The following is a 40455-nucleotide window of genomic DNA, read 5'->3' as shown; positions in this document are numbered from 1 at the left end:
GCTCGGTCAAATAAGAGAAACCGCTGCAAGTAAAGAAATACACTTGCAAGTACGCTCTATTCCCAAGAAGCTCCCACTTCAAGCGTGAAGAACCGCAAGGTTTAGCTAAGTGGCGAGTAGTTCACAATGATTCATCATATTGTGCCAACATCGATTGATTTATTCAAAGATGCCATCGATTATTTCTATGAACGATTCGATCTCATCAATGTTCAAAAATACACATATGTACTCGGTGAAGTATTTATGGAACGAGAGCAATTTTATGAAGCAGCGCTTTGCTACAGACATGCCAACGAAATTATGATCCAAATTCAAAATCGATCGAGTTGGCAAGATTTATAATAAGAAAAAAAGAAACCGCGACTGATCGCGGTTTCTTTTTTTGCTTTTTTCTAACCCAAAGTGGAAAGAAATAAAGTATGAATTATTTTAACTTCTTTGGTGTTGTGGAGATGAGCTAGGGTAACGTGGGCTCGATATTTGAGTGAAAGGTTTTTTTCTCGGGATTAGCATTGTCTCAAGTTTTGAATGAAAGGCTTTCTTCTCGGGTTTTGGTGTCTAGTTACAAACGCTATATACTTTATAAATGTCAATACAAATATGTACATTTCCGCTTGTATAAAGATGTACAGATTTACTCACTTTCTTTATCTAAATAATCTTTTATTCGGTAAGAGTCTCCAACAATCGGAACTACTGTTGCGTGATGTAAAATACGATCCAATATCGCATTAGCTAGTTTGGGTTCTTGAAAGACTTCGTCCCAGGCTTTAAAGTTTATATTTGTAGTAAAAATGGTACTTTTCTTTTCATATCTCATATCAATTAGTTGGAAAAATAGCTTCGCATCTTCTGTATCTATAGGTAAATAACCTATTTCATCAATTATTAAAAGTTTGTACTTCGAATAATGCTTTAATCTACTTTCTAATCGATTTTCTAGGAGTGCCTTTTTCAAATTTTGGATTAATTCATGACATTTAATAAAATACGTACTAGTCCTTTTTTTCGCTGCGGCAATCCCAATCGAAGTAGCTAGGTGTGTTTTTCCTACACCACTTGGTCCTAAGAAAACTATATTTTCTTTTTGTTCTATAAATCGAAGCGTTAAAAAATCTAGAATTTGTTCTTGATTGATCGAAGGCTGAAAAGTAAAATCAAAGTCTTTCAACTCCTTTCGGTGTGGAAACGCTCCAACTTTCACCATTGCCTGTGTCATATTTTGCTCGCGTACATCTATTTCATAATTCGTTAATTTGATTAGTGTATCGATAAATGATACTTGGTTATTCACACTGAAGTCTAAGACTTCATTTAAATGTAACGTCATTTGCTTCAAATTTAAATATTCTAAGTTCTGAAGTAGTTGTTGAAAATTTGTAGAAATCGTATTCATTATTTATACACTTCTCCGATCGCATTTAAATTTCGTTTTGCTAAAGTATCAATATCAGGGTAATCAGGTAATGAAATACCTAACGCTTCTTGATAATGTGTTTCTTGATAATTTAATTTTTGTTTACTTATAGAATGTTGTGCGATAAGCTTCATGTTATAATAAATCCATAATTGATTATCATATACTTGTAATCCAACTTTTTTCCCTTGGTATTCTGAGGGTACAGAGTACTGATTTGATTTATAAGAAATCATGTTGGATGCATTTACTTTCACAAGTGTATGTTTAATGCGATAAGAATCTCTTATTTTTTCAGTTGGTAGCTGTTGTAAGAGGTTCTTTTCTTTTTTGAATTCAAAAACTGGTATTTTCCCAGTCCCCTGATGTATTTCATGATTTACACGATTACATAAGTCTTGCACAAATTGCTGTAACTCCTCTAAGGTCAACTGACCTTGATAAGCATGAATTTCATCAATTAATTTCATCGTTGTTTCCACTTTTCCTTTTGTTCTGGGTCTTCCTGCCACACAAGGACGTACTTTAAATCCAAAGTCCTGAGCGAATTGTTCGAACTTGGTATTTATTTTCCCCTGAGTATACTCGGTCCTTGCCTCATCCATTACTGTTTTCATATTATCTGTAATAATTTCAGATGGAACGCCCCCAAGCGCTTCAAATGTCTCTGTCAAAAATGAAAATAAAACATTTTGTGTTTTTGAAATTGTTAAAAGAAATGTGCGCAGTCGTGAATAAGAAAGGACAAGCACTGCTACATTTACCTCTACTTGTTCGCCTTCTTTTGTTTCAAATAAAATACTTTCTTTCCAATCTAATTGAGCTTGTTTGCCTGGTGGTGTTTCAAAACGTGCAACTCCATTAAGAGAAGTAATGCGTTTATCTTCTTCAAAATAAGATTTGAATTCAGGGATTTTGGAAATATAGGCACGAAAATTTGACGAAGAACAGTCCAATCCATGATTATCTTTTAAATACTGCCATAATACACGACGATAATAAAATTTCTGTTTGGAATCCTCTGATAAAAGAGCTGCTATAATCGGATAAAATTTATCAATTTTAGATGGTTTGTCTCGCTTATGCTTCGGCACAAATCCGTTCAAATACTTTTCAATTGTTCTACGATCTACACCTAATTCTCTAGCTAATTGACTTTTATTAATTTTCATTTTTAAATGCTCCATAAGTTGTTTGAATTTTGGTAAGTCTGAAAGACTGTTTATTTTGAAATCCGTTTGTACATTTAACGATATATACATACTAATCACCTCAACATTAGTATGTAAATGAACGTCGATTTTGTACATAGTTATTCAAGCATTTTTGTACATTTTTAAATTATCATTTATATACTTTGGGATACTTCAGGTTTTCGGACGAAAGTGATGGAGCGTTTACTTTCGTTTCAAACCTTGCAGTACCCTCGTATATGAACGAGCGTTTTTCACTTTTCGTTTTTACTTTTCCTTCGAATTTTCCAGATCTTCCGCATATGAACGAGCGTGATTTGCTTTTCTTTCTCTGTCTAGCTCCAAACGCTATATGCTATGGGATACTTCAGGTTTTCGGGAGAAAGTGGTGGAGCTTTTACTTTCTCTTCAAACCTTGCAGTACCCTCGCATATGGGCGAGCGTTTTGCGCTTTTCTCTCTCTGTCTAGCTTCGGTGGCTTATCTCTTTGAGTCACTTCAAAAACTCGGACGAAAGTGGTGGAGCGCTTACTTTCGTTTCGTTTTCTGCAGTGCTCTCGAGATAAACGAGCCACCTGCGCTTTTCGTTTTAATTCTTTGGTTGTGTCACCGTTACTTTGAATAGGTCTCCGTCAATCTCGATTCGCATGTAGCCTCCGTGTAATTCCACGATCGATTGTGCAATGGCCAGCCCTAATCCTGAACCTTCTGTATGACGGGATGAATCGGCACGTTTGAATCGTTCGTACAACTCATCCACATCTTCGCTAATTTCATATTTTGAAATATTTTTTACAACTAATTCTGTACTGACTGGTGTTTCTTCAAGTGTAATAAATACGCGCGTACCTTCCATTGCGTATTTAATCGCATTGCCGACTAAATTGTCGATTACTCGCCAATATCTTTGACCATCGATTAATACAGTAACAGGTGTTTCTGGTACTTTTACATTGAATCGTAAATTTGATTTTTCAATATCGCCTTCATGTTCACCAACAGCTTGTTGTACGAGTTGGCCTAAATCTACATCTTGTCGATGCAAATCAATATTCCCTGTACTCATTTTAGATACTTCGAATAAATCATCAATTAATGTTTTCAGTCTTTGTGATTTCTTATCTAAAACATCCACATATTGAAGTTTTTCTTCATCTGAAATGCCTTCTTTTTTCAATAATTCAGTGTACGTAATAATCGAAGTTAATGGCGTACGTAGGTCGTGACTTACGTTCGTAATTAATTCTGTTTTTAAACGTTCACTCTTATTTTGTTCAAATTGAGATGTTACAACACCCGATTGCATTTGGTTGACGTCATCCGCATGTTGTTTGAAACTAGATCGTTTCGAAACTGTGATCTCAGTCTTTTTCTTATTTTTCACGAAGTTTTCTGAACTTCTCATAATGGCACTTAAATCAGCAACATTTTTAAAGAAATACCATGATGTTGGAACCACAAATAGTATGAATAAAATGAGATAGATGATCACTATTATGCCTTCAAACGCATTTAAAAGCATCACACAGAAACCAAATCCTGCTAGGAAAACTACGACTAAGTATGCCATGATTTTTAAAACAAGCGGCGTTACTTTCATCAAGCTTTCTGCGACAGCTTTCATTTTTTTCAATAATGAGTGTTCCCAAGCGTCTTGTAAATCCTGTGCTGTCAAAATAATCGACATGACGAAACTAATAAACCATGCACATACAACCCATAAAACGATTGGTAAAAGTAAAAATGCATATGAATAATAGATGAATTCCATAATATCAGCGTAATCTCTGAAGTTGCGGATTCCATTGATGATTTCAACCGAAGCACCAAGGCCTACTATTCCTAGAATCACGACGAAAAATAATTGGAACTCAATCGCAATATTAATTTTTTTATAAATTTTACGCTTACTCCAAATTAAAATAAGTGAGATGAATAAACAAATGATGGATACAATCCATATGATCAATAAAACATTATGAATAATGTCATATTTCATGACCATTTTTTCGATTTCTGATCCGGCTGCTGCTTCATCGCTAATCGAAATTGTCCCGGTATACTCATCTTTCGTAAGCGGAATTTCAATATTTTCAAATGCAGTTTGATCCCCATCAGAATTTGGAATTGCATACGTTAATTCCGTTAAAGGACGCGTATCTTTGAAAGCACTATTGCCTTTCGAAGTGTAATCTACTCGGAAATAATTCGCATTCTCCAAGTCCCCGCCTTTGAATTCCTTGCCCGTCTTCACATTTTTCAACTCATATGAGAAATACGGGTACTCGCTTTTCATAGTAGCGATATGGCTTTCAAGCTCTTTATAATATTTATTTAATTCCTTCTTCTTATCTTTTAAAATTTTCTCTTTTACATAATCATTATCTTCAAAGTTCTTCGTAATATCTTTTACTTTCGTATCACGTTCTTTTTTCAGACGTTTATATAATTCTACTGCCTTCATTTCCTTGGCATCTTGTAAGTCTGTTTCATATTGCATATGAATATTCGAAACTTGTTCACTTAATGAACCGTAACTATAACGATATGAGTGAATTTCTTCATCTGTCACATCCAACTGCTTCAATGCTTCCTCTTTATTTAAACGATTCAATTCAAAATGACTTAATTTCGATTTAAACTCGATCAACTTTTCATTGAAAGATGTAGAATCTAAATAGTTTGCTGAATATTTATTTCCGAATGATGAAAATGTAAATAATGAAATTAATACAAGCATCAAACTAAAGGAAATAAATATTTTATAAAATTTATCCATTCATATTTGCTCCTAACATTTTCAGTTTCGCGAGTATTGTTGTTGTGTCCAAAGCTGGGCTGCCAAATAGTGTTTGGGTACAATACGTGAGACTGAGAACTGCAATAATTAATGCGATGATCGACCAAATAGTCGATTTATAACTTGTCGATTTTGTAGCCAACTCCCCATACCACCTTCACATACTTAGGGTTTTTAGGGTTCACTTCGATTTTTTCACGTATTTTACGAATATGCACTGCTACAATATTATCCGCATTATACGCTGGTTCTTTCCATACTCGTTCATAAATCGCATCGATTGAAAAAACACGCCCTGCATTCTCCATTAAGAGTTGCGTAATTTTAAATTCAATCGGCGTTAAATTCACTTCTTCATCCTCTACAAAAAGCTGCTTTGTGTCTGGATTTAAAGTTAGTCCATCTACTACGATTTCATTGGAAGCTTTCTGTTCATACGTTCCAAATGTCATAAATCGACGCAATTGTGATTTAACGCGTGCTAGTAATTCTAACGGGTGGAAAGGTTTGCCGATATAATCGTCCGCTCCCATTGAAAGCCCTAATATTTTGTCTGTTTCTTCAACTTTGGCACTTAACATGATGATGGGAATATTCATTTCTTCACGGATTTTATAAGTAGCTGCAATGCCATCCAAATTAGGCATCATAACATCCATAATGACAAGATGTACATCTTCATTCGATAGTACATCCAATGCTTCTTGACCATCTGCTGCTTTCACAACGCGGTAGCCTTCATTTTTTAAATAAATTTCGATGCCATCACGAATCGCTTGATCATCATCCGCTACTAAAATTGTATATTCCATACAAAACCCTCCTGTTAATTACCTTACATTTACTATACCGACTAAAAATGAAGAGCGACTAAGTATAAAAATGAAGATTTTCTTAAGAAATCATATTTATTTGCTTATTTCTTTTAAATGTTACGACTAATATTCCACCAAGTAGTAGCGCTACACCACACCAAGCGACTACACTCAGATGTTCTCCTATTAAGAGTACACCTAATAAAGCTGCAGTTAAAGGCTCACCTAAAGAAAGCGTCACTGCTGCAGAAGAAGCAATTTTCTTTAAGCCTGTTAAGAATAATAAATAAGCGATACTCGTACCGAAAACGCCCATTACTAATAATGGTAACCAATTGGCTGGCATCGTAATCCATGACACACCTAAAAATAGTGAGATTGGCAATAGAATTAATCCACAAATTGTAAATGTCATCGCCACCGCGGGAAGAGCCGCTTCTTTTTCTAATAAAAACTTACTCACATGTGTATAAGTTGCGAAGGCAATCCCCGCAAGTAATGCACAAGCAATCCCGGCTGGAACAATGACCGTTTCACCGCTACTCATAAATAACATAATGCAGCCGACGATTGATAATACCGTCGCAATTGCCCAAGTCCTGCCTGGTTGTCTTTTTAAATACATCCATTCAATTATACCCGCAAAAATCGGTGAACTACCAATTGTTACGACTGTACCGACTGCCACCCCTGTTAAATTAACCGACATGAAAAATAATGGTTGGAATAATGCCATCGCTAAAGCTGCAAAGAAGGTTTGTTTCCACGACCAATTTTTAAATGAAATAGACTTCATGACGATCGCAATAATTAGTAGCACCCCTCCGCCAATTAATGAACGCATCATCGCAATCGTGATTGGTTGGATGCCATCACTTAAGTATGTTTGCGTCGTGCCAACAGTTCCCCATAGGACGGCCGCAATTAAAACGAATATGTATGGTAATGATTTTGACAAGAAAATTACCCCCTTTGTAATTAATCTTAAATATACCAATTTTTGATTTATTGAGGCAAGGTGAATATTGGATTATAATGAGGGAAAAGGAGGAATCCGTTATGTATAAATCTGTAGCTGAAACTGCACTAGATATTAATATGCCCGAAGCTCAAGTAATGCGCTATGTTTTAGAAGGACGAATCCACTCCGTTCATGATGGAGAACAGTTTTTAATTAATACACAGCAGTTCGACCGTTATTTTGAAGAGCTTGAACAAATAAAGCATGAGATCGATATTTGGAAGAACACGCCGATTCCTGAAGACATCGATATTAAAGACGAAGACTAATGTTATAAACATGGTATACTAGACGAATTGAGACATTTTACGGAGGTATTTATATGAATTTCACTACTATTGAGCGTTGTAATAAAACAACGGACGATTTAATCGCAAAAGAAGAAACAACTTTTTTACAACAACCGATTGAATTTTTAAAAGCGAATCAAGAACACTATATTTATTTAGAATCTGCAGATCTTGAAGCACATAAGATGGATGCAGTCGTAATTGAATTTGACGAGATGTTCGAGGTGTACACTGCACTTTTCGGATTACGTATTCAAAAGAAACACGGCCCTGCTATGAAGGATTACTTTAAAGAGCATATTACGTCAATGCTAGGTTCATCATCAGCTAGTTTCTCAGGTGATGAAGGTATTTGGGAAATTAACATCGCTTTCGATGCACTTGAAGGTTTTACTGGTAAGGAAACAATTGAAGAAGCTACAGCTATTTTAGTATCATTCATCGATACGATGTTAGCTGAAATTATGTAATTAGACTAAAAGCGTTAGAGAAGGAAAATTCTCTGACGCTTTTTATTTTCAAAAAAAAGGTGAATGCAATTGCACTCACCCTGACCTTTACTTCCGTACTTCTATTAAACTGTTACGAGTGCAGGCTTTTTTACGATCATATCTGCATAATCTTCAATCATCACTGAAGCAGTTGGATACATACCTGCTCCAGGGCCTACTAAAGTGATTTTTCCAATATAGTCTGTTTCTAAAGCTACGGCATTGTCTACGCCATCAATTGAATACAGTGGATGATCTGCATCGACTAATTCAGGACCGATTTTAGCGACAACCTTACCTGCTGCATCTAAGCCTACTTCGGCAATATGACGGTAGCGTTGGCCATTTTCGGCAGCTTGTTGAACTTGTGCTAAAGTAATTTCTGAAATCCCTACGACTTTAACATCTTCCCACTTCGGTTGTTCACCGAATGCTAAACTACTTAAAATCATTAATTTTTTGAAAGCATCTTGTCCAGATACATCATTGTATGGATCTGCTTCTGCGTAGCCTAGTTGCTGTGCAGTTTTTAATGCTTCTTCAAAAGTGACACCTTCAAGACGCATTTTCGATAAAATATAATTCGAAGTACCATTCAAAATCCCTTGAATATGCTTCGCGCTATTCACACGTAAAATATTTTCGATTGTCTTAATTACCGGCACACCACCAGCAGTAGTCGCTTCAAAACCAACTTGCACACCTAATTTTGCTGCCTTCTCTTGTAATGCATCGCCAAATTTTGCAAACATCACTTTATTTGCAGTGACGATATTCACACGATTTTCTAAAGCTTGATTTACGTAGCTATATGCAGGTTCTTCGCCTACAATTGCTTCAAAAACTACATCTAGATTTGGCACAGCTAACACATCTTCCATTTTGTCTGTGAATAGTGCTGCGTCAATCCCCTCACGCTTTTTTGAAACATCTCTTACTAGAATTTTAGCTACTTCTAAATCAGCGCCTAGCTTTTCTTTGAACTGCTCGCGCTTCTCTTGAAAAATATTATAAATACCTTCTCCTACAGTACCAAAACCGAGGATTGCTACCTTCACTGATGTCATAATACTCGCCTCCACACTTTAAAATCATGTCATTTATGCATAACGTCCATTAAACAACTTAATGCAAATTGTATCTTATCAGCATACATATTTCAAGAAAAATCTTTCCTATATGGACAATTGTTTTTCTCAAAAGGTCACTGATTAGTCAAATCAATGAAAAAAACGGTGTTTCTTCTATTATAAATGTCGTTGAAATAAAAAAAGCACCCCACCCTTTTAGAAAGTTTGGAGTGACTTTAAAAACTACCGAATTATTTTGCTACGACTGCGATTTTTGCAAATGTATTTTCTAACGCTTCAATAAGATCATTCGCATTTTCTAAACCGATTGAAAGTCGGACTAATTCTTCTGGTACGCCCGATTGAATTAATTCTTCTGCACTTAATTGTTGGTGAGTTGTTGAAGCAGGGTGAATGACCAATGAGCGGGCATCCCCCACATTTGCTACGTGAGAGAATAACTCAAGATTGTCGATGAAATCACTGCCTGCAGAACGTCCGCCCTTAATGCCAAATGTAAGCACTGAACCGAAACCATTTTGTAAATATTTTTTCGCTAATGGTGCGAATTCGCTACCTACAAATCCATTGTAATGAACCCATTCTACTTGATTATGATCTTTTAAGAAATTCGCTACTTTTTCAGCATTTTGATTATGACGAGGTACACGCAAATGAAGCGTTTCTAAACCTTGAATTAAATTGAATGCTGCATCGGCACTTAATGTTGGGCCGAAATCACGTAATAATTGTACGCGTAAACGAGTCGCAAATGCTGCACCAGCCGCATCAATACCATAGCGAATACCGTGATATGAAGCATCTGGTTCTGTGTAGTCTGGGAATTTCCCTTGTGTCCAATCGAATTTACCCGCATCTACAACTACGCCACCGATTGTCGTACCATGACCACCAATCCATTTCGTAGCTGAATGAATCACGATATCTGCTCCAAATTCAATTGGGTTACAGCCGATTGGTGATGGGAATGTATTATCAATAATTAATGGAATTTGATGTTTATGTGCAATTTCAGCTAATGCTTCAAGATCAACAATTGATAAACTTGGATTGCCAATTGTTTCTGCGTAAATGGCCTTCGTATTTTCTTGAATTGCTTCTTCAAATTTTTCTGGATCACGTTCATCTACAAACGATGCAGTAATACCGTAGCGAGGAAGTGTGTTCGCAAACAGATTGTAAGTACCGCCGTATAAACTTGATGCCGCTACAATATGATCTCCAGCACGCGCAATATTTAAAATAGAGAACGAGATCGCTGCCATTCCTGAAGATAATGCAACTGCTGCTGCTCCACCTTCTAAAAGTGCGACACGTTTTTCAAATACATCAACTGTTGGATTCATAATACGCGAATAAATATTACCTGGTTCTTCAAGTGCAAATAATTTTCTCGCATGTTCTGAATCATTAAATTGATAAGCTGTCGTGCGGTAAACTGGTACTGCAATTGCTCCTGTTGTTGGATCTGGTGTTTGACCACCATGTACGGCTAAAGTTTCTTTTCTGAATGTTGTCATTGTAAATTCCTCCTAAGTGTTTGTAGATGATGGATTTGAATAATAGGAGAAGGATTCTATAAAAAGAAAAACCCTTCTTCTTAGTAAGAAGAGGGTTAATATGTATAGTCCTCCCCTTATCTATCAGATTCGAAAATCTGTAGGAATTAGCACCTTAGTTTAATAAATAAACTGGTTGCCGGGCATCGCAGGGCCTATCCCTCCGCCACTCTTGATAAAGGTAAATCGTTATGAAGTTGGATGTTTTGTTCCATCAATTGTTCCTAGTATAAGCCTAGATTTTTGGAACGTCAACCATTTTCTGAAAATTTTAATAAAACACTTAAATTAGATCGTAAAAAACAGGCGCGAAATGAATGCAGTTTCAACCATTTTCGGCTATAGTAAAAGAGAAAAATATACGTCTGAGGAGTTGGATTAATTTGAATCAAGTGAAAGATTTATTACGTAGTCATACATCCGTTCGAAAATATACAGGTGAGGAAATTCCAAAAGAGGTTGTTTATGATTTAGTCCAAACAGCGCAAATGGCCGCTACCTCTCATTTTGTTCAAGCTTACAGTGTTATTTACGTAACAGACGAAGAGAAAAAAGCAAAACTTGGCGAATTGACGAAGAACGATTTCCAATTCAAAACAGCTGGCGCTTCATTCCTATTCTGTGTCGACTTCAAAAGATTGCAATTAGCAGCTCAAAAACACGACATCGATATCGTGGCAGACTCTGCTGAAAATCTTCTTGTCGGCGTGGCAGATGTGAGTTTATTTGCTCAAAACTTTGTCATTGCAGCTGAATCTGAAGGCTATGGCATCTGCTATATCGGCGGCGCTCGTAATAATCCAAAAGAAATTAGCGAGTTATTCAATTTACCGGATTATGTATTCCCAATGTTTGCAATGACAATCGGTACACCGACGAAAACGAATGATACGAAACCTCGTCTTCCAGTCGAAGCAATCATTCATGAAAATGGCTATGATACGGATAAATATGATCAACTTCTAACACAATATGATGCAACTCTTGGCGAATATTACATGAATCGTAATGCCAATCAAAAAGTTTCAAACTGGACGAAACAAATGGCTGACTACCTAGTTGAGCAAAAACGCCCATTCATTAAAGACTATTTAGCTTCACAAGGATTCACTTGGAAATAAATGTGAACAGAAAAGCGGAGGTGGCTCGTTTTTCTCGAGAGCACTGCAGAAAACGAAACGAAAGTAAGCGCACCACCACTTTCGTCCGAGTTTTTGAAGTGACTCCAAGAGATAAGCCACCGGAGCTAGACAACAGAAGAAAAGCAAATCACGCTCGTTCATATGCGGAAGATCTGGAAAATTCGAAGGAAAAGTAAACGCTCCAACACTTTTCCCCGAGAATTTGAAGAGCTGAAAGCATATAGCGTGAATTTGCTAGACAAAAAACGAAAAGCGCAAAACGCTCGCCCATATGCGAGGGTACTGCAAGGTTTGAAGAGAAAGTAAAAGTTCCACCACTTTCTCCCGAAAACCTGAAGTATCCCATAGCATATAGCGTTTGGAGCTAGACAAAAAACGAAAAGCGGAGGTGGCTCGTTTTTCTCGAGAGCACTGCAGAAAACGAAACGAAAGTAAGCGCACCACCACTTTCGTCCGAGTTTTTGAAGTGACTCCAAGAGATAAGCCACCGGAGCTAGACAGAAAACGAAAAGCAAATCACGCTCGTTCATATGCGGAAGATCTGGAAAATTCGAAGGAAAAGTAAACGCACCACCACTTTTCCCCGAGTTTTCGAAGTGACTCAAAGAGAGTAGTGGAACAAGCTGGACACCAATACTTGAGAAGGACCCGAAAACCTGAAGTATCCCATAGCATATAGCGTTTGGAGCTAGACAACAAAAGAAAAGCACAAAATTTCGGCTCAAATTTAAATAAAATTAAAAAAGGTGAATGAAATTGAAAATCCAATTTCATTCACCTAAATATTTGGCAAACAGCCTTTTTAGAAATTATTCTTTTGTTTCTTTATCTTCTTTTACTTCTTTATCTTCTTTTATTTCTTTATCTTCTTTTACTTCTTTATCTTCTTTTATTTCTTTATCTTCTTTTACTTCTTTATCTTCTTTTATTTCTTTATCTTCTTTTACTTCTTTATCTTCTTTTGTTTCTTTATCTTCTTTTTTCTCTTCTTTAGCTGGCTCTTCTTTAGCTGACTCTTCTTTTTGTTTGCGATCCAATGAAGTAATCGTTAATTCCTTCACTTGTTGGAATGTTTCATTCGTACCAAGGTATGTGAATTTCACTTCATCACCTTCTTGTAGATATACAGCTAAAGGTGATGCTTCTGAACTTACAGTGTAGTTCGTTTCATCTTCTAATAAGAATGTAACGTTTGTGAAGTCGCCTGTCGTTTGTTTATAAACACGGACTACTTTCCCTTCACCTTGCTTCTCTTCTTTCGAAGACGTGCCGTTTACTGAAGTTGAACCAGAACGACTTAGTACATTTTTGTATTGGCGAAGCGCTTCATTTGGTGACATCGCTGACACCGCAATTTCAGGATTCGCTGCTGAAACGATATAGTAATTTTGTAAGAAACCATTTGAATCAAGTACTGGTACTAACCAACTTGTTTCACCGTAGAAGTTGTACAGTAAAGGCATTGAACCAGCCCATTTTTTCTCAACGAATTTCTTCTCAACTACTTGTAAAGCGCCCTCAGAATCCATGTAAGATTCATCTTGGTTCCCTGTATAGTAAGTCGCTTCACCAGTGCGGGCATTCGTTAATGAATAACCAAGCATTGAGTCAACGCCTTCTTTAGGACTTGTAAAATCTGTGAAGTAGAACATCACGCCATTTTCATCAAATACTGGACTTACATTTGCTTCTACACCTTCATCTGAAGGAAGTTTAATATCTTTTTTGCCGAAAATTGTATTCCAGTAACCATGTACATAATTACCGAAGTAACTATTTTGTAAACTTACTGCCTCTGGAGAAATTGCTCCATCAATAAATTTAGGTACATCTTTAATTTTATACGATTTCATATCACCATTTTGAGCATTTAACATGACGATCCCTTGTGGATCAAAACCGTTACGTGCTGAAATGAATTTACCGTAAGTACGGATGTAATAAGGTGTTCCATCTTCATCGATTTCTAATTGTACATCACCATTGAAAATTTTCAGTGGATTGTGTAAACGCATATAACGTTGTACATTGTCATTTAAAAATGCTGACGGTACATATTTCATTTCCTTCTTCACAAATTTAGGATTTGCTGATGAATCTGTCGCACTTAATACGAAATAACCTGGTGTTTTATCACCTTTGAACCATTTGAACATATCTGAGAACTCAACTGGTGCTACGTATACATATTCACCATTAATTTTTTGAATTTGAAGATTACCTAACTCGAAATAACTCGTATTCGGAACTTGGCCGAATGCTTTTTTCATTTTGTTACGAGCATATTTAGGTGGTACACTCGCAGGTTTTTTCGACTCATCGAATGCTTTAAGTTCTTCTTTTGTTTGCATCTCAGCAGATTTATATTTCTCATCTGCATTGAAAAGTGGTGCGGATAACATGTATGCTGCGATAATAATACCCGCAAATGCAATCACACCTTTTAATTTACGCTCGATTCCTACTGCTAAGTAAGCACCAATTCCCGCAATAATAACAATTACCGGCCAAACTGCTGACCAATTTAAATCCATCATTGTTACATACAGAATAATAAGCGTGATAATAAATGAAACGATAAAAATTCCTACAAAAAATAGCATCTTAAACTTAAAATTTAAACCGCCATCTTTCATGCGGCTCGTTATTGGGACGATTAAAATCCCGACAATCGCTGCTAAGATCGCAGCAATAGTAAATGTCATTGTCATTTCTTTCCCTCCTATACTTAGTTTTTCTACGAGGTGACAGCCGGAAAAGTTTCATTTTTTCTCCTTTTTGAAAGGAATTCGGGTATAGTAACGAGAATATTCTATATAAGAAAGGCGGCTAAACCATGCAGAAAATAATTATATTAATATTTGCATTTCTATCGGCATGCTACTATATTTTCTTCTTACCTGAAAATACATCATTTGTCGTGACAATGTTCTTTAAAGCATTACCCATTATGTGCTTCCTGCTGCTCGCTCTACTAAGTAATCCTACTCGCGAACAAATGTGGATTCCAGTCGCACTTTTCACATGTGCAATAGGTGATGTCACTTTGCATTGGTTTATTGTCGGTCTATCATTTTTCTTATTAGGCCATATTTTCTACATTGTAGCCTTCACGAAAACGCGTCGAATATCGCCTCCAAAAACAGCGATGCTCATACTTTTAGCGCTAGGAATTATCATGGCCGCGTGGGTTGCTGGTAATGTTTTTAAAAGTGGCAATTACATTTTAACAGTCGCTATTCTATGCTATATCGGCGTGATTTTGACGATGGCATTAAGCGCAATCCAAACAAAAAATAAAATCATTATTTCCGGGGCAATATTATTTTTACTATCGGATTCGATTTTAGCACTCAATATGTTCGTTGCAGATATTAAATATTCATCTATTTTAATTATGACGACCTATTACTCTGCACAATGTTTATTTGCTCTAAGCGTGTCAAAACATTCCGTAAACCGTAATAAAATGTTAGAATAGTAGCAATGCTTCAACAATTAAGGGGGACTAGGATTATTATGAAAGAACTAGTAATTGAGCGATTAATTCGCTACGCAAAAATTGATACACAATCGGATGACTATAGCGAAACAACACCATCTACTGAGAAACAATGGGATTTACTTCGCGTATTAGAAACAGAATTAAAAGAAATTGGCATGTCGGATGTAGCAGTTGATGAAAACGGCTATTTATTCGCTACGCTACCAGCCAATACAGATAAAGAAATTCCAACAATCGGCTTTTTAGCCCATGTTGATACAACGACAGATTTCACAGGTACGAATGTCAATCCACAAAGACATGACAACTATGATGGCAAAGCGATTCAATTAAATGATTCAATCGTTTTATCACCTGAGCAATCACCGGAGTTAGCGAACTATGTCGGTCAAACTTTAATTACGACAGACGGTACTACACTACTAGGTGCTGATGATAAAGCTGGGATTGCTGAAATCATGACAGCAATGGAATACTTAATTAAAAACCCTGAAATCAAGCACGGTACGCTTCGTGTCGCTTTCACACCAGATGAAGAAATCGGCCGTGGCCCACATAAATTTGATGTTGAACGCTTCAATGCGGACTATGCTTACACAATGGATGGCGGACCACTTGGCGAATTAGAATACGAAAGTTTTAATGCTGCTGGCGTTAAATTAACGACTTTCGGTACGAATGTACACCCAGGTAGCGCAAAAAATAAAATGATCAACTCGATTACTGCAGCGATCAAATTCCAAGAAATGATGCCGAAAGATGCTGTTCCAGAATTAACAGACGGTCGTGATGGCTTCATTCACTTAATGGGCTTTGAAGGTTCAATCGAAAAAACAGTACTTACTTATATCGTGCGTGATCATGACCGTGCGAAATTTGAAGAGAAAAAAGCATTAGTTGAAAAAGCTGTTGCTACGCTAAAAGCTGAATACGGTGAAGATGCGATTCAACTTGAAATGAATGATCAATATTACAATATGGCTGAAAAAATTGAGCCAGTAAAATTCATCGTTGATATTGCTGAAGAAGCAATGCACAACTTAAATATTAAGCCAGTTATGAAACCAATCCGTGGTGGTACAGATGGTTCTCAATTATCATTCATGGGATTACCAACACCAAATATTTTTGCTGGTGGCGAAAACATGCACGGTAAATATGAATATGTTTCAGGTGAAACAATGGAAAAAGCAACTCAAGTATTACTTGAAATCGTAAAAATCTACGAACAACGTGCTTAATCACGTTTGAAAGGAGTTTTTATGAAAGAAATTTTACTTGGTATTATAGCCGCTCTATTTTTCGCTGTAACCTTCGTTCTAAATCATATGATGGAACTTGATGGTGGCAGTTGGTTATGGAGCTCTTCACTTCGTTATTTCTTCATGATTCCTTTCCTTTTAATCATTGTGGCGGCTCGACATGGGCTGCCTTCAATGACAAAGGAAATCAAAGCGAACCCTAGTGCATGGTTACTATGGAGCTTCGTTGGTTTTGTACTTTTCTATGCTCCACTAACATTTGCTGCGGCTTATGGTCCTGGTTGGCTTGTATCAGGTACTTGGCAATTTACAATCATTGCTGGTGTCTTACTCGCTCCATTCTTTTTCATACATACACCATCAGGTTTAAAACGTCAGAAAATTCCGTTTAAATCACTTCTTATATCAAGCGTGATTTTGATTGGGATTATTTTAATTCAAATTCCAAGTGCGGCTTCCGTATCCAAAAAAGTATTATTATTCGGGATTCTGCCTGTTCTAATCGCTTCTTTTGCGTATCCTCTAGGTAATCGTAAAATGATGCAAATATGTAATGGTAAAATGGATTCTTTCCAACGTGTTTTAGGAATGACCATTATGTCGATGCCTGCGTGGATCATCATGGCAATATACGCATATGTGACTGTAGGGTTGCCAAGTAGTTCGCAAGTTTTCCAATCACTAATTGTCGGTGTTAGTTCGGGCGTAATCGCTACTGTGCTATTTTTCATCGCTACAGACCGAGTTCGTGATGATCAAGGGAAATTGGCTGCTGTAGAAGCAACACAATCAACCGAGATTATATTCGTTATTGTCGGTGAAATGATTTTACTTGGCATACCACTACCAGCTCCACTCGCTTTAGTGGGACTCGCAGTAATTATGATTGGCATGCTTTTACACAGCTATCACACGATGTTATTAAATAAGAAATCATTTTCAAATTAGAAAATAGGAATCGCATTTTATCGCGATTCCTATTTTTGTGCATTTTAATAAATAAAAAATCGACAGAGTGGCGAAGCCCTGTCGATTTACATTCGCTACTAAATTCCGAACCGTTTGAGGGGGGTTTTGAACTGTAGCATTATTTGCTGTTTTTTGGAGAAAAGCAGCTTTTGTATCCTCTGATATCCATGTTAGAGGAGGAGTAATTTTCTTTATATGATAATGATAATCGTTATCAATTAAATAGTCAATAGATATGGTAGAACTTTTTCATGTATAGTAGAAATTAAGGGGTGAAATATTATGAGTGGACTTTCTCAAGACCAGTTACAGCAACTACATAGCTATAGTAATTATGTAGATGAGGAGCAAACTTTTTTATTTAATTTAAATCAAATTTTACAAGATGACTTTTTAGAAGATGCAAAAAATATTTTCAAAGCAGTTAGTCAAAGCGATCAAGATGCTGTCGCCATTTCATATTTTACGAGAAGATACGGTATGTTCGTTGCTATGCAGTTTTATATGCTAACTGTTTATGATGAAATGTGGGATGGTGAATTAGAAAATCTACAATTCGGTGTTCGCGAAGAATTCGGTCGTCCTTCATTATGTATGTTCACACGTAGTGAAGATTGGATCATGATTGATGAAGATGAGCGACAACAAGCTGTATCAAAAGTTTTAACCGAACAATGTCATCAAATTTTTACACAACTTCGCAAATTAGGTGGCGTATCGCCATTAACGCACTGGGAAAATGTATTTGGCTATATGCTCTGGCATTACCATACATTATCTTCTAGTCCTGCGACAGAGGATGAAGCAATTGAATACTTACAAATACTTGAGAATGCTGAAACATGGCAAGGTATAAGTGAACAATCTAAATTCTCTACTTATACAGGTGGTAACCATCCAAGCAATTTAATCAATGTTCCTGTAAGGAAAAGTTGTTGTTTCTCGAAGGATGTTCCTGGACTTTTAAAATGTGGATTTTGCCCACTTTAGCAAAAGATATTCAATATCAGAATTTTCAACTTATTAATATATTAGCGAAACCAAATTTTTCTCATTTTAATTCTACTATCCTCCTATTAGAACATTCTCTCAGTCTTACTGTAAAAGTAAGACACTATTTGAAGATGTGGTTTCGTTCGGAAATGAACGTAATCACGTCTTTTTCTTTTTTTATTGTAGAATCTTTAAGTATGAAGGAATTGGTGAAAATGAGCTTTTTCACATAGTTCAACATCGAAAGAAATAGTGCGGCACTTGTCGGCGGAAAGCATTCGTTCTTTCTGAAAGTTACAACGTGAATTGTTTTAATACCCCAACATATATAATAGAACCGAATTGTTTTAAGACTCCACTAAATCTAATAGAGCAAAAAAACAAGCTTATGCAAAATTCATCATAAGCTTGTTTCATGTGAAACAATTTTTCTATTATTGGATTTTTTTACCGATTGTTGTAACTGCATTAAAGAATAATTCAATGAATGCTTCACGATTTACAGTGTGCAGCACATGTACATTCGGTTTATTACCTGTTCTATTCGTATAATCCACTAGTGTAGCACCTTGCGTTAATGAACCATTTAATTCAACTTCAACGAAGTAATCGTCCCCTTTGAACATCTCTGGCTCAATTAAACAAGCAACTGCACAAATATCATGTACACGAATTTGTTTTTCGAAACCTGGCACATAGAATGGTGTATCCGATTGAGTGAATGTATAGAAGTTCATCATATCAGCGACTTTTTCTGCAAATGGCGTACCTAAATGACTTAAGTCTGCCATTTCTTCACGCGTAATATACGCTTTATGTGTTACATCTAAACCACTCATAATAATCGGAACACCTGAACGGAATACGAATTCTACTGCATGAGGATCTACATACGCATTGAACTCTGCTACAGTCGACATATTACCACCGACTGCCGCGCCACCCATCCAAGAAATTTGTTTAATGAAAGATTTTACTTCAGGATGTGCAAATAACAATGCTGCTATATTCGTTAATGGACCTGTCGCAACAATTGTTACTGGCTCTTCAGCATTTAATAAAGTATCCACCATCGCTTGAATCGCAGGACGTTCACTTGCTTCAAATGAAGGATCAGCCCATTTTACGTTACCTAGTCCACCTTCACCATGAATATCTTCCGCAACTTCTTGTTTACGGAACATCGGTTGTTCGATTCCTTTGGCAACTTCAACTCGCTCATTAATATATGTTAAAAAACTTAAAGTGTTATACGTTGTTTTATCCATTGTTAAGTTACCAGCTTCTACTGTTACAAGCTTAATATCTAGTTCTGGACGAGCAAAAGCTAACGTCAACATCATAGCATCATCAATTCCAGGATCACAGTCAATAATTACAGGGATTTTTGTCATTTTATAGCACTCCTCAAAATGTTAGTCACCTTATTATAGACTGTTTTTAGCGTTCATATACAACAAACCACTCATTATTTTCTTCATACATTTTTGTTCCAACAAAACCTTCTTTTAAAAGTGCTTTTTGGCCGTCTTGATCACTCATTACAGCTATTTTCGACTCATTATAAGTCGGTGTCGGATTTTTTAAATCTTTGAAGAAAACATAGCGTAATTTATCTACATATTTAATTTTCAATGCTCTTACTACTAAATTTTGCGAGAATTTATCTTTTAAACTTGGAATATTATAAGGTTGTACAGTCGAACATACATAATCATAGCGATTTAAATCAATTTCTTCCATCGACCATTGCGCCATCTTCTTCTGAAGTCCATATCCTCTAAATTCAGGTGATACATTCGAAATTTCTTGATATAACACTCTAGAGAAATCTTCTTCCGCTATGCCACAATCATAACCTAAATGCTCATCTTCAAGTGGTGGATCTAGCAATGCACGGAAACCGATTAATTTTTCTTCAACGAAAACACCGATCATGATGCCTTGATCATTTAGAATATATTCGAACTCCTCCGTACTAAGAGGTTGTAATACACTTTGGTCCGGTAAAGAAGCATACACCACTTCTTGCAATTCTAAAATAATTTGTAAATCTTCAATTTTTAAATGACGAACGTAAAATTCATGCTCACCTAATTGACCTGTTCTAATTTTCTCCATCAAAACACCTCTTACTCTGTAATTTTCTCTGAGAATGCTGTTAATTCTTGAAGTACATTTTCATCTACATCAATACCAAGCCCTGGTTTTTCATTTAATTGAATGAATGGGATGTCGTATTTTAAGTCACCAATATCTTTAGAGAATTTAATTGGACCTGTTAATTCTACACTACCCATAATTTTTTTAGAAAATGCTACGTGGAATCCAGCTGCTGAACCAACTGATGATTCTACCATTGAACCAATTTGACATTCAATGCCCGCCATTTCAGCCATTACTGCTAATTTCATTGCTGGGTAAATACCGCCGCATTTCATTAGTTTAATATTCGCTTTATCTGCGGCACGTTTTGCGATTAATTCACGCATATCACGCTCGCTACGAAGTCCTTCGTCAATCATTAACGTTACATCTGATTTTGCTTTAATTTCTACTAGACCGTCGAAATCATTGTCTAATACAGGTTGTTCTAACCAATCGATGTCTAGGCCTTCCATTTTACGAAGTGCCGTTAATGTAGTTGCGGCATTACCCCATCCTTGGTTTACGTCCACACGAATGGCGATGTCTTCACCCACGCTCTCACGTACTGCTTTAATACGTGCTACGTCTGTCGTTACTTCAGTTCCTACCTTCATTTTGAATGAAGTGTATCCTAATTCCATTTTCTTCGCTGCTTCTTCAGCCATTTTTTCTGGAGCGCCGATTGAAAGAACATGTGTAATCGGGAATTTCTCGTGGTAACGACCACCTAATAATTGATAAACTGGTACATTCATTGATTTACCAGCGATATCGAAACATGCGATGTCGATTGCTGCTTTCGCTGCTGGAGCAGGACGTACAACATGATCCATTACATCATGTAATTTTTCAAATTGACGAGGATCTAACCCAATTACTGCTGGTGCTAATTTATTTTTTAATACTTCAAAAGTACTTTCCCATGTTTCGCCTGTAATATGTTCATCTGGAACTGCTTCACCGTAACCGACAATCCCATCGTCAGTCGTCATTTTCACAATGATTGATTGAATTGAATCATATGTAGCATAACTAATAATAAATGGATCGATTAGAGGTAAATTGATTGCAAATAGTTCTATTTCTTTGATTTTCATGTATAATACACTCCTAGTGGTTTATTTTGTCGTTTAATAGTCGTTTAATGGACTAAAATAAAAAGCAAAGGATGTTTACCGATGCCAATTAAAATCGCTTTTATAAGCTCGAAAGCATATAAAAATTATATATCTAGTATCTCACAAAACCTCGATGATATTCAATTAGAATTTTTCATTTATGAGGAACCTGAAGATGCCATTACTTTATTACCCGCTGCACAAAATGCAGATGCAATCATCGTTGGTGGTTTACTTCCCTTCCAACAGATTCAACCGCTGGTTCCTCAACTGTCTGTGCCTTGTCACTATATGGCACAAGATGAAACGGCGGTTGCAACTACTTTACTGTCTATTTTACAAAATGAGCAAGTCTCACTACATGAACTAGCAATTGATGTTATTGACCCTACTTTCGTTTCGAATATTTTAGATGATATGAATTATACAGGCGATCTACCTTACATACTGTCATCTACTAGCCAGCATCTTTATAAAGAACATACACAACTATTTCATGAAGGTAGCGTAAAATTAATCGTCACAGGCGTACATCAATTGTATGAAAAATTGGAGAATGAAAATATTCCCGTTTTTCGAATGAAGGATTCTAAATCTGCTACACTTCGAAAAATGGAAGAAATAAAATCTGAACTTCTTTTGCAAAAATCGAAAGAAAATAGAGCAACGACTGGTATTATTGAATGTTCAGAAGATGATTTTCAATCCTTTATACAATTTACGAAATATATCCACGCGAGTTATAAAAAGAAGCAGGATGGACGTTTTGAGCTTTATACGACTTCTGGTCGCCTTCAACAAGCACTCGATCGCGAAGACTTAATTCATGTATTAGCTCAATTCAATTCACCGTACCGTATGGGATTTGGTTATGGTGAATCGATGGCTGAAGCATTGCAACACGCACAGGAAGCCATTCATTTCGCTACACCAGGTGATATTTTCTTGATTGATGAGCGTACGAAATTATTTGGGCCATTTCCTTCTGAAAAACGTTCCATTTCACTTAAACTAGATAAGCCACAATTAAAATTAATGGCTGAAAAGACGAAATTAAGTTCATTATCACTTTCAAAATTTCTACAATTTATTGCGGATCGCCAGTCTGATCAATTTACTGCGCAAGATTTAGCAGATTATTTACATGTTACGCGTCGAACTGCAGAAAGAACGATTAAGAAATTATTAGACCATGCCTATTTAGTCCAATCTTCAAGTGAGATGACTTACCAAAAAGGCCGTCCGAAAGCCGTTTATACCTTTTTAACGTGACGAAAAAAGAAAAACCAACCAGCGAAATTCACCGGTTGGTTTTTTTTTGCGATATAAGCAGTGTAGTCTTCACTGATTTATAAAGCCCTTTCATAAAATCTATGACTAAACAACAGTTGGTTCTAAAACGCTTTCTTCTTCCTCTTTGCGTTTTGCTTCTGCGATTTCTTCTGGTGTCATTTTCACAATTGCAAAACCTACATATGCGTAAATGATTGAAATAATTGGTACAACAAAGTTTAAAATTGCGTAAGGTGCATATTCGAATGCACTCACCCCAAGTGTCGCAAAGATAAACACACCACAAGTGTTCCAAGGGAAGAATACAGATGTTAAAGTACCACCATCTTCTAGTGCGCGCGATAAGTTTTTCGAATGTAATCCACGATCACGGTACGCTTTTACGAACATACGTGAAGGGACTACGATTGAAATATATTGTTCAGAACAAGTACCGTTTGTAAAAATACAAGCAGCAATTGTTGAAGTCACAAGGCTTCCAGTTGATTTTGCAAAACGCAAAATTTGTTGGATTAATGATTTTAACATACCAGAGTATTCTAAAATACCGCCGAATGTCATTGCGATTACAGTCATCGATACCGTGTTCATCATGCCATCAAGTCCACCTTGGTTAAATAACTTGTCGACTAATTGATTGCCTGATTCTAAAACGAAACCTTCTTGTAAAGTAGTTAATGCGAATTGCATTGAACCACCTTGAACTGTAACTTGTAATAAGAAACCAAAAATAATACCGATAATTAATGCTGGAATTGCTGGAACTTTCTTCGCTACCATTACGATTACACCGATTGGAACTAGTAATAACCATGGTGATACGTAAAATGTGTCTTGTAATACTGCTAACGTTGTCGTGATGCTTTCAGAATTCATATCAATATGAGCAAATTTACGCCCTAAGATTCCAAAGACGACTAAGGAAATTATAAGTCCAGGTACTGTCGTAAAGAGCATATGCTTAATATGATCGAATAGATTCGTACCAGTTAAACCTGCCGCCAAGTTTGTTGTATCAGATAATGGTGACATTTTATCACCGAAGTAAGCGCCAGAAATTACTGCTCCTGCAATCATCGCTGCTGGGATACCCATACTTAGGCCAATTCCCATACCAGCTACCCCTACTGTAGCCATTGTTGACCAAGAACTACCGATTGCTAACGAAACAATAGCACATAAAATTACGATTGTAATTAAGAACCATTCAGGTGAAATTAACTTCAAACCGTAATAAATCATTGTTGCAACTACACCGCCACCTACCCAGGCGCCAATTGTAAATCCAACTAACATAATAATTACGATTGCTGGTAAAGCTAATTTAATCCCCTTGTACATCATTTCTTCCACTTCACGCCATTTGAATCCGTGAGCTAAAGTTACGATTGCTGCTGTAATAGTTCCTACTACTAACGGTACGTGTGGGCTTGAGCCATAGGCTATAACTGCAATCGCCATTGCCGTGATCATTACACCAAACGTTAATATTGTCCATCTTGCTTTAATTTCTCTTTTCATTTCTTTCATCCCCTTCGTTCATCTCAATACCATCACTTGTCTGAAAAATGAAACATCTACTATATTTATACACATTAATGGTTAAATAAAATCTAGTCAATGCAAAATTTTTGCGTTAAAACAGATAGTAAACGGTTACATCAACAAAATTTTTACTTGTACTAGCTAAATAAAACATTAGATGCATTTGTATAAATATTCATAAAATAAAATAAAAAACCACTCTATTTTCACAATAGAGTGGTTTTAAAATTATCTATTTATTCAGGCGTTTTCTTCAAAACAGCTGCTAAAACTTTTGATGCATCTATTAGTGCCGTATGGTCGAAAGTCATTTTCGGATGATGTAGACCTGGTTGTAAATTAGCACCAATTCCAATCATTGCCGCCTTCAATTCAGGCTTCTTGACTGTATAAAAATGAAAATCATCAGCACCTGGTGTATGAACCTCATTAGTGCAAAAATTTTCACCTAAAGTGTCGATTATTGCTGATTTTGCCATTTGAGCTGCCTCCGGAGAAACTTCTGCACCTGGTGTATAATCAAAAAATCTCCACTCCAGCCCTACTCCGAACTGGTTTTCGATGGATTCTAATCCTTTTTCTATCGCATTTTTCATATCATCTAGCAGTTGATTACTTTGCGCACGGATATCCATCGCAAATGTCGCTCCACCAGGAATGATATTTGTGCTACCACCATCTGCGACAATTTTCGTCAATTTAGCCGAATGTGGTTCAAATGGTGAAAAGTGAAGACTATTTAACATCTGATGAACCGCCATAACAACATCGATCGAATTATTTCCTTGATGTGGTCTTGCACCGTGAGCATCAGCACCATTTATTTTCCCTTCAAGAAAGTAAGCTGCCCCATGATGAATCGCTGGTGTAATCTTACCAAGTGGTAATTCTTCAATTGGACGTAAGTGAACACCGAATAAATGAGATACACCATCAACTGCTCCACGTTCGAATGATGCAACTGCTCCATTCCCCAATTCTTCAGCAGGTTGGAAGATGAAACGGACTTTGTGATTCAATGGTTCATTACGTAGGCGAAGTAACGCGCCAAGTACCATTGTAATATTTGCATCGTGACCGCAAGAATGGTTTGCGCGCCATTCCCCATCTACTTCTTGCCATAGCGCATCAATATCTGCACGTACAGCTACGATATCTGTTCCTTCACCAATTTCAGCAACTAATCCTGGAATATCTCCAAATAATCGATATGAGACATTTAACTCCTCCAAAATAGAAGCTATTTTCTTCGTTGTTTCGTATTCTTTCCAACTAACCTCTGGATTTGCATGAAAATGGTCAAACCAAGTGAAAATTTGTTGTTCGATTGTCATCTCTGTCATCGCTACACCCCTATTACTTAACTACTCTCTTTTTCAAATTGCTCATCGCAATAAATTGATTTCGTTTATTTGAGAATTTATTTTCTCCAATTAGCATCATAATTTGAATAATTGTAAATGGCAAGAACGCTCGTTTTCGATAAGCAATATATTTGGCTTTCCATTCATTTGCGTAAGTCTCTTTTAAATGAAGTGTATCCTTATTAATACTCGTATCTTGAGCGTCTACAATAATTTGAGCTGTAATTTTCTCAGAAACCCCGGCATATTTAGATACACCAACATGTTGTAAATACATCATACCGACATTTAATTGATGATATCCACCATCTTTTGAAGTCATAAGAAGCTTCATTAATAAATAATCTAGTACTTCAGAAGGCAAATCAATTTGCAGTGAGTATAAATTCGTAATCGAAATTGTTTTGCGCTCATCATGCAATGGCATTAATGTGGCAAAAGCAACAATTTCCTGATGTTCATTTTTAATTAACGCGACTGGCCCTTGATTCAAGTTTTGGACGCTGAAGAAATGCGTATCCTTACTTGATTTCGTCGTTTTAATTGATTTCAGTAAGTCATCCAATTCCAAAGCAAATTCCGCTGTAAATGGCGCTTGTAGCACTTCATACTCATAGCCTTGCTCCTTCACAACTTTTGCAATGCGATCGAATTGTTCAATCTCATGAACTTTGAATTGCATCGTCTGTAAATCGACACAGCCTTCTTCTCCTAATTTGAAGAAATTGAAGCCATAGCCATGCATATACGGGACAAATTCATCCGAAACTTCATAAAAGACGGGTGTATAGCCATATAAATCCGCAAAAATAATTAATTCTTCGATTGCTTCTTTGAAATCTTCTTTTTCTCCGACTAAATCTCCGAGAACAATTAATTTATCAGCTGACACTAAATAAGGGAATAAAACGGTTTTCTTTTTATTCCAGAAAACACATTGATCTTCACTATTGCCCAATAAAAATGCTTCCTTTTTGCCATATTGATCTAAATGTTTATTTATTTCTTTCAGATGATTATTGGCATACTGCTTCTTAAACTGTGTCCGTTTGCGCATCCATCTTTCGAAGACAACGACACAGACGATGACGACAATACCTATAGCTGCGCTTTTGAATAAATCTCCGGAATCACGAATTAATAAGGTTTGGATGTGATCTGGTAATTTATAATTTGAATTACGGTGCGCTAACCATCCTAAAACGATGTAGCCCAAAATTATTATTGAAATAACGACTGTATTTAAAATACTTCTTCCCCAAGTTTCGATGTAACTCTTGCGATAAAATCGATTTTTCGACAAGTACAGCAATAAAGCTACGAAAAGCATAAATAGCGCTTGGCGATATTGCACCCCTTTTAATATAAATAAGATGGATGCGAAAATTAGTACGAAAAGCGTTACTTTGAATGAACGTTTATCCTTGTATGAAATACCATTCGATAATGCTAGTAGTACGAACCCAGTCACAACTGATACTTGATGGGATACATTGATGAATGGCAATGACATAATTTCGCGAATATACTTCAATTTTTCAATTGCTCCTGGTGCAGCAGATGAAATTAGTAACGCTAAACCAGCTAAAAATACGAGCGCTGTCGCAATAATATGTGTAGTTTTTTCTAACAACGCATTTGGAATACTGCTGTATCCAATATTAAAACTTCTCCAAATATCACGAAGGAATAACGCTCCCCCTGCGATGAATGGTATGACATAGTATCCGACGCGGTAGCATAGTAATAGTACGAGTACCGATTCAGAAGGAAGATTTAAACTTGTAGCTCCCCAAATGAATACTAAATCAAATGAGCCAAGTCCCCCTGGAATCATACTAACAATACCAGCTGCTGATGCGATGACGAATACTGGCCATAAATCGATTAAAGCGATCTCGATGTGTAGTAGTTTTGTAAGAATGACAAGCATACAAAATGCTCCCAGCCACTCGACAACTGATACACCGATTAAGGCGAAATCACTGACAACATCTTTGACTGTTACTTTTTTTCTTAAAAGTTGTATAAATGCTTTAATAAATAGGAACGGTGTATATAACCCGATAAATCCTGCTACTAATAGAAGGAAGGGATGCTCATTAAATAGAGGTAAGTCCCATGCGAAGATTAGTAGTATATCCGCAAATAGCGAGATTCCTGCTAAATAGAATAAAGTTACGGACGCAATCATTTTGAAAAATGTCGTATTGTCCATTTCTGGCTTTTTAAAATAGTGCGTTCTAAGTAAAACGCCGATTAATCCACCAAAACCGATTAAATTAGAAAAGGAATTAATAATTAATGATTCCTTCATTAGTTGTTTCATTGGTCGCTTAATTTTTAATTTCTTCATGATAAAATAATCATAAAAAAACATTGGAAATGCCAAAATCAATGGAACTACTGCGATTAACACGAGCGCTCTTACATCGATGGCACCCAGTTCAGACGCGATTTTCTCTCCGTTGGCTTCTCGTATAATCTTTCCAATCTCACGAATTGCAAAAAGCATGAGAAAGATTGGTAAGATGACTTTAAGCCATTGAAAAACGGTTGAACGATTAATTTTCATCCTTCTCACCCATTCATGTTTATTATTGATATTACTACTATAACAAGTATGACGAAAGAAATGCTTTATTCGTTCACTTTTTTATTGTTTTTTTACAAATTCTTAGTTGCGCGTGTAACATTTATAATAGAAGAAAGACAAAAAAAGCCGCCCTCATCTCATTCGCATGATCTGATTTGGACAGCTTTTCACTCTTAATTTAATACTTTCACTTGAACCGTATGGACGCCATATTGCATCGCTTCACCGTGGCTCGCAACTAATAAATCTACACGATTCCCTTTAATTGCGCCACCAGTATCTCCAGCAATCGCTTCTCCATAACCCTCAACCCAAACTTTTGAACCTAATGGAATGACACGCGGGTCTACAGCGATTAATTTCGGTGTAGAATTACGTACATCAATCCCAGTAGCAGTAATACCTGAACAACCCGTGCATTCAGCCGTATATGCTGTTGCTTTCATCGTCATTGTTTTAGATGATGTTGGCGCTGGTGTTGCTTCAACTTGCTTAGGTTCAACCTTTTCAACTGGATTTGAAACAGGCGTTGTTTTTGTGACTGGTTTTTTCACAACAGGTTTTTTCTCTGGAATGATTTTTTGGTTTTTATTTGTTAACGCAAGTGTTGAACCTGCGATAATTAAATCACTTGAAAGATGGTTATATGAAATCAATTTTTTAACCGGGATGCCAGTTTTTTGAGAAATACTATTTAAGTTATCCCCAATTTTAATAATATACACTGACGCTCCCTTTGATTTACCTTTTTCAATTTCTAAAGTCGATCCTGCATAAATAAGAGTTGAATGTAAATTATTCAATTTCTTAATGCTTTCTACAGATGCATTATGTTTTTGAGATAACGTCCACAATGTATCTCCTTTTTCCACTTTTACTGATGTAGCTGATGCTGTATTTGTCAGAGCTGCCATCATAAGTGTGAAAGCACCCACCATTGCTATAATTTGTTTCTTCATCGTTTTAAAAACGACCTCCTCTTTTTACTCACAGGATATTACTATACAGACGGTGTATTTCTGTAATATTTCAAAACGATTTCATAATGATTACAGCAGTGTTACGAATAGTGGTTTTTTCTTCCTTTTTAGTAACGTTAAGTTGTCCAATTTTACAAGAAACTTATAATTATTGTTGAAATAGCAACATTCCAAACGAAAGGGATATATTGGGAATCATTTTTATGTAAAACGCTTACTAAAATTTTGCTCTTTTGAAAAATAATTATTTTTCGGTCAAAATTCGACAAAAACCGCTTCAAAATAGACAAATATTGCCACAAATATTACAAAATACACATTTTGAATGAAATGAAAATCGCCTTTTTCTTAATTCTCGACAAAAAAACGACCAAATGAATGGTCGTTTTCGCGATTTATACACGTACTGCTTCTTCCAAAGGCTCTTTTTTAACAGAAACTTTGATTTCAGCTAAAGTATAAAGCTCTAGTAAGTCTTGCTTTGTAAGTTCCGGTAAAATCGAACTTAAATCACGAAGTAATACATTTTTACGTCTACTGTACTCAATATCATTTTGCGGCATTGGAACATCGCTCATAATATTTAATAATAAATCGTCCGCTGAAATTTTCAACGCTTGACTAAGTCTCACGATCCATTTTGCAGAAGGTATACTCTCCCCGACCTCCCAGCTCTTAATACGACTTGCAGATGTACCAATTTCTTTCGCCAATGATAACATCGAATGATTGCTCAATTCTCTCAATAATTTTAGTTGCTCACCAAATGCATACTGATCAAACATCATTACTTCCCTCTCTTCCTAGAGTTTCTACTTATTATAAAATAGAATTATGTAGATAAGGGTTCAACTCCCCATTGAAATCTTGTTCCACAAATTCTCCAATCCCCAAGAACATCGCCTGAAGAAACCCTTTATTTTTTACAACTTTTGTTCCTTAAATAGAATTATAATATATTTTTTGAGAAAATCACGCATTTTTCGATAAATAATTGAATTTTTTTAGAAATAATTTTAAATAGCCCTATTATAGCTTGTGCAATATTCAAATTTTTCATTCATAATAGAGGAAAGGAGGCAGTTTTATGAATAAAAAAACGATTGGCATAATTATTGGAGCAATCGTAGTCATTGGACTTGTTATTGGTGGTATTTTCTTTTTTAATGAGAAAAAAGATGAGAAAGCTCAAGAAGAAGTAGCAAATCAATGGATTACTTCACTAAAGGATCAAAAATTTAAATCATTTCCAAAACTCGTTACAACTAAGTCATTAAAATCTCAAGGTTATACAACAGATGACCTTGTTACAAAATACACGAAAGTTTTCGGTGGTATTGGTGTAAATGATATTAAAATTTCTGATGTCAAAATTCAAGATCAGATTTTGACATATAAAATGAAATTACACACTTCAATCGGTGATACTTCCTCATTCTCTTATAAAGCAAAAATTGTTGAAGAAAACGAGGAATTCAAAATCGTCTGGAATCCTAATTTAATTTTCCCAAATATGAAATCAACCGATAAAATTTCATTTAATAGTACTGCTGCAAAACGAGGCAATATTAAAGATGTGAACGGTTTAGATTTAGCTACCGTCAATAAAGCGTTCCAAGCTGGAATCATTCCAAAAGATTTAGGGATTGGCGGAGAACGTACGAAAAATATCGCAGCCATTTCAAAATTCTTAGATTTACCTGTTTCTTCTATAGAAGCTACGCTAAAACAAAGTTGGGTGAAGGACTTCTTATTCGTACCGCTTAAAACGGTCGCAGATGAGGATGTACGCAAAATGACTGGGCTGCAATACAAAGCGACAGAAATCCGCTACTACCCACTCGGTGAAGCTGCTGCCAACTTAATTGGTTATACAGGCAAGGTTACTGCCGAAGACTTAAAAAAAGATCCATCACTTCGTTCAGACGCGACAATTGGTAAGGCCGGACTTGAACGTGCCTATGATGCCAAACTGCGTGGGACAGATGGTGGGGAAATCTCATTAACGGATGAACAAGGCAATGTGAAAGAAAAACTTTTAAAATCAGAAGTTGTTGATGGTGAAGATATCGGATTAACAATCGATTTGAAAGTTCAAAAAGAAGCTTACTTCGATTTGGAACGTGCGGTTGGTTCAACGGTTGTCATGCAGCCAAAATCAGGTGCATTAATCGCTTTAGTATCTAAACCATCGTTCGACCCGAATCAGATGGTGCGAGGAATCTCGCAAGAAGCTTACAATAAATATGTAAACAATGAAGATAAACCATTTATGGCACGATATGCTCAACGTTACGCTCCAGGTTCGACAATGAAAGCAATCACTGCCGCAGTTGGTTTTGACGAAGGCACTCTAACAACGGATAAAACTAGAAAAATCAATGGTCTTCAATGGCAGAAAGATGCTTCTTGGGGTAATTACAAAGTTACGCGCGTCGCAGAACAGTCTGTCGTCAATTACAAAAATGCTTTAATCCAGTCCGACAATATTTTCTTCGCACAAGAAGGTTTAGAACTTGGCGAGAAAAAACTACGCGCTGGCCTAAATAAATTTGGGTTTGGTAAAGACTATGACTTACCTTTCGCCATGGAACCAGCGCAAATTTCTACAGATCAACATTTTAAAAATGAAATTCTACTAGCCGACACTTCTTATGGACAAGGACAAGTGTTAATGTCACCGATTCAGCAAGCTGTTGCATTCAGTGCGTTCGCGAATGAAGGGAAAATTATTTCGCCACATATTTTAAAAGGTGAAAAATCAAAAACTTCTGAAGCTACTACGCCTAAAACGGTGAAACTAGTAAACGATGCACTTGTACAAGTTGTCGAAAATCCGAAAGGGACGGCTCATAATCTGCAGAAATCAGGAACTACACTCGCTGCTAAAACCGGGACAGCTGAATTGAAAATGGAACAAGGGACGGAAGGTCAACAAAATAGTTTCCTTTTCGCATTTGATCGCAAAAAAGAGAATTATTTAGTCGTTTCCTTCGTCGAAAATCATAAAAAAACAGGGAAATCAGCGGTTGAACTCGCAAAAAATTTACTTCCTACTTTAGAAAAAATAGCTACTGAAGAATAAGAGGTGTTCACGATGACAAAACCAAAAATGATCGTTCTGGATTTAGACGGGACTACGCTAAATAATAGCAAAATCATTGATCCGACATTAGCCGAGTACATTCAGAAATTACGCCGCGATGGGGTATTAGTCTGTATCGCTACTGGCCGAACAATTTATGAAATGGATTACGCCTTGCCACGAGAATTCGAAGTTGATGGAATTATCAACTCGAATGGTATGAGCGTACGATTCGGAGGAAAAGAAGTGTCACGCCACTCCATTCATCCGAAAACGGTTGAAAAACTAATCTCGACTTCAATTGAGAGAGGGATTCACCATGAAATTCATCATCATGATGGGCATACTTCTGCTAAAATTTCTCCACTTAGAGAACGTGCCAATGAATTAACAGGTCATGGCTACTTCCAACCGATTTGGACAGACGAAATCGAAACTGCTGAAGTAGAGAAAATTTTATTCTTCAAGAGTGATATTGAAGCAATTGCCCACTGGATGGTTGAACTGACTGAATTGGAGAAGGATTATTCATTTAACGCTGCGATTTCCTCACCTGATTTAATCGATATTAGTGGAAAATTCATTACAAAAGCAACCGGTGCGAATGAAATACTTGATCGCGTTGGTCTGGAATTTTTCGATATTATTGCTTTCGGTGATGGTGGCAATGATTTACCGCTCTTTAAAAAAGCTGGGCGTTCAGTAGCAATGCAAAATTCGCCTGACTGGGTGAAATCACAAGCAACTGAAGTGACCGATTTTTCGAATAACGAAAATGGATTACTTATACATCTTCAATCAATCTACGGTCAGTAAAAGGAGGGATCTCGATGAAAGCAGTTATTTTTGATTTTGATGGCACAATAGTTGATACTGAATCACTTTGGGTTGATGTCTATATTGATTTAATAGAAGAAAAATATGGGCATACTGTTCCAATGACCATTTTCAATAAATGCGTTGGCACAAAAGATACGGCGCTCTATGATTATTTAACAGAATATGTAGATGCTTCAATTAAGCGTGAACAACTATCACCTTTAGCTGAACAACTCGTCAATTCTCACATCAACTCACTTCCGATTCGACAAGGCATCCTTTCAGCTTTGGATCGCTTCAAGGCACAGGGGTTACGCATTGCGATTGCGTCCGGTAGTCAAAGGCATTGGATTCTATCATTCATTCAAGAAAACAACTTGACGCATTACTTTGAAGAAATTCGATGTGCTGATGATGTTGAGAATGTGAAACCAAGCCCTGATATTTATTTAGCCGCATTAGAGGCACTTAATCTAACGGCAAATGAATGTTTTGCCATCGAAGATTCTGTAAATGGTGCAACAGCAGCCATTCGAGCAGATATAAAATGCTATGTCGTACCGAATGAAGTAACCGCACTCGATACATTCCCACTTGAAGTTATTCGACTAGACTCATTTGATGACATACTCGTGTAAATGAATAGATATCCTTTAAGAACATAAAAAAAGAAATCGCATTGGCTCGCGATTTCTTTTTTTGATTTTTATTTTATATGATGCTCTTAAACATTTAGAAATGCCACACTATTTCAATGAATAATCGCTGCATTTTCCGAATGAGTGGAATCCAATTATTCAAACGGTGAATATAAACTGTTTAGCCTCTGTTTATTTTTACCTACCATAAGGTTGGTTTATCTACCATTAACCAAAGCATAACGAGCAGTAGAAATAAATAGACATATACACCTTGCTTTAATTTCTTAACAAATTTTATTTGATCGAACTTTTCTGTACCTAACGTACGGATCGTAGGTTTAAATGCATTTGCTAAATAAACAACGGATAGTATTAACAAAATTAGCGTGACTAAAATCCACGAGGTCGTTAAACTCCAAGGCCCTAACCACACCGCTAGCAATCCAAATGTCACAAGAAGATGACCCGCATGCTTTACAGTCGTAACACCTGCTTGAAAGGCTTGTACAAAAGCACCGAATTCCACCATATTATTTGTTTTACTCATTTTTTTCAAGATTGGTAATAATATAAAGAATGGTCCTATAGAAAGGATCGCACTTATGACGTGAATATAAATTATGAAGGAATATAGCATCTTCTCTCCCCTTTTCACTTCTATTCTCCCAATTTATGAAGCTAGTGTAAAGCAAATTGTAATTGATTGTAAATCCAAGCATTTTCATATAATAATAAGGTATGGTAGTATTAAGCACCAAAGAAGGAGGAATTGCATATGGGTATTCACAAATTTTTTACGAGTTTAAATGATTTAGAAAGAATTATTCGAGCACCAGGGAGATTTAAGTTTGAAGAACATAATGTTGCAGCTCACTCTTGGAAAGTTTCACAGTATGCGATGTTCTTTGCAACACTTGAAGAAATGAATGGCGCAACTATTAACTGGAAATCATTATACGAGAAAACTATTAATCATGACTACGGAGAAATTTTCATCGGCGATATTAAAACGCCTGTAAAACATTCTTCAGTCGAATTAAAAAACATGATCGCTTTAGTCGAAGAAAAAATGGTAGAACATTATATTGAGGAAGAAATTCCTGAAGAATTCCAAACGATCTTTAAACACCGCATGAAAGAAGGTAAAGATTCTACAATCGAAGGACAGCTATTAGAGCTTAGCGATAAGCTAGATCAGTTCTATGAGTCTTTTGCAGAGCTAAAGAGAGGTAATAACGACGTAGAGTTCGTGAAGATGTATCAAACGGCTTTGAAGAAGATTTTAAATCTTTCATTAACGAACAGTGTGGACTACTTCAAACATACGATGCTTCAAGATGTTATGAAGGAAGAAACTAGTATTGATTTAATTCGTTTAACACAAGAGGCAATTGCAGATGCCTAATATGGACAGTAGTGATTTAATATGAAGGACAGCTCGTTACTCTTATGAAGAGAACAGGCTGTTTTTATTTTGTTTGAAACAACTTATTTGCATCCTTTTCATTTGTGGAGTATATTAATAATACAAGCTGCGTTGTACGTAATAGTATTAAGTTTTAACCTTTAAGCTGTAATAGGGAGTTTTAGATTGAGTAAGGACTGGCAAGCCTCTAAGCTAAGAGGACATACATGAACGACTCTGCGAACACCCACTTTTAGAAGTGGTGGTTTAAAACTTTCAATATGATCAACTTACGGCAAATGCGGCTTTCTTTTTTTGAATTTTATAGCCATTTGGCATTTATAATAAAACCTTTATATTGAAGGTTTTATTTTTTTGCACTTTTATTTAACGTACGTTAGGTAATCATATGATTATTCTTCTTTGTAGAATTATGGTTTTTACGATTATTTTATTTTTTATGATGGTCTTCTCTATTTTAAATCTTTTTTTCCTATAATCTGCTTCTGCTATTGGAATGATTGAAGGTGACTTTCAAATTAGCCAGGATGTACATCCTTTTCGATATACGCTCATACGAATCGTATTTGCCTCCAAATCATTCCATACTATATGTAATTTCATTTATGATTGAGATCTTCCTACAATGGCTTCTCATTCTTCATTTGTTCAATATTTTTATGAGATCGAGATCGAAATTAGCAAATCGCTATTTTTTCCCTGCAATATACTTTTTTTCACCTTGAATTGTCAAATTAAACGCAACGCCTTGCCAAAGAAGAGTTCATAAGGTGTTTTCCAACCTAAGCACTTACGTGGACGTTTATTTAGTTTCTCCATACAGGTTTCAATATAATCTTTTGTGCATGAGTTCATATCTTCTGTCTTCGGAAAGTATTCTCGAAGCAGGCCATTTGTATTTTCATCTGTTCCTCGTTGCCATGGGGCGTGTGGATCAGCGAAGTAAAATGGGATTTTATCTAACTGCTCTGTCACTTCTCGATGCTTTGAAAATTCTTTCCCACGGTCTGGTGTAATGGATTTTCGTTTATTTTTTGGCAAGGCAGACAATAATTGAATGATTGAATCACGAACATGCATAGATTTCTTTTTCTCGATTTTCTCCACTATTAAATAACGTGTTTTTCGGTCAGTAAGCGTTACTAAACAAGCCTTCCCTGTTTTACCAGCTACCGTATCAGCTTCCCAGTGACCAATTGTTGAACGATTATTCGCTGCGATTGGTCTTTCATGAATCGTATGCGTTACTGAAATTTTTCCACGCTTTTCGAGATGATTTTTGGTATGACGTGTTTTTCCTTTGTGTCGTAATTTTCGAATAGCCCCACGGTTTCCACGACTTAAGTTTGCTTCATTAAAATCGCCTCGGTAAATCGCACGATAAATCGTATTAAAACTAATTCTATAAGCTGATTTCTCGAACTTAATTCGAGATGCAATTTGTTCAGGTGACCACTGCTTGTTTAAAAATAGTTTTTTAACAAGCGCTTTTAATTCAGGGTTCTTTAACAGAAGCTTTCTTCCACAATTGGATTTTCTTTTTGTATATTTTGAATGTGCAACTGAAGGTGAATAATTTTGATTTTCTTGATTTCTTTTTAGTTCTCGACTGATCGTAGAAGGGTTTCTTTCTAACAATTTCGCAATACCGCGAATCGAATCACCTTGATGGAAAAGAAGAAATATCCGTTCTCTTTCTTCTATGGTAAGATGTTTATAGAGGCTCATAGTTTTCAATCCTTTCAATAGTTGTCGTTGTAAACACTATTTTACTAGGTTTGAATCTTTGAGTCTCTTTTTGTGTTGCACTTAAAGTGTATATTCAAGACACAAAAAAGAACGCTCATAAATGAGCGTCCTTTTAACTTTGACCTGTAAAGATTAAAGTTTTACGATGTTTGCAGCTTGTGGGCCACGTTGACCATCTTCAACTTCGAATTCTACTTTTTGGCCTTCTTCTAAAGTTTTGAAACCTTCACCTTGGATAGCTGAGAAGTGAGCGAATACGTCGCTGCCGCCTTCAACTTCGATGAAACCGAAACCTTTTTCTGCGTTAAACCATTTAACTGTACCTTGTGTCATTTGAATGACCTCCAATAAATTATTAATTAGATCCATTAATTTCAAGAAAAAAAACACATATTAAAAGCAATTGAAAAACACAATTACTTGAGTAATAAGTGTATTCTTAATTTCTTACAACGATTCTATTAGGTTTATCATATTATATATTATGTAATTTGTCCACTAAAATTATTCATCTATTTTTTTTTCGTATGGAACTTCTTCTATAATAGATGAGTCCTATGAAGTAGCATGGAGGGAGTAATGCTATATGTCAGCTATTGTCGCGGTTTTCATAGCGATTTTACTTTTTGTATTGTTCTTCAAACTATTTTTTAAAATTGTCTTTAAATTGTTCTTATATTTGATGATCGCATTGCCAATCTATTTTTTTATCCTAAAACCACTTTGGTATAAATACGGATATTTATTGCAGCAATGATTTTGAATAACCGAATGTTTACTCACGGTTATTCTTTTTTTCTTAATAAATAACTTTACGTTAGGTAAATATATAGTTATTTTTGTTTCTAAGCACATAGCTTCACCGCTTTTTAAATAAATAACCTTACGATAGGTAAGTGTATTATTTATTTTACATCATATATATAATACGGAATTAAGCATCCATCAACCTCTCTCATGATTTTCTCTTTAATAATGATTTGTTGGTAGTATTCAATTTTAACCGCTTCAGTTATCCACATTTCTCCGGTTAGATGCTGGTCGGCCACTTGTTGACAACTCGGCTGGCAAAAAACATTGGATTCGCATGTGTAAATATAAACTACATCATTTACTTCTAATTGATCTACTGCATTTAAACAACCTAAAATAGAAGGTGAAACACAGATTCTCGGAACACTCTGGTCTTCGCCTTCCATTCTATATGTAGGTATTCTTGGATATACAACTGTTTCAGAAATATGGGGATCTTTACTTACATGATAAAAAATCATGAACTCATCTCCTTTGTTTATTTCGTTACAATTTTTATTGCCTCATCGATTGAATCCGTTAAAATACTTTTATCAAATGCTGCCTCATTTAAAAAGCCTTCTTCACACATTTGCTCTAGGAATTTACCTAAATTCGTATAGTAGTCTTCAATATTTAATAGCACACACGGTTTATCAATTATGCCAATCATATTCCATGTGAATACTTCAAAATACTCTTCCATTGTGCCAATACCACCTGGGTAGACGATGAAACCATCTGATAAATCCATCATTTTTTGTTTTCTTTCGTGCATTGTATCCACAATATATAATTCACTTAAATTTTCATGTGTAATTTCTCGTTCTTCCAATGATTTTGGCATTACACCGATCACTTTTCCACCTTCAGCAAGGACTGTATCAGCGATTAAACCCATGATTCCGACATTTGCTCCGCCATAAATAAGCGTAATATTATTTTCAGCTAATTTTTTACCTAATTCAACCGCTTTCACTTTAAATAGAGGATTCACGCCGAAACGAGATCCACAAAATACTGCAATACTTTTCAAAATACACGCCTCCAAAAATTTCATTCAATTAATCCTATCATAATTTTCAGTTTCAAAAATTAATTCTTATCATATTTATGTGTGAAAAATGACATATTGTGGTATGTATTATTACTAGATTAGAAATGAGGCTATGAAATGAACCGTGATAGTGAATTGATGGAGTCTGTAGTGAGTCAAACAAAGTTGCCGATTCTAAAAAACATTGTAGATGAGCATTTAACACCAAAGGTTACTTTAGCGACACAAGTAGAAAAAAATACACCACCTAAAGTAGAAATTGATGCTGTTATTCATTCGATTGATCTGTATTGTAAAGAGCGTAATATCGAAACTTCAATTGCTGTAGAAAATGCAATGAATGAGTTAATTAAAAAATATAAAAAAGAAATAACATTATAAATTTTAGAATCGCATATTATTGCGGTTCTTTTTTTAGTTATCCACACTTTTTCACTACAAATAGTTATCCACATCTATTACATGATAAAATAGTCAGTGAGGAGGGCGATTTTTATGAAGAAAATTGTCGTTACTGGATATAAAGCACATGAACTAGGTATTTTTCAAGATTCACATCCTGGCATTGCGATTATTAAAAAAGCACTATCCGACAAAATAAAAATTTTAGTAGAAGAAGGACTTGAGTGGGTTTTATTAAGTGGCCAATTAGGTGTTGAAGCATGGGCTGCAGAAGTCGTTTTCGAATTACAAGAAGAATTTCCACAACTTCAATGTGGCATTTTCACACCGTTTTTAGAGCAAGAGAAAAATTGGAATGATCAAAAGAAAGAAAAATATCAGGAAATGTTACAAAAAGCGAATCATGTCGCCTCGCTAACGAATCGACCATATGAAGCACCTTGGCAATTCATCGAGAAAAATAAATGGCTCATTACCCATTCAGATGGCATTCTCCTTGTATATGATGAGGAAAACGAAGGCTCACCGAAGTACATTCGAGATTTGGCAGAAAAATATATGGAAAATCACGATTATGAACTAATGAAAATTGATGCCTATGATTTACAAATGATCGCTGAAGAAATTCAAATGAATCAATGGGATTCTTCTAATTGAAATCAATCGATTGCGGTAATTGAATAAATTCTAATCAAAGTGACGTTGTCATCCTTTGATGACAATTATAAATCAAAAATACGCGTTCATTCTATGATCATAATTTTAAATCAAAAATACGCGTTCATTCTATGATCATAATTTTAAATCAAAAATACGCGTTCATTCTATGATCATAATTTTAAATCAAAAATACGCGTTCATTCTATGATCATAATTTTAAATCAAAAATA

General features: G+C 35.9%; 36 protein-coding genes, 1 other RNA gene and 1 riboswitch. Of the genes, 16 read left to right on the top strand and 21 right to left on the bottom strand.

All coding sequences use genetic code 11. The features are described from left to right. The first annotated feature begins 126 nt into the window (after positions 1 to 126). Positions 127 to 345 (top strand): hypothetical protein, encoded by a 219-nt coding sequence (locus tag DF281_RS10395; RefSeq protein ID WP_109350192.1) that lies wholly within the window; start codon positions 127 to 129, stop codon positions 343 to 345. Between the two features lie 292 nt (positions 346 to 637). Here DF281_RS10395 and istB read toward each other — a convergent pair whose 3' ends face one another. The 5 genes from istB to DF281_RS10370 form a co-directional block, all read right to left on the bottom strand. After that, positions 638 to 1399, bottom strand: a complete 762-nt coding sequence (istB, locus tag DF281_RS10390) for an IS21-like element helper ATPase IstB (RefSeq protein ID WP_276309017.1) — start codon at positions 1397 to 1399, stop codon at positions 638 to 640. Further along, a complete protein-coding gene (gene istA / locus DF281_RS10385) occupies positions 1399 to 2682 on the bottom strand; it encodes an IS21 family transposase (protein WP_109350191.1) in 1284 nt (427 codons plus the stop codon). The genes istB and istA overlap by 1 nt, the downstream gene beginning before the upstream one ends. Positions 2683 to 3201: 519 nt before the next feature. Further along, positions 3202 to 5391, bottom strand: coding sequence for a sensor histidine kinase (locus tag DF281_RS10380; RefSeq protein ID WP_109350190.1), 2190 nt, complete (start codon positions 5389 to 5391; stop codon positions 3202 to 3204). 137 nt (positions 5392 to 5528) lie between these two features. Next, entirely contained in the window at positions 5529 to 6224 is a 696-nt protein-coding gene (locus DF281_RS10375; protein WP_109350189.1) for a response regulator transcription factor, read from the bottom strand. A gap of 82 nt (positions 6225 to 6306) precedes the next feature. After that, a complete protein-coding gene (locus tag DF281_RS10370) occupies positions 6307 to 7185 on the bottom strand; it encodes an EamA family transporter (protein WP_109350188.1) in 879 nt (292 codons plus the stop codon). 101 nt (positions 7186 to 7286) lie between these two features. Here DF281_RS10370 and DF281_RS10365 point away from each other — a divergent pair, with 101 nt between their 5' ends. Both DF281_RS10365 and DF281_RS10360 read left to right on the top strand, forming a co-directional pair. Continuing rightward, a complete protein-coding gene (locus tag DF281_RS10365) occupies positions 7287 to 7517 on the top strand; it encodes a DNA-binding protein (protein WP_109350187.1) in 231 nt (76 codons plus the stop codon). 53 nt (positions 7518 to 7570) lie between these two features. Next, positions 7571 to 8008, top strand: a complete 438-nt coding sequence (locus tag DF281_RS10360; RefSeq protein WP_109350186.1) for a hypothetical protein — start codon at positions 7571 to 7573, stop codon at positions 8006 to 8008. 104 nt (positions 8009 to 8112) lie between these two features. Here the strand turns inward: DF281_RS10360 and DF281_RS10355 are convergent, their stop codons facing one another. Continuing rightward, positions 8113 to 9096: a homoserine dehydrogenase gene (locus DF281_RS10355; RefSeq protein ID WP_109350185.1), complete on the bottom strand. Its 984-nt coding sequence runs from the start codon at positions 9094 to 9096 to the stop codon at positions 8113 to 8115. Positions 9097 to 9350: 254 nt separating this feature from the next. Beyond that, complete coding sequence (locus DF281_RS10350) at positions 9351 to 10640, bottom strand: O-acetylhomoserine aminocarboxypropyltransferase/cysteine synthase family protein (protein WP_109350184.1); 1290 nt, start codon at positions 10638 to 10640, stop codon at positions 9351 to 9353. 113 nt (positions 10641 to 10753) lie between these two features. Then, positions 10754 to 10861, bottom strand: a riboswitch (SAM riboswitch). A 201-nt stretch (positions 10862 to 11062) separates the two neighbouring features. On the opposite strand from DF281_RS10350, the gene nfsA reads away from it, so the two are divergent. Then, the gene (gene nfsA / locus DF281_RS10345; RefSeq protein WP_240605542.1) at positions 11063 to 11800 is read left to right on the top strand and encodes an oxygen-insensitive NADPH nitroreductase; all 738 of its coding nucleotides are present in this window, start codon (positions 11063 to 11065) and stop codon (positions 11798 to 11800) included. 830 nt (positions 11801 to 12630) lie between these two features. Here nfsA and DF281_RS10335 read toward each other — a convergent pair. Beyond that, on the bottom strand, positions 12631 to 14532 hold the full coding sequence (locus tag DF281_RS10335; protein ID WP_240605541.1) for an ABC-2 transporter permease: 1902 nt from the start codon (positions 14530 to 14532) through the stop codon (positions 12631 to 12633). 125 nt (positions 14533 to 14657) lie between these two features. Between DF281_RS10335 and DF281_RS10330 the strand changes: the two genes are divergently transcribed. The 4 genes from DF281_RS10330 (at position 14658) to DF281_RS10315 (ending at position 18547) form a co-directional block, all read left to right on the top strand. Next, on the top strand, positions 14658 to 15302 hold the full coding sequence (locus DF281_RS10330; protein WP_109350182.1) for a lysoplasmalogenase: 645 nt from the start codon (positions 14658 to 14660) through the stop codon (positions 15300 to 15302). Between the two features lie 38 nt (positions 15303 to 15340). Continuing rightward, positions 15341 to 16567: a peptidase T gene (gene pepT / locus DF281_RS10325; RefSeq protein WP_109350181.1), complete on the top strand. Its 1227-nt coding sequence runs from the start codon at positions 15341 to 15343 to the stop codon at positions 16565 to 16567. Positions 16568 to 16588: 21 nt separating this feature from the next. Beyond that, entirely contained in the window at positions 16589 to 17536 is a 948-nt protein-coding gene (locus DF281_RS10320; RefSeq protein ID WP_109350180.1) for a DMT family transporter, read from the top strand. Between the two features lie 303 nt (positions 17537 to 17839). After that, on the top strand, positions 17840 to 18547 hold the full coding sequence (locus DF281_RS10315) for a siderophore-iron reductase FhuF (protein WP_109350179.1): 708 nt from the start codon (positions 17840 to 17842) through the stop codon (positions 18545 to 18547). A 437-nt stretch (positions 18548 to 18984) separates the two neighbouring features. Here DF281_RS10315 and DF281_RS10310 read toward each other — a convergent pair whose 3' ends face one another. The 3 genes from DF281_RS10310 to DF281_RS10300 are packed head-to-tail and all read right to left on the bottom strand — an operon-like array spanning position 18985 to position 21795. Further along, the gene (locus DF281_RS10310; protein ID WP_109350178.1) at positions 18985 to 19944 is read right to left on the bottom strand and encodes a nucleoside hydrolase; all 960 of its coding nucleotides are present in this window, start codon (positions 19942 to 19944) and stop codon (positions 18985 to 18987) included. 46 nt (positions 19945 to 19990) lie between these two features. Next, on the bottom strand, positions 19991 to 20671 hold the full coding sequence (locus DF281_RS10305) for an N-acetyltransferase (protein ID WP_109350177.1): 681 nt from the start codon (positions 20669 to 20671) through the stop codon (positions 19991 to 19993). An 11-nt stretch (positions 20672 to 20682) separates the two neighbouring features. After that, a complete protein-coding gene (locus DF281_RS10300) occupies positions 20683 to 21795 on the bottom strand; it encodes a mandelate racemase/muconate lactonizing enzyme family protein (protein WP_109350176.1) in 1113 nt (370 codons plus the stop codon). Between the two features lie 81 nt (positions 21796 to 21876). On the opposite strand from DF281_RS10300, the gene DF281_RS10295 reads away from it, so the two are divergent. Continuing rightward, positions 21877 to 23088 (top strand): HTH domain-containing protein, encoded by a 1212-nt coding sequence (locus DF281_RS10295; protein ID WP_109350175.1) that lies wholly within the window; start codon positions 21877 to 21879, stop codon positions 23086 to 23088. Positions 23089 to 23193: 105 nt separating this feature from the next. On the opposite strand, the gene nhaC is transcribed toward DF281_RS10295, so the two are convergent. The 5 genes from nhaC to DF281_RS10270 all read right to left on the bottom strand — a co-directional run bounded on the left by nhaC (position 23194) and on the right by DF281_RS10270 (position 30382). After that, entirely contained in the window at positions 23194 to 24630 is a 1437-nt protein-coding gene (gene nhaC / locus DF281_RS10290) for a Na+/H+ antiporter NhaC (RefSeq protein WP_109350174.1), read from the bottom strand. Between the two features lie 260 nt (positions 24631 to 24890). Further along, the gene (locus DF281_RS10285) at positions 24891 to 25988 is read right to left on the bottom strand and encodes an amidohydrolase (protein ID WP_109350193.1); all 1098 of its coding nucleotides are present in this window, start codon (positions 25986 to 25988) and stop codon (positions 24891 to 24893) included. A gap of 22 nt (positions 25989 to 26010) precedes the next feature. Beyond that, positions 26011 to 28593, bottom strand: coding sequence for a bifunctional lysylphosphatidylglycerol flippase/synthetase MprF (mprF, locus tag DF281_RS10280; protein ID WP_109350173.1), 2583 nt, complete (start codon positions 28591 to 28593; stop codon positions 26011 to 26013). A 194-nt stretch (positions 28594 to 28787) separates the two neighbouring features. After that, positions 28788 to 29573: a LysM peptidoglycan-binding and 3D domain-containing protein gene (locus DF281_RS10275; RefSeq protein ID WP_109350172.1), complete on the bottom strand. Its 786-nt coding sequence runs from the start codon at positions 29571 to 29573 to the stop codon at positions 28788 to 28790. A 416-nt stretch (positions 29574 to 29989) separates the two neighbouring features. Next, on the bottom strand, positions 29990 to 30382 hold the full coding sequence (locus DF281_RS10270; RefSeq protein WP_240605540.1) for a helix-turn-helix domain-containing protein: 393 nt from the start codon (positions 30380 to 30382) through the stop codon (positions 29990 to 29992). 299 nt (positions 30383 to 30681) lie between these two features. On the opposite strand from DF281_RS10270, the gene pbp4 reads away from it, so the two are divergent. From pbp4 to DF281_RS10255, 3 genes are read left to right on the top strand one after another with little or no spacing between them, the layout of a single operon-like run. After that, positions 30682 to 32679, top strand: a complete 1998-nt coding sequence (pbp4, locus tag DF281_RS10265) for a penicillin-binding protein PBP4(5) (protein ID WP_109350170.1) — start codon at positions 30682 to 30684, stop codon at positions 32677 to 32679. 12 nt (positions 32680 to 32691) lie between these two features. Then, complete coding sequence (locus tag DF281_RS10260) at positions 32692 to 33495, top strand: Cof-type HAD-IIB family hydrolase (RefSeq protein WP_109350169.1); 804 nt, start codon at positions 32692 to 32694, stop codon at positions 33493 to 33495. A 14-nt stretch (positions 33496 to 33509) separates the two neighbouring features. Beyond that, positions 33510 to 34136 (top strand): HAD family hydrolase, encoded by a 627-nt coding sequence (locus DF281_RS10255; RefSeq protein ID WP_109350168.1) that lies wholly within the window; start codon positions 33510 to 33512, stop codon positions 34134 to 34136. A 202-nt stretch (positions 34137 to 34338) separates the two neighbouring features. Here the strand turns inward: DF281_RS10255 and DF281_RS10250 are convergent, their stop codons facing one another. Next, the gene (locus DF281_RS10250; RefSeq protein ID WP_109350167.1) at positions 34339 to 34776 is read right to left on the bottom strand and encodes a hypothetical protein; all 438 of its coding nucleotides are present in this window, start codon (positions 34774 to 34776) and stop codon (positions 34339 to 34341) included. Positions 34777 to 34914: 138 nt separating this feature from the next. On the opposite strand from DF281_RS10250, the gene DF281_RS10245 reads away from it, so the two are divergent. Both DF281_RS10245 and ssrS read left to right on the top strand, forming a co-directional pair. Further along, entirely contained in the window at positions 34915 to 35544 is a 630-nt protein-coding gene (locus DF281_RS10245) for a YfbR-like 5'-deoxynucleotidase (RefSeq protein WP_109350166.1), read from the top strand. A 121-nt stretch (positions 35545 to 35665) separates the two neighbouring features. Further along, positions 35666 to 35856: non-coding RNA, 6S RNA (ssrS, locus tag DF281_RS10240), on the top strand. 438 nt (positions 35857 to 36294) lie between these two features. Here the strand turns inward: ssrS and DF281_RS10235 are convergent. From DF281_RS10235 to DF281_RS10220, 4 genes are all read right to left on the bottom strand, one after another. Continuing rightward, positions 36295 to 37293, bottom strand: a complete 999-nt coding sequence (locus DF281_RS10235; RefSeq protein WP_109350165.1) for an IS30 family transposase — start codon at positions 37291 to 37293, stop codon at positions 36295 to 36297. 153 nt (positions 37294 to 37446) lie between these two features. After that, on the bottom strand, positions 37447 to 37647 hold the full coding sequence (locus tag DF281_RS10230) for a cold-shock protein (protein WP_109350164.1): 201 nt from the start codon (positions 37645 to 37647) through the stop codon (positions 37447 to 37449). 572 nt (positions 37648 to 38219) lie between these two features. After that, positions 38220 to 38588: a hypothetical protein gene (locus tag DF281_RS10225; RefSeq protein ID WP_109350163.1), complete on the bottom strand. Its 369-nt coding sequence runs from the start codon at positions 38586 to 38588 to the stop codon at positions 38220 to 38222. A gap of 17 nt (positions 38589 to 38605) precedes the next feature. Continuing rightward, the gene (locus DF281_RS10220; RefSeq protein ID WP_109350162.1) at positions 38606 to 39142 is read right to left on the bottom strand and encodes an LOG family protein; all 537 of its coding nucleotides are present in this window, start codon (positions 39140 to 39142) and stop codon (positions 38606 to 38608) included. Between the two features lie 138 nt (positions 39143 to 39280). On the opposite strand from DF281_RS10220, the gene DF281_RS10215 reads away from it, so the two are divergent. Further along, positions 39281 to 39544, top strand: coding sequence for a hypothetical protein (locus DF281_RS10215; protein WP_109350161.1), 264 nt, complete (start codon positions 39281 to 39283; stop codon positions 39542 to 39544). A gap of 114 nt (positions 39545 to 39658) precedes the next feature. Beyond that, complete coding sequence (locus DF281_RS10210) at positions 39659 to 40222, top strand: SLOG family protein (protein WP_109350160.1); 564 nt, start codon at positions 39659 to 39661, stop codon at positions 40220 to 40222. The last annotated feature ends 233 nt before the right edge of the window (positions 40223 to 40455 follow it).

Source organism: Kurthia zopfii (genome assembly GCF_003143955.1).
GTDB classification, from domain to species: domain Bacteria; phylum Bacillota; class Bacilli; order Bacillales_A; family Planococcaceae; genus Kurthia; species Kurthia zopfii.
The sequence above is the reverse complement of the archived record's forward strand: the minus strand, read 5'-3'. Positions and strand labels throughout refer to the sequence as shown.

What these genes read in the sequence shown, in the direction of transcription:
- pepT (WP_109350181.1), top strand. Translation starts at nt 15,341, where the DNA reads ATGAAAGAACTAGTAATTGAGCGATTAATTCGCTACGCAAAAATTGAT.
- DF281_RS10380 (WP_109350190.1), bottom strand. Translation starts at nt 5,391, where the DNA reads ATGGATAAATTTTATAAAATATTTATTTCCTTTAGTTTGATGCTTGTA.
- DF281_RS10285 (WP_109350193.1), bottom strand. Translation starts at nt 25,988, where the DNA reads ATGACAATCGAACAACAAATTTTCACTTGGTTTGACCATTTTCATGCA.
- istB (WP_276309017.1), bottom strand. Translation starts at nt 1,399, where the DNA reads ATGAATACGATTTCTACAAATTTTCAACAACTACTTCAGAACTTAGAA.
- DF281_RS10350 (WP_109350184.1), bottom strand. Translation starts at nt 10,640, where the DNA reads ATGACAACATTCAGAAAAGAAACTTTAGCCGTACATGGTGGTCAAACA.
- DF281_RS10315 (WP_109350179.1), top strand. Translation starts at nt 17,840, where the DNA reads ATGAGTGGACTTTCTCAAGACCAGTTACAGCAACTACATAGCTATAGT.
- nhaC (WP_109350174.1), bottom strand. Translation starts at nt 24,630, where the DNA reads ATGAAAAGAGAAATTAAAGCAAGATGGACAATATTAACGTTTGGTGTA.
- DF281_RS10310 (WP_109350178.1), bottom strand. Translation starts at nt 19,944, where the DNA reads ATGACAAAAATCCCTGTAATTATTGACTGTGATCCTGGAATTGATGAT.
- istA (WP_109350191.1), bottom strand. Translation starts at nt 2,682, where the DNA reads ATGTATATATCGTTAAATGTACAAACGGATTTCAAAATAAACAGTCTT.
- DF281_RS10320 (WP_109350180.1), top strand. Translation starts at nt 16,589, where the DNA reads ATGAAAGAAATTTTACTTGGTATTATAGCCGCTCTATTTTTCGCTGTA.
- DF281_RS10250 (WP_109350167.1), bottom strand. Translation starts at nt 34,776, where the DNA reads ATGCTATATTCCTTCATAATTTATATTCACGTCATAAGTGCGATCCTT.
- DF281_RS10210 (WP_109350160.1), top strand. Translation starts at nt 39,659, where the DNA reads ATGAAGAAAATTGTCGTTACTGGATATAAAGCACATGAACTAGGTATT.
- DF281_RS10235 (WP_109350165.1), bottom strand. Translation starts at nt 37,293, where the DNA reads ATGAGCCTCTATAAACATCTTACCATAGAAGAAAGAGAACGGATATTT.
- DF281_RS10395 (WP_109350192.1), top strand. Translation starts at nt 127, where the DNA reads ATGATTCATCATATTGTGCCAACATCGATTGATTTATTCAAAGATGCC.
- DF281_RS10295 (WP_109350175.1), top strand. Translation starts at nt 21,877, where the DNA reads ATGCCAATTAAAATCGCTTTTATAAGCTCGAAAGCATATAAAAATTAT.
- DF281_RS10270 (WP_240605540.1), bottom strand. Translation starts at nt 30,382, where the DNA reads ATGATGTTTGATCAGTATGCATTTGGTGAGCAACTAAAATTATTGAGA.
- DF281_RS10360 (WP_109350186.1), top strand. Translation starts at nt 7,571, where the DNA reads ATGAATTTCACTACTATTGAGCGTTGTAATAAAACAACGGACGATTTA.
- DF281_RS10215 (WP_109350161.1), top strand. Translation starts at nt 39,281, where the DNA reads ATGAACCGTGATAGTGAATTGATGGAGTCTGTAGTGAGTCAAACAAAG.
- DF281_RS10305 (WP_109350177.1), bottom strand. Translation starts at nt 20,671, where the DNA reads ATGGAGAAAATTAGAACAGGTCAATTAGGTGAGCATGAATTTTACGTT.
- DF281_RS10230 (WP_109350164.1), bottom strand. Translation starts at nt 37,647, where the DNA reads ATGACACAAGGTACAGTTAAATGGTTTAACGCAGAAAAAGGTTTCGGT.
- DF281_RS10255 (WP_109350168.1), top strand. Translation starts at nt 33,510, where the DNA reads ATGAAAGCAGTTATTTTTGATTTTGATGGCACAATAGTTGATACTGAA.
- DF281_RS10225 (WP_109350163.1), bottom strand. Translation starts at nt 38,588, where the DNA reads ATGATTTTTTATCATGTAAGTAAAGATCCCCATATTTCTGAAACAGTT.
- mprF (WP_109350173.1), bottom strand. Translation starts at nt 28,593, where the DNA reads ATGAAAATTAATCGTTCAACCGTTTTTCAATGGCTTAAAGTCATCTTA.
- pbp4 (WP_109350170.1), top strand. Translation starts at nt 30,682, where the DNA reads ATGAATAAAAAAACGATTGGCATAATTATTGGAGCAATCGTAGTCATT.
- DF281_RS10330 (WP_109350182.1), top strand. Translation starts at nt 14,658, where the DNA reads ATGCAGAAAATAATTATATTAATATTTGCATTTCTATCGGCATGCTAC.
- DF281_RS10245 (WP_109350166.1), top strand. Translation starts at nt 34,915, where the DNA reads ATGGGTATTCACAAATTTTTTACGAGTTTAAATGATTTAGAAAGAATT.
- DF281_RS10355 (WP_109350185.1), bottom strand. Translation starts at nt 9,096, where the DNA reads ATGACATCAGTGAAGGTAGCAATCCTCGGTTTTGGTACTGTAGGAGAA.
- DF281_RS10335 (WP_240605541.1), bottom strand. Translation starts at nt 14,532, where the DNA reads ATGACAATGACATTTACTATTGCTGCGATCTTAGCAGCGATTGTCGGG.
- DF281_RS10365 (WP_109350187.1), top strand. Translation starts at nt 7,287, where the DNA reads ATGTATAAATCTGTAGCTGAAACTGCACTAGATATTAATATGCCCGAA.
- DF281_RS10275 (WP_109350172.1), bottom strand. Translation starts at nt 29,573, where the DNA reads ATGAAGAAACAAATTATAGCAATGGTGGGTGCTTTCACACTTATGATG.
- DF281_RS10260 (WP_109350169.1), top strand. Translation starts at nt 32,692, where the DNA reads ATGACAAAACCAAAAATGATCGTTCTGGATTTAGACGGGACTACGCTA.
- DF281_RS10375 (WP_109350189.1), bottom strand. Translation starts at nt 6,224, where the DNA reads ATGGAATATACAATTTTAGTAGCGGATGATGATCAAGCGATTCGTGAT.
- DF281_RS10300 (WP_109350176.1), bottom strand. Translation starts at nt 21,795, where the DNA reads ATGAAAATCAAAGAAATAGAACTATTTGCAATCAATTTACCTCTAATC.